General features: G+C 69.0%; 42 protein-coding genes. 11 read left to right on the top strand and 31 right to left on the bottom strand.

Going from position 1 to position 41,670, the window contains the following annotated elements; translation table 11 throughout:
• Positions 1-166: 166 nt before the first annotated feature.
• From FRW57_RS00805 to FRW57_RS00820, 4 genes are all read left to right on the top strand, one after another.
• A complete protein-coding gene (locus tag FRW57_RS00805) occupies positions 167-433 on the top strand; it encodes a hypothetical protein (protein ID WP_152185023.1) in 267 nt (88 codons plus the stop codon).
• Between the two features lie 154 nt (positions 434-587).
• Positions 588-1,490 (top strand): DMT family transporter, encoded by a 903-nt coding sequence (locus FRW57_RS00810; RefSeq protein ID WP_162529209.1) that lies wholly within the window; start codon positions 588-590, stop codon positions 1,488-1,490.
• A gap of 168 nt (positions 1,491-1,658) precedes the next feature.
• Entirely contained in the window at positions 1,659-2,333 is a 675-nt protein-coding gene (locus tag FRW57_RS00815; protein WP_152185025.1) for a tetratricopeptide repeat protein, read from the top strand.
• Positions 2,334-2,713: 380 nt separating this feature from the next.
• On the top strand, positions 2,714-3,466 hold the full coding sequence (locus FRW57_RS00820; protein ID WP_137120481.1) for a ZIP family metal transporter: 753 nt from the start codon (positions 2,714-2,716) through the stop codon (positions 3,464-3,466).
• A gap of 103 nt (positions 3,467-3,569) precedes the next feature.
• Here FRW57_RS00820 and FRW57_RS00825 read toward each other — a convergent pair whose 3' ends face one another.
• The 5 genes from FRW57_RS00825 to FRW57_RS00845 all read right to left on the bottom strand — a co-directional run bounded on the left by FRW57_RS00825 (position 3,570) and on the right by FRW57_RS00845 (position 6,839).
• On the bottom strand, positions 3,570-4,643 hold the full coding sequence (locus tag FRW57_RS00825) for a YihY/virulence factor BrkB family protein (RefSeq protein WP_203230162.1): 1,074 nt from the start codon (positions 4,641-4,643) through the stop codon (positions 3,570-3,572).
• Positions 4,640-5,038: a DUF3618 domain-containing protein gene (locus tag FRW57_RS00830; RefSeq protein WP_202911412.1), complete on the bottom strand. Its 399-nt coding sequence runs from the start codon at positions 5,036-5,038 to the stop codon at positions 4,640-4,642. Before FRW57_RS00830 ends, FRW57_RS00825 begins: the two co-directional genes overlap by 4 nt.
• The gene (locus FRW57_RS00835; RefSeq protein ID WP_238999231.1) at positions 5,035-5,490 is read right to left on the bottom strand and encodes a phage holin family protein; all 456 of its coding nucleotides are present in this window, start codon (positions 5,488-5,490) and stop codon (positions 5,035-5,037) included. Before FRW57_RS00835 ends, FRW57_RS00830 begins: the two co-directional genes overlap by 4 nt.
• The gene (locus FRW57_RS00840; RefSeq protein ID WP_137120480.1) at positions 5,487-5,786 is read right to left on the bottom strand and encodes a YtxH domain-containing protein; all 300 of its coding nucleotides are present in this window, start codon (positions 5,784-5,786) and stop codon (positions 5,487-5,489) included. Before FRW57_RS00840 ends, FRW57_RS00835 begins: the two co-directional genes overlap by 4 nt.
• A gap of 216 nt (positions 5,787-6,002) precedes the next feature.
• Entirely contained in the window at positions 6,003-6,839 is an 837-nt protein-coding gene (locus FRW57_RS00845) for a DUF2382 domain-containing protein (protein ID WP_137120479.1), read from the bottom strand.
• 135 nt (positions 6,840-6,974) lie between these two features.
• Between FRW57_RS00845 and FRW57_RS00850 the strand changes: the two genes are divergently transcribed.
• Positions 6,975-7,742, top strand: a complete 768-nt coding sequence (locus tag FRW57_RS00850; protein WP_137120478.1) for a TetR/AcrR family transcriptional regulator C-terminal domain-containing protein — start codon at positions 6,975-6,977, stop codon at positions 7,740-7,742.
• A gap of 60 nt (positions 7,743-7,802) precedes the next feature.
• Here FRW57_RS00850 and FRW57_RS00855 read toward each other — a convergent pair whose 3' ends face one another.
• The 4 genes from FRW57_RS00855 to FRW57_RS00870 all read right to left on the bottom strand — a co-directional run bounded on the left by FRW57_RS00855 (position 7,803) and on the right by FRW57_RS00870 (position 11,797).
• The gene (locus FRW57_RS00855) at positions 7,803-8,765 is read right to left on the bottom strand and encodes a carbohydrate kinase family protein (protein ID WP_137120477.1); all 963 of its coding nucleotides are present in this window, start codon (positions 8,763-8,765) and stop codon (positions 7,803-7,805) included.
• A complete protein-coding gene (locus FRW57_RS00860) occupies positions 8,762-9,622 on the bottom strand; it encodes a carbohydrate ABC transporter permease (protein WP_238384536.1) in 861 nt (286 codons plus the stop codon). Before FRW57_RS00860 ends, FRW57_RS00855 begins: the two co-directional genes overlap by 4 nt.
• A gap of 91 nt (positions 9,623-9,713) precedes the next feature.
• Positions 9,714-10,646 carry a carbohydrate ABC transporter permease gene (locus FRW57_RS00865; protein ID WP_238999232.1) on the bottom strand — a complete coding sequence of 311 codons (933 nt, stop codon included), beginning with the start codon at positions 10,644-10,646 and terminating at the stop codon, positions 9,714-9,716.
• A 2-nt stretch (positions 10,647-10,648) separates the two neighbouring features.
• Positions 10,649-11,797, bottom strand: a complete 1,149-nt coding sequence (locus FRW57_RS00870; protein WP_238999239.1) for an extracellular solute-binding protein — start codon at positions 11,795-11,797, stop codon at positions 10,649-10,651.
• A 267-nt stretch (positions 11,798-12,064) separates the two neighbouring features.
• Here FRW57_RS00870 and FRW57_RS00875 point away from each other — a divergent pair, with 267 nt between their 5' ends.
• Together FRW57_RS00875 and FRW57_RS00880 are read left to right on the top strand one after the other, a co-directional pair.
• Complete coding sequence (locus tag FRW57_RS00875; RefSeq protein ID WP_162529210.1) at positions 12,065-13,213, top strand: ROK family transcriptional regulator; 1,149 nt, start codon at positions 12,065-12,067, stop codon at positions 13,211-13,213.
• The gene (locus tag FRW57_RS00880; RefSeq protein WP_137120473.1) at positions 13,210-14,001 is read left to right on the top strand and encodes a 6-phosphogluconolactonase; all 792 of its coding nucleotides are present in this window, start codon (positions 13,210-13,212) and stop codon (positions 13,999-14,001) included. The genes FRW57_RS00875 and FRW57_RS00880 overlap by 4 nt, the downstream gene beginning before the upstream one ends.
• A gap of 84 nt (positions 14,002-14,085) precedes the next feature.
• Here the strand turns inward: FRW57_RS00880 and FRW57_RS00885 are convergent, their stop codons facing one another.
• The 7 genes from FRW57_RS00885 to FRW57_RS00915 form a co-directional block, all read right to left on the bottom strand.
• The gene (locus FRW57_RS00885) at positions 14,086-14,646 is read right to left on the bottom strand and encodes a dienelactone hydrolase family protein (protein WP_202911411.1); all 561 of its coding nucleotides are present in this window, start codon (positions 14,644-14,646) and stop codon (positions 14,086-14,088) included.
• A 425-nt stretch (positions 14,647-15,071) separates the two neighbouring features.
• On the bottom strand, positions 15,072-16,163 hold the full coding sequence (locus FRW57_RS00890) for an AbrB family transcriptional regulator (RefSeq protein ID WP_202911410.1): 1,092 nt from the start codon (positions 16,161-16,163) through the stop codon (positions 15,072-15,074).
• A 32-nt stretch (positions 16,164-16,195) separates the two neighbouring features.
• On the bottom strand, positions 16,196-18,337 hold the full coding sequence (locus tag FRW57_RS00895; RefSeq protein WP_137120471.1) for a tripartite tricarboxylate transporter permease: 2,142 nt from the start codon (positions 18,335-18,337) through the stop codon (positions 16,196-16,198).
• Positions 18,338-18,364: 27 nt separating this feature from the next.
• Positions 18,365-19,471 (bottom strand): type 2 periplasmic-binding domain-containing protein, encoded by a 1,107-nt coding sequence (locus FRW57_RS00900; RefSeq protein ID WP_137120470.1) that lies wholly within the window; start codon positions 19,469-19,471, stop codon positions 18,365-18,367.
• Entirely contained in the window at positions 19,468-20,685 is a 1,218-nt protein-coding gene (locus tag FRW57_RS00905) for a 2-methylaconitate cis-trans isomerase PrpF family protein (RefSeq protein WP_152185028.1), read from the bottom strand. Before FRW57_RS00905 ends, FRW57_RS00900 begins: the two co-directional genes overlap by 4 nt.
• Before the next feature lie 105 nt (positions 20,686-20,790).
• A complete protein-coding gene (locus FRW57_RS00910) occupies positions 20,791-21,762 on the bottom strand; it encodes a LysR family transcriptional regulator (protein ID WP_238999234.1) in 972 nt (323 codons plus the stop codon).
• Positions 21,763-22,467, bottom strand: a complete 705-nt coding sequence (locus tag FRW57_RS00915) for a GntR family transcriptional regulator (RefSeq protein ID WP_152185029.1) — start codon at positions 22,465-22,467, stop codon at positions 21,763-21,765.
• 152 nt (positions 22,468-22,619) lie between these two features.
• On the opposite strand from FRW57_RS00915, the gene FRW57_RS00920 reads away from it, so the two are divergent.
• Together FRW57_RS00920 and tcuA are read left to right on the top strand one after the other, a co-directional pair.
• On the top strand, positions 22,620-23,741 hold the full coding sequence (locus FRW57_RS00920; protein ID WP_203230163.1) for an isocitrate/isopropylmalate dehydrogenase family protein: 1,122 nt from the start codon (positions 22,620-22,622) through the stop codon (positions 23,739-23,741).
• Positions 23,738-25,192 (top strand): FAD-dependent tricarballylate dehydrogenase TcuA, encoded by a 1,455-nt coding sequence (gene tcuA / locus FRW57_RS00925; RefSeq protein WP_152185030.1) that lies wholly within the window; start codon positions 23,738-23,740, stop codon positions 25,190-25,192. Before FRW57_RS00920 ends, tcuA begins: the two co-directional genes overlap by 4 nt.
• 39 nt (positions 25,193-25,231) lie before the next feature.
• Here the strand turns inward: tcuA and FRW57_RS00930 are convergent, their stop codons facing one another.
• The 13 genes from FRW57_RS00930 to FRW57_RS00990 form a co-directional block, all read right to left on the bottom strand.
• A complete protein-coding gene (locus FRW57_RS00930) occupies positions 25,232-25,486 on the bottom strand; it encodes a DUF3303 domain-containing protein (protein WP_137120465.1) in 255 nt (84 codons plus the stop codon).
• Between the two features lie 84 nt (positions 25,487-25,570).
• Positions 25,571-26,833 carry an SAM-dependent methyltransferase gene (locus tag FRW57_RS00935; protein ID WP_152185031.1) on the bottom strand — a complete coding sequence of 421 codons (1,263 nt, stop codon included), beginning with the start codon at positions 26,831-26,833 and terminating at the stop codon, positions 25,571-25,573.
• Between the two features lie 2 nt (positions 26,834-26,835).
• Positions 26,836-27,648, bottom strand: coding sequence for a DUF1365 domain-containing protein (locus tag FRW57_RS00940; protein WP_238999235.1), 813 nt, complete (start codon positions 27,646-27,648; stop codon positions 26,836-26,838).
• Positions 27,645-28,949, bottom strand: a complete 1,305-nt coding sequence (locus FRW57_RS00945; protein WP_152185032.1) for an NAD(P)/FAD-dependent oxidoreductase — start codon at positions 28,947-28,949, stop codon at positions 27,645-27,647. Before FRW57_RS00945 ends, FRW57_RS00940 begins: the two co-directional genes overlap by 4 nt.
• A 428-nt stretch (positions 28,950-29,377) precedes the next feature.
• Complete coding sequence (locus tag FRW57_RS00950) at positions 29,378-30,106, bottom strand: GAF and ANTAR domain-containing protein (protein WP_203230164.1); 729 nt, start codon at positions 30,104-30,106, stop codon at positions 29,378-29,380.
• Positions 30,107-30,198: 92 nt separating this feature from the next.
• Entirely contained in the window at positions 30,199-31,548 is a 1,350-nt protein-coding gene (locus FRW57_RS00955) for a TIGR01777 family oxidoreductase (protein WP_137120461.1), read from the bottom strand.
• Positions 31,545-32,072 carry a TspO/MBR family protein gene (locus tag FRW57_RS00960; RefSeq protein WP_137120460.1) on the bottom strand — a complete coding sequence of 176 codons (528 nt, stop codon included), beginning with the start codon at positions 32,070-32,072 and terminating at the stop codon, positions 31,545-31,547. Before FRW57_RS00960 ends, FRW57_RS00955 begins: the two co-directional genes overlap by 4 nt.
• Entirely contained in the window at positions 32,069-33,325 is a 1,257-nt protein-coding gene (locus FRW57_RS00965; protein ID WP_137120459.1) for an NAD(P)/FAD-dependent oxidoreductase, read from the bottom strand. The genes FRW57_RS00960 and FRW57_RS00965 overlap by 4 nt, the downstream gene beginning before the upstream one ends.
• Before the next feature lie 9 nt (positions 33,326-33,334).
• Positions 33,335-34,333, bottom strand: coding sequence for an SDR family NAD(P)-dependent oxidoreductase (locus tag FRW57_RS00970; RefSeq protein ID WP_152185034.1), 999 nt, complete (start codon positions 34,331-34,333; stop codon positions 33,335-33,337).
• Complete coding sequence (locus tag FRW57_RS00975; RefSeq protein WP_238999237.1) at positions 34,330-34,794, bottom strand: SRPBCC family protein; 465 nt, start codon at positions 34,792-34,794, stop codon at positions 34,330-34,332. Before FRW57_RS00975 ends, FRW57_RS00970 begins: the two co-directional genes overlap by 4 nt.
• A 2-nt stretch (positions 34,795-34,796) precedes the next feature.
• Positions 34,797-36,893, bottom strand: coding sequence for an MMPL family transporter (locus FRW57_RS00980; protein ID WP_152185035.1), 2,097 nt, complete (start codon positions 36,891-36,893; stop codon positions 34,797-34,799).
• Between the two features lie 120 nt (positions 36,894-37,013).
• On the bottom strand, positions 37,014-38,396 hold the full coding sequence (locus FRW57_RS00985; protein WP_137120456.1) for a cryptochrome/photolyase family protein: 1,383 nt from the start codon (positions 38,394-38,396) through the stop codon (positions 37,014-37,016).
• 67 nt (positions 38,397-38,463) lie between these two features.
• Positions 38,464-38,703, bottom strand: coding sequence for a hypothetical protein (locus FRW57_RS00990; protein WP_137120455.1), 240 nt, complete (start codon positions 38,701-38,703; stop codon positions 38,464-38,466).
• Between the two features lie 99 nt (positions 38,704-38,802).
• Between FRW57_RS00990 and FRW57_RS23900 the strand changes: the two genes are divergently transcribed.
• The gene (locus FRW57_RS23900; RefSeq protein ID WP_202911407.1) at positions 38,803-39,912 is read left to right on the top strand and encodes a DUF1990 family protein; all 1,110 of its coding nucleotides are present in this window, start codon (positions 38,803-38,805) and stop codon (positions 39,910-39,912) included.
• A gap of 65 nt (positions 39,913-39,977) precedes the next feature.
• Here FRW57_RS23900 and FRW57_RS01005 read toward each other — a convergent pair whose 3' ends face one another.
• Together FRW57_RS01005 and FRW57_RS01010 are read right to left on the bottom strand one after the other, a co-directional pair.
• Positions 39,978-40,706, bottom strand: a complete 729-nt coding sequence (locus FRW57_RS01005) for a DUF1990 family protein (RefSeq protein WP_202911406.1) — start codon at positions 40,704-40,706, stop codon at positions 39,978-39,980.
• A gap of 97 nt (positions 40,707-40,803) precedes the next feature.
• A complete protein-coding gene (locus tag FRW57_RS01010; protein ID WP_152185036.1) occupies positions 40,804-41,310 on the bottom strand; it encodes a hypothetical protein in 507 nt (168 codons plus the stop codon).
• Positions 41,311-41,494: 184 nt separating this feature from the next.
• Between FRW57_RS01010 and FRW57_RS22875 the strand changes: the two genes are divergently transcribed.
• Positions 41,495-41,632, top strand: coding sequence for a hypothetical protein (locus FRW57_RS22875; RefSeq protein WP_162529211.1), 138 nt, complete (start codon positions 41,495-41,497; stop codon positions 41,630-41,632).
• Positions 41,633-41,670 lie beyond the last annotated feature (38 nt).

Below are 41,670 nucleotides of genomic sequence, written 5' to 3' on the forward strand. Positions count from 1 at the left end.
CCGCCGCAGGCCGGCGGTCTGCCCGCCGCCGTCGCCCGCCGCGGGCCGGGGAACACAAGGAAGCGGTGAGCAGCGCCCGTGGGGATCAACCAGCGCCCGCGGGAAGCCACCTGGGCAGGCGTGGCACCGCGCCGAGCGGGATGACTGCTGGCATGATCTTCAGGTTGTGTCTGCCCTTGACCACCGATCCGCGAAGGACCACCTCCAGCCGCACCGGGAGGTGGCTATCGGCCTGCTGGCCTCGGGTGCCCTCGCGGTCGCGGTCGGCGACGAACTGGTCGGCCGCGTCCTTCGCCGCAGGCTCACACCTGAGCAGTACGGGTTCGAAGCGGTCCGACCCGGCGGGCGGGTGCTCGCGCGCACCTTCACCTCACCGCGGGAGGCTGCCCTGGCCCTGCTCAGCCAGGCGCGCCGCGAAAGCACCCAAGACTGAGGGTGAGGGCCCCCGGGCCCGGCCCGCTGACGGCACCCCATCTGATGGTGAACCGCCGGGGTGGGCGGCAACTCTTTCACGCCTGCCGCTTACGCTGGCCGCGTGCGCGGCGCCCAAGCGTTGACGGCGCCCAAGCGTTGACACCGTGAGGGTATTGAGCCGGTTGCTGCCCGCAGAGCCGTCGGCGAAGGCGGCCCTTGTGGCACTGACGGTTCTCAATCTGGTGTGGGGCGGTTCGTTGCCGGCCACCAAGGTGGCGCTGGCGAGCTTTTCCCCACTGGTCTTGACGGCGCTGCGGCTGGTGGTGGCAGCGCTGCTGTTCGGGTGGCTGGTCGGGATCGGCCCGATCATCCGACTGGGCTGGAAACAGGGCGCCGTCGCCACCGGGCTGGGCGTCATCGGCTACACCGGGACTCAGGCATTGCAGGCCATCGGAACGGCCGGAACCGACGCCGCCAGCGCCACGGTGCTGATGGTGACGGCGCCGCTGTGGATCGCGATCCTCGCGGCCGTGGTCCTGCAAGAGAAGGTGACCCTCGCCAGCGCGGCGGGACTGGTCCTCGCCCTGGCCGGCGTGGTCCTGGTGAGCGGGCTGGCAGAGGACTGGCCCCCGAACGGGAGCGCTTTGAGCGGGCTGATCGTCTTGGCCGCCGGTGCGGCGCTGGCGCTCTACACGGTGCTCGGCAAGGCCGCATTGCGACGTGTCGAACCGCTGGTGTTCATCGAGACCGGATGCATCGGCGGTGCCATCACCTCCCTTCCCCTGGGCATGTGGCAGGCGAGCACCCAGCCGCAGGCTCCCACCCTGGCCGGCTGGCTGATGCTGGCCTACCTCGCGCTGGTGGTGACCTTCGCCGGCTTCATCGTGTGGTTCTGGGGCGTGCGCGCGGTACCCGCCGGGCAGGCCGGGGCGTTGATGTTCCTCCAGCCCGTCTCCGGCCTGACCCTATCGGCGGCGATCCTGGGCGACCACCTATCATCCACCTTCCTGACCGGCGCCGCCCTGGTACTGATCGGCACCTACCTGGCCGCCGCATTCCGCCGGCACGGTTCCTAGCCGTTGCCGAACTCAGCAGACTCTGTGCCGCACAACGAACCTCTGCTGGCGACGGGGGTCAGGTTCTGCGTGGGGATCGGCGATGGTCCGCAGAGGTCTGTCATGTGGGACGCCCGTGGTGGAGCCCGGGCCGTGAGGGGTCTGGGCTCGACGCTTACCCTGAACCGCATGCGTGCGCCGCTGACCGAAGAGCTCCTGGACGAGAAGGCCGCGCGGGCGGCCGGTGCCGGTGGGCACCGCGACCTTGCCCGGCAGATGCTGGCCTGGGCCGATCACCCGCACGAGCGCGACGAGGTGCCGGTCGCCGACCTGCTGGTCGGCGCGGGAGAACAGTTCGCCCTGGCGGAGGAGTACGCCAGCGCCCTGGAGGCCTATCTGCGCGCAGCTGAGCGGCCGGAGGTCACCAGCCCGGACGCGCGTGGCTTCGTGGTGCAGGCGCTGCTGGATCTGGGCCGCACCAGCGAGGCCGAGCAGGCCGCTGAGGAGTTGCGGCGGAGCCGGCCGAACACAGCGGCGACCTACCACCTGGTCGGTGAGGCGTGGGAGGCCGCCGGGAGGCTGGAGGAGGCCAACCGCTGGCTCACCCGTGGGGCGCTGCTCGCCGAGCGGCAGGACGCCCAGATGGACTGGGCCATGCTGCTGATCGGACGGTTGCGGGTACGACGCGCGCTGGGCTTCCCGCCCGATGACTACGACGAGGCGGCCCTGCAGATCGTGCTCGAGAGCCGCGCCGAGCTGGCCACCGACGCCGAAGACCCCGTTGAGGAGGGGGCCGTCGGTTCCCTGCCCACACGCGCGGTGTTGAGCAGAGAAGGTGCAAACACCGTCCTCGACCTGTTTTGACCGCGTTCGCGGCCGGCCGCACAGACGCGGCGCTCCGCTGGCGATGCAGGGCAGCGTTTGCCACCAAGTTCGTAGGCGTCGAGGCTCAGGCCGACGTGGGCGTACGCCCCTTGTCCCGGTAGCATCCGAGCGTGCTCGTTGCCGATCTGCGCCACTATCTCGGCCTGCCTGAGACGGCGCCGGGGCCGGCCCATCGTCTCGGCGAGCAGCTGACCTGCGTGGTTAGGGCGGCCACCGCGGCGCCGGCTGGCGCGCCGTGGACGACCGCGTTGCGGTGTCGGCGGCGACACCTGGGCCTCTCAAGATGCGGACGGTCCCCGCGTGCTCCAAGATCGACACCAGTGCCGCAGTGAGGTCGAGGGTGAGGAGGGGTCGGAACGATGTGGTGGGCGCTTTTGTGGGGTGGTGTTGCGGGCGGCGCCGTGCTCTTGGGTGCGCTTGCTGGTGTCTACCTCAAGGCGTCGCCACGATTGATCGGCGTGATCATGGCGTTCGGCGCCGGGGTCCTCATCAGCGCCTTGGCCTTCTCGCTTACCCGAGAGGCGTTCGACAAGGGCGGCGTGGCCGCCGTGACGGTGGGCATGGCTCTTGGAGCTCTGGCCTTTTTTGGCGGCGATTGGATCCTGGACCACCACGGTGGCAAAGACCGCAAGAGGTCGCGCGGCCAGAAGGGGTCTGACGGCCACCAAGCCACAAATGGCGGTGGTGGAGGAATGGCACTCGCGCTGGGAGCCCTGCTGGACGGCATACCGGAGTCCGCGGCGATCGGCATCACCCTGCTCGGTGGAGGGTCGGTCGGAGTCCCCATGGTGGTAGCGGTGTTCTTGTCCAACGTGCCGGAGGGGTGGTCGTCCTCGGCTGGGATGCGGAAGAACGGCAAGTCGACTCGCTACATTCTGAGCTTGTGGTCGGCGGTAACGGCCGCTTCTGCGATCTCCTCACTCTTGGGCTACGTCGTGCTCGGGCTGGCCCCGGACGTCGTGGTCGGCGGCGTTCAGGCCTTCGCAGCCGGCGCGATCATCACGATGCTGGCAGACACGATGATGCCGGAGGCCTTCGAGCGGGGCGGCCCGATGACCGGGCTGGTGACCGCCCTGGGGTTCACGCTCTCCTTCCTGCTCAGCCAGTACTGAGCAGGAAACCGCACAGCCCGATATCGCGGCGGGCAAAGCGGCGCGACGTCTTGGTCTAGATCTGGGCCGGCTTGTTGCTGTGTTCCCGATGAGCGTCGACGACCTAGTCCTCGTGCTCGTGGCTCTGGCCCTGGCTTTGTCGCAGCCGTCTGCCTCGTGCGATGTCTTGGTCCTGTTTGGCTTGGGCCTTCTCGATGTTGCGGGTGTCGCGTGGCGGCAGCTGGAGGGTCTGCTCGGCGGCCATTCCGGCTTGCAGCTGCCGGCCGCGTTCGAGTTCGGCGTCGAGCTCGGCACCAAACAGCAACGCGAGGTTGGTGATCCACAACCAGAGCAGGAAGACGATCACCCCGGCGAGCGAGCCGTAGGTCTTGTTGTAGCTGGAGAAGTTGGCGATGTAGAAGCCGAAGGCCGCCGAGGCCAGCACCCAGGTGAGGATCGCGACCAGTGCGCCGACGCTGATCCACTTGAACTTCGGCTGCTTCACGTTGGGGGTGGCGTAGTAAAGCAGCGCCACGATCAGCACCACGACGGCCAGCATCACCGGCCACTTGGCGATGTTCCACACCAGGACAGCGGTCGCGCCGAGCCCGACGGCGTCCCCGACCGCCTTGGCCGCCGGCCCGCTGATCACCAGACCGACCAGCACCAGTGCTGCCAGGACCACCGTGATCAGGGTGACCAGCAGCATCACCGGCCGAAGTTTCCAGATCGGGCGGCCCTCGTCGATCTGGTAGACCCGGTTCATCGCCCGGCCGAAGGAGCCGACGTACCCCGACGCCGACCACAAGGCAGTCGCCAGCCCGACGACCAGGGCGATGCCGGCACCGGGGGTGTTGCTCAGCTGGGTGATGGTCTGCTCGAGGGTCGGAGACGAGACCCCCACAGTGTTGAGGATGCCGAGGAGGGTTTTGACCGTCTTCGGCCCTTGACCGACCAGGCCGACCAGGGACAGCACGGCAATCAGTGCGGGGAACAGGGCCAGCACCGCGTAGTAGGTCAACGCCGCTGCCAGATCGGTGCACTGGTCTCTGGAGAACTCCCGCAGGGTCCGTCGCAGGACGTACCCCCAGGAGGGCTTGGTCAGGTCCCCCGGCGAATCGGGCTTCGTGCCGGGGGAATCGGCCTGGGTGGAGTCACCTGTTCTCGCGCCGTCGGTGCGCCCGGACGGCGAGCTCACCGGCGCCGGACCCGGTCGAGCACCGGCGTCGTGCTTCGACGCCTTCTCCACCCCGCCACGAGCACGCTCACCAGCACGGCTGCCACCCCCGCTGCGGCGGCGATGACGACTGGCGTGGGTTCGCCGTGCTCGTCGGTGGTGGAGCGTCGAGCCGACTGCGTCAACTGGAACACGCGTGCCCGTCCCGTGTGGAGGGTGCCGATCGCCTGGTTCTGGACGTCGGTGATCTTGCTCTTGGCCCGGGACCTGACGTCAAGCTTGCTGGTGAGCGCCTCGACGGTCTCACCGAGCTGCTCGCGGGTCTGCTCGATGTTCGCCTGGATCTGCTCGAGATCCGCCGCCTCGCTGCCGTCGATCGGCGCCGCGTCGGTCTGTGGCTGCTGGGGTGTGGTCACGACGTTCCTGCTTCCTTGACGGTCTCCACGTCATGTTTGATGCTGTCGATGGTCTTCTCCGGGACCGCTGGGGTGGCCAGACTGGTCTGCTTCTTCCCGACCAGCGCGACGATCCCGGCGATGGCGAACAGCACCACGGTGACGATCAGCGCGGACAACCACGCAGGCAGCAACAGGGCCAGCGCCAGGATCGCGGTGGTGATCAGAGCCCCGAACCCGAACAGGGCCAAGATGCCGGCCCCGCCGAAGAGCCCGGCGCCGACTCCCGCGTGCTTGGCCTTGGCCGCCATCTCCGCCTTCGCGAGTTGCAGCTCGTCACGAATCAACCGGCTGGACTGCTGGGTCAGCCGGGCGACCAGCTCACCGGTGGAGGCTTCTCCGCTCGAAGCGTCGGTAGCCAGGTCCCGGGCCGGGCGATCCACCGGGGTGGCGCCGGACGGGTCCGCCCTCACAGGCCGCCGCCTGCCGTGGAGGGTGCCGGGGGCGCGCCGGTCGCCGTGGAGTCGTCCTCGTGGTCCCGGTTGACCTGGTTGCCTGCCCTCCGTGCCGCGTCCGCGACCTTCTCCTGGACCTGGGGCGCCTTCTGCTTGACCAGCTCCTGCGCCTGGGCCGCCTTTTCCTGGACCTTCGGGTCGTGCCACAGGCGCTTGGCCTCGGTCTTGATCTGTTCGTACCGTGCTCGGCCGTCTCGGGCCCCGAGCACGTAGCCGGCGCCCAGTCCCACGACCAACGCTGCCTTACCCAACATGTCGAACTCCGTTCCTTGTGGAATGCATGGGAAACAGTGGCTTTTCTTGACCCCGTAGCGGTGCCCGGATCGCCGCGAGGCCGAGCCCATGCCAGACTCCCCCGACGGGCCGGGCTGTTCAGACCGGGATCAGGCCACGGCCACCGAACGCAGACGTGCGTTCGGTGGCCATGGTCCAGCTGCGGCCGCTTACAGGCCGAGCTTGTCGCCCAGGACCTACTCGCGGCCACGGTCGACCGAGGCGTCCCGTCCGCGGTCTTCGTCCGCCTCGATCTGCTCCTTGCGGACCTGCTCGCTCACCTGCTCCTGGTCGGTCACGGTCTCGGTGTCAAGCCGGACCCGCTCGACCGGCACGGTCTCCTTGCGGGTCACCGGGCGCTCCTCGTGCAGGGTCACCTCGTGCTCCTCCTCGGTGATCTCGCCTCCACTCATCGCCTCGTCCCGGTTCGCGTCGGTGATCGGCTCGCGCTCGATACGCACCTCCTCGTGGCTGACCGGCACCGTCTGAGTGACGTTCTCGGTGACCACGAACTTGCGCAACCGCGCTCGGCCGCTCTCACGGCTCTCGGTACCCACCTCCAGCCGCTCCTCCGAACGAGTCATCGCCTCGTCGGTGTTGGGCCCAGAGGCGTCGCTCCCGGGACCACCGCGCTCGGCGTCGACGGCGTTCTCAGTCCGTCCGGATGCCGCCCGGCCGGTGCCCGACTCGGTCTGGCGTCCTCCTGCGGCCGCGGCCGCGGTTCCATAGTCCCGGCCGTAGTAGCGGTACAGCTCCCGCTCCTGCTCAGGGTCCAGATGCTCATCGGCATCCACCCGAGGAGCGTCCTTCACCTTGTCCTTGTCGAACGGGACCGAGACCGCGCCACCGTCGAAGGAGGCCTCGGACAGCGGCACGAAGGACTCGCCGGTGCCGAACATCCCGGTCTTGACGGTCACCCACTCCGGCTGCCCCGACTCGTCGTCGAGGTAGACCTGCCCGACCGAGCCCACCTTCTTCCCGCTGCCGTCCACCACGTCCAGACCCTGAAATCTGCTCGAGCTGCTCAGTTCCAATCACGACCGTCTCCTCCATCTCGTGCGCTGATGCCAGACCGTTCCTGTGGCACTTACGCCGTAAGGGTTACACCGTAAGTCACATGCGTCAAGAGACGTTCCCTAGCATGGAGACAGCCGACGAAGGAGGAACCCATGCCCACCGAGCGGGACGACGCGGTGGATGTCGCCAGGCCGGTCGCCGACGCCGACGCCACTGTCGTCGACGGTCGCCAGCCCCCTTCCGCACGGGTACCGCTGGACCGCAACCGCATCGTGGACGCCGCCGTCGGCTACATCGACGAGTTCGGCCTGCCCGGCCTCTCGATGCGCCGGCTCGGAGGCGTCCTCGGTGTCGAGGCCATGTCGCTCTACCGATACGTGTCAGGTCGTGAAGCACTCCTGGACGCGGTGGTCGACTCCATCATGGACCAGATGCACCGCGACGAAGACGTCCTCGCCCGCCCGCAGGACGGCTGGCAGGACTATCTGCAACGGCTCGCGCACGGGGTGCGTCGGGTGGCCCTCGCCCACCCCAAAGCCTTTCCGCTCGTGGCCTCCCGCCCACCGGAGGCACCGTGGCTACGTCCCCCCCTGCGCAGCTTGGCATGGGTCGAGGCGTTCCTGGACGGTTTGCGCAGCGAGGGCTTCAACGACACGGCCACCGTGTCCGCCTACCGCGCATTCACCAGCTTCCTGCTCGGCCACCTACTGCTGGAGGTCACCGCCCACGGCGGAGACGTCGGACCCCTCGACGTCCTCGAAGACAGCCAGAACAGCCAGGACCTGGGCAAGACCCTGACGCCCTACCCCGTCGTATCCCGACTCGGCAAGGCATTGGCAGAGGACCACTCCGCAGTGGAATTCGAGGAGTCACTCGAAGACCTGTTGAACCGAATCGCGCTGATGCGAGCCGAATCCTGACCCGTACTTCCCTCGCAGGCGGGGCCCTGCGCCAGGCTTCGGGGACGCTGGCTCCGGACGCTACGTGGCTCGGATCGGTGTGCCTCGGCCGCGAGCTGGTTCGACGCCGAACTCCGGAAGCGGATCCCAGCGCTCGGCGCTGCTCCTGGCGACCACGGTGCTGGCCACCTGCACTCCCAGGCGTAGCGCTTCGTCGATCGACAGGCCGTGCCGCAGGCCGTAGATCATGCCGGCGTTGAGGGCATCACCTGCCCCCGTGGTGTCTGCCAACGGGACCTCGGGCGCCGGGGCGTGGGTGACGTGCCCGTCGCCCCCGACCCAGAATGCGCCATGCTCGCCGGCTTTGATGACCACGCCGTGGCGTGTCAGCGCCGCGAGCACGGTGCCGGCCTCTACCGGGTCCGACTTGCCGGTGAGGGCTTCGGCTTCTTCGATGTTCGGCACGAACACGTCTGCCTGCGGCAGAAGCGCGAGGATCTCGTCCCTACCCGCACCGGCCCAGGACTCGAGATCCCAGCCACAGTCCAGCCAGGTCCGCACCCCGGCAGCGACGGCCCGGGACAGCAAACGGCGAGTGGGTTCTCCACGCAGTTGTGGGGTGCAGAAATAGCCGCAAGACAGGAGATCTCCGACGCCGGTGAGCGACCGCGGTAGGTGGTCCGGCTCGAAGCGAGCCAAGGCACCCAGGTCGGTCAGGAACGCTCGGGGCCGTTCCGGGCCCTCGATCGCCACCGACACGCCGGTGCGGCAGTCGGGGATCGAGATCAAGCCATCCGCCGGCAGGTGGTGTTGCTGGCACTCGTCCCGCACCAGTTGGCCCAACGAGTCGTCACCGATGGTGGAGAGCAGGTCGGGAGCCGTGTCGCCGAGCGCACAGAGGATGAAGGCCGTGTTCAGCACGGGGCCCGCTGCTCGGACGGTGATCTCCTCGACGTGGGTGTCGGTGCTGGGTGGTGGCAGCTCGGTGACCCCATTGACCAGGACGTCCGCGTTGGCGTTCCCCACGATGAGGACCCGACTCATCCCTTCACCGCGCCTGCGGCCAGGCCTGCGGCAATGTGCCGCTGGAAGATCAGGGCGACGATCACCGGCGGCAAGGCCGCCAGCAGTCCTCCGGCGGAAACCAGCCCGAAATCTGTTGAGAACTTGCCGCTGAACTCCGCGACGGCGACCGGGATCGTCTTGGACGACGAGGACGAGGTGAAGATCAGGGCGTAGAGGAATTCGTCCCAGCACAGCAGGCTGGCGAAGAGCACCGCGGAAAAGATCCCGGGCCGGCACAACGGCAACAGGACCTGCACCAGGATCCGCAGCCGGCCAGCGCCGTCCACGGTGGCCGCCTCGTCCAGCTCCCTGGGCAGCGTGTCGAAGAACCCGGTCAGCGTCCAGAGCACAAACGGGGTGATGAAACTCGAGTAGACCAGGATCAGTCCGATCTTGGAGTCCAGCAGACCGAACTGGACGAGGATGAGGTAGAGCGGGATGACGATGGCGATCGGCGGCATCATGTAGGTGCTGAGGAAGCCGAGCAGGACCATTCGGTGGCCGCGGAAGCGAAGGCGCGACAGGGCGTAACCTCCGAGGACGGCGACCGTAAGCGACAGCGCCACGGTGCCGAGGGCGACGATCGTCGAGTTGATCATGGCTTGCCGGAAGCCCCCCGCGGGCGTCGCCGCACCGCCGGTGGCGATGGCGGACCAGCGCGAGAGGTCCAGCGTCTTGGGCCACCACCGCAACGGTCGATCCAGCAGGGCACCGGCCGGGGTGATCGACGCGATGGCCAGCCAGGCGAACGGAGCCAAGAACACGATCACGACGAGCAACGCGAGCAGGTGCTGCCACCATGGTGCGTGTGCATCTCGCCGGTGACGACGAGTCACCGGCCGACGGCCCGTTTCCCGGCGACTGGCGGGTTGGCGGGTCGCGTTTCCACCAGCCTCTCGCTGGCTCGCCGAGTGTTCGAGACTCATGTCAGCGGTCCTCCGGTCCTGAGCTGGAGGTGAGCAGGCGGATGTAGATCATTGCCAGGACGAGCACCACCAGCACGATGAGCAGTGCGACGGCAGAGCCGTAGCCGAAGCTCTGGTTCGAGAAGGCGGTGATGTAGGCGTAGAGGGCAACGGTCTGGGTGCCGTCGGCCGGTCCGCCCCGGGTCATGACGAAGACGATGTCGAACACCTTGAACGCTTCGATCGTGCGCAGTACGAGCACCACCGCGATGACCGGACGCAACAACGGCAAGGTGATGGCGAAGAAGCGGCGGATCGTGCCGGCGCCGTCCACCTCCGCCGCCTCGATCAGGTCGCGGGGGATCACGGTGAGGCCGGCCAGAACGAAGAACGCCGCGATTGAGGTGTTCTTCCACACGTCGGCGATGATGATCATGTGAAGGGCCGAGAGCGGGGTTCCCAACCAGGAACGGTAGCCGTCGATCAGCCCAACCTGGGTCAGCAAGGCGTTCACGGGGCCGTAGTCGGCATTGAGCATGTACCGCCACATGGCGGCGTTGACCACCGTTGGCAGGGCCCATGGGAGCAGGACCGCTGCTCGCAAAAGCCAACGGAACCTCAGACGCTGGGCCATCAGGACACCGAGCGCAATCCCGAACGTCAGCTCCGCAGCCGTCGAGACGAGGGTGAAGTAGAGGGTGCGACCGGCGGCCGAGATCAGGGCAGGGTCGGTGAGCGCGGTGGAGAAGTTGCGTAGTCCGACGGATTCGGTGGGCACGGTGGGCAGCGGGGAGATGACCCGGTGGAAGGACAACCACCCGGTGCGGATGATCGGCCAGGCCACCAAGCCGAACACGACCAGCCCCGCGGGCGCGAGGAAGAGCAGGGCCGCTCGGCCGTTCCTGCGCCGATGACGCCGACCCGGCGGCGTCGTCGACACCGCCGACGAGCCCACGGTCACTGCTTGAGGATCTGCTCGACGTCTCCGGCGGCAGTGGTCATCGCCTGCTTGGGGTCGACCTCGCCGAGCAGCGCCTTCTGGACGGCTACCTGCAGTTTCTGGGAGATCGCGTTGTAGTTCACCACTTGGGGCCGGTTGACCATGTTCGCCAGCTGCTCCTTGGCCACGGGCACGACTTCGGGCGCGCTCTTGATGACCGACGGGGAGTCGTAGGACGCCTTCCAGATCGGCAGCGAGTCCGAGACATACTTTTCCTGGATCTTTTGGCTCGAGACGAACTTGGCGAAGGCCCACGCGGCATCAGGGTTCTTCGTCGTCGCGGTGATCGACAAGGCGGACGACCCGTTCACGCTCATCCGGCCAGCACCCCCGTTCGGAACCTCGGTGATCACGACGTCGCCTGCGACCTTGGACTGCTTCGGGTCGTTCGCGGCGGCGAACATGTACGTCCAGTTCAGTCCCATGGCAGCGTCGCCGGCACTGACCACCTTGACGACGTCATCCTCGAGTGACTGCGTCGAAGATGGATTGGTCAGGCCATCGACCAACGTCCTACGCATGAACTCCAGCGCCTGCACCGCACCTCCCGAAGTGAAGGCCGGCTGGCCGGAATCGTCGAAGAGCTTGCCCCCGAAGGAGGCGGTCAGCGCGGCCCAGTCGCAGATGACCGCTTCGGCCTGGGACCAGGACCACATCAGTGGGTACTTGACGATGCCCTTGCTCTTCAAGGTCTTGGCGGCGGCGGCCACACCGTCCCACGTCGTGACTGAACTCGGCTCGATACCTGCTTTGGACAGCATCGCCTTGTTGAAGTAGAAGTACTTGGTGTCCAGCAGCCACGGGATGCCATAGAACTTCTTCTGATAGACGGCGGAGTTGAGCGCGCCGGGGAGAATGTCGGTCGACCAGTTGGCCGGGATCCGATCGGAAATGTCGGCAATGAGGCCCTTGCTCGCGAGCTCGGCGGGCCAGATGACGTCGATGAATACCAGGTCGTAGGTGCCCGCAGCTGCCGCCGCCACGATCTTGTCGTGGAGCGCTTCGTAAGCGACGAACTCCATATTGACCGTCACGCCCGGGTTGGCCTTCTTGAACGCCGCAGCCATCTGACGGATGTGCTGCTCGGAGTAACCCGCCTGCTTCATGAACAAGCCGTTGATCGTGCCCTGGAGTTGACCGGGGGTTGAGCCTCCTCCGCTGGACGAAGGCGCTTCGGAGCCACTGCTGCACGCCGCCAGTGCTCCGACGGCCCCCAGCCCGGCCACCCCCGCGAGAAAGGTCCTGCGAGGCAGCTGTGATGTCGAGGTGGACACAGCGGGACTCCTTTTATTCGGTTACCTTACTAACGTATTATCAGCATCCTCGGTGCAACGCCGGGTGTCAACCATTCTCACAAGGAGCGGCGTATGGCGATGGGCCCACGCGACGTGGCTGTCCTCGCAGAGCTGCGCCTACGAGACGCGACTCGTCCAGAGCTTGCTGCCGCCACGGGCTTCAGCAAGCCCACGATCTCGGAGGCGATCGTCTCGTTGGAAGCCGCTGGCCTGGTGGTGAATCGCGGCCGAACCGCTGGGGCGGTTGGGCGAAACCCGCGTGTCTACGCCATCAACGCCCGGGCGTCCTTGGTCGCCGGGGTGGACATCGGCGGCACGAACACGCGAGTCGCGGTTGCCGACTTGCACGGCCAGATCCTGGCTGAGCGCCACGAGCGCACCACCGGGAGCCGCGTCCAGCAACAGGTCCGACGACTCATCAGACAGGTTCACAAGGAGGCGACCGCGGTGCTTGGCGGCGACGGCTGCGCACTTGCGTCCATCGTTGTCAGCACGCCCGGCGTGATCGACCGAGGATCCACCCAGGCGCGTTTTGCCTACAACGTCAGAACGGACGGGATCATTGATCTGACAGCGTTGCGTGACCGACTCGATCCGCCGCTCCGGGTGGAAAACAATGTCAATCTTGCCGCCGTGGGTGAGGCGAGGGCAGGTGTTGCCGAAGGAGTCGGCACTTTCGTGCACCTGGCCATAGGTGCCGGAATCGGACTTGGGATCATGCACGGAGGTCGCCTGCTGCGGGGCGCTCACGGTGCCGCCGGCGAGATCGCCTACCTTCCCCTCGGCCGGCGCCCGCTCGCCAAGGAACACCGCGCGAGCGGCAATTTCGAGGCTGAGACCGCAGCGGCCGGCCTACTGGATCGCGCCCAGTCTGCCCGATGGGATGCAGACCCACCGCAAGACGTGGCAGAGCTGTTCCACCGGGCCGAGCAAGGTGACAGAGCCGCACGCCGGCTCGTAGCCGATGAGGGCCGTCGAATCGGCTTGGCCGTGGTGGCCGTCTGCAGCGTGGTCGATCCCGAGCTGGTCGTCCTCGGCGGAGGTATCGGACGTAACCAGTTGTTGCTCGAATCGGTGTCACAGACGTGCGCCGAACTACTCCCCGCGCCCTCGCCGGTGGTGACGAGTACTCTCGCGGATCGCGGGTCCCTGATCGGGGCCGTCCTGTCCGCGGTCGACGACGCGTGGAGCCTCCTGCAGTCGAATCCGAAAGAGGCCTCGTCATGACCGAGTCGACCGTCTTCGACACCCCCGCACAACTCGGTGAGACGTTGGCGATCGAGATCGCCAACGGCATCACCGCAGCAATGGCAGAACGCCGACCGTACGTGTTGGGCTGCCCAGGTGGCCGCTCGCCGCGCCCGGTGTACGCGGCGCTGGCCACACAGGTCCGGTTGCGCAAGCTCGACCTGAGCCGGGTGGTCGTTGCCATGATGGACGAGTACGTCGAGAGCGTGAACGGTCGATACCGCAACGTCGACCCAGCCGCCTCCTACAGCTGCGCGGGCTTTGCCGCCCGCGAGATCGCCGGGCCACTTGCTCGGGCGGCGGGGCCGGGACGGGGCCCGTCCGCGGTGTGGGTGCCCGACGCCGCCGATCCTGACGCCCATGAACAGCGGCTGCACGAGAGCGGCATCGACCTCTTCATCCTCGCGAGCGGCGCCTCCGACGGCCATGTCGCGTTCAACCCGCCGGGCACGCATCTCGCGGCAACGTCACGAGTGGTCGAGTTGCCCGAGACCACTCGCCGCGACAACGTTGCCACATTCCCCCAGTTCGGCCGTGTCGAGAACGTCCCGCACTTTGGAGTAACGGTGGGCCCGGCCACCATCGTCGCCAACTCTGCGCGCGCGGTGATGGTCGTGCACGGAATTGACAAGAGGGTGACCGCTGCACGGCTGCTCAACTCGACAACCTACGACGAGAGCTGGCCCGCCACAGTCCTGCACGCCTGTCACCACCCCTCCCTCTACCTGGACACGACGGCCACGCGTCCAGGTGCCGGGCCCGAATGATGGCGCCCGGGGGTAAGGGAAGTGTGGACGACGGAGGATGGAGTGGGGTTGAGGGGAGCAGCCAGCGTCGCGTCACCCTGGTTGTTACCGTGAGCCCGGCCCGCCCAGCTGGCGGGTGAAGAACCGGGTGTCGATCCGCTCCGTCGGCACGTGGAAGTGTGATCCCGGGAAGGCGTGCAACGTCTTGTCTTCCGAGGCGAAGGTATCGAACAGCGCCAAACCAGAATCGCGATCGATCTCATGGTCATTCCACGGCAGCAGGAACTCGATCGGGATCGTCACTCTTCGTGCGGCCTCCAGGATGGCGTCGTACACGAACACGCCGCCGAAGATCGCCGCTCGGATGCGCGGTTCGGCCGCTGCGAGTGGAATCCCGATGGCGCTTGCCGTCGTCATGCCGGAGTATCCGATCGGCGCACCGGCGCCGATCCCGGGGAGCTCTTGCAGGGCGTCTATCGTCAACTGCCACTCAGGCACCGCGCGCTCTGCCAGGGAACCGTTGAACGGGGCAATGATGGGAGCGAGGGGCTCGTCCTCGTCTCGGGCGCGGAGCATCGCGTCGACCCACTGCTGATCCCGACGTGAGCGGCGGCGTTCGCCGTGACCGGGCGCGTCGATGGCCACGACGTGGAATCCGTCGCGCACGACCGCCTCCCGGGCGCGTGACGCCAAGCCCGGCGATCGCTTGTGGAGGCCACCACCGTGGCCCATGAGCAGGAGGGGAGCGCCAGCGGGGACGGACACCGGGGACCACAGCACGCCGGGAATGTCTCCGATGGTGAAACTGCGGTCGACGACGTCGTCCGACGACGTCTCCGCGAGGAATTTCAGCTGCATGGTGGTGCCTTTCGAGAGTGCGTGTGCGGCACTCCCGGCGACAGCTACCGCTGTCGCGCAGTCGTGAACGAGAGGGGGAGCACCCATGGGGTTGCGTTGTTCACGGCGCCCACCTCCCTCGATTTGGTCACGACTCGGAGGACATTACCCGGCATCCCGCGACCGTCACAAGCCACTTTTCACTCCGCCCCTCGTGGCTGCTCCTGCCTTGGTCGGCCACCTGCCCGGAGACTTCAACCCTCCCTCTTGCCCTGACCCTCCCGCGACAGGAGTTGCGCAAGGACCGGAGCGGCCAGGAGCATGACCAGCACACGAGTCACCTGCGTCGCCAGGATCAACGCGAGGTTGGATCCAGAGGACACAGCAGTGGCGAGCACCGCGTACAAGCCCCCCGGGGTCGTCGCGAGGTAGGCGTCCAGTGGCGCCATGTCCGTGGTGGCGGTGAGCACCCAGCCGAGCCCCGCACACGTAAGCACCACAGCAAGGATCAAACCCACTGCGGTCGGCAGCAAGGACGCGATGCTGCGTAGGCTCGATCTGGTGAAACCCAAGCCGACCTGGAGTCCAATCAGCAGATAGGCGAGCTGCTGAAGCGGCTCCGCCACCGTCGGGTCGGGCAGGAAGCCGCTGCCGGCCACCACCGTGGCGACCAACAGTGGCCCCAGGAGCGGGCCAGCCGGTATGTGCAGGAGGCGCGCCAGGGGAAGCCCCACAGCGAGTGCGAGAACGACGAGAACGAGACCCACCCAGATCGGACTGTGCGCCTGGACAGGTGGCCTCGGGTGGCCAGCCGACGATCCGTCCAACACAGCCGCGGCCACAGGCATCGCGAGGAGCACGAGAAGGACGCGTAGGTACTGCACTACGGCTACGACACGGTCGTCGGCGCCCAGCGACCGAGCGATGCCGCTGATCCCGGAAGCGCCGCCGGCCACCAGCGCAAACGCACCCGTGACCCGGCTGACCTCTCCTCGCTGGGCCATCAACCGTCCTGCGAGCACGCTGATCAGCAGCGTGGAGAGAGTGACCAACAGGATCGGCAACCGGGCATTCCAGGCGTTCTGCAGCGTCGCCGGTGTGACCAGGCTTCCGATCGTCGCGCCGATCAGCGCCTGCCCGGCGAGGAAGGTCCGACGCGGTGGCTTCGGCGGCCGACGGAGGCTGAGCGCACAGCACATTCCGCCGAGCAGCGCGCCGAACAACGTGGCAGAGGGAAGCCCGAGCAACCGCAGAAGCAAGATCGCGGCCGTGGCGCTCCCGACGACCAGCAACCACACCCGGCCCGCACGCAGTTGTGCGGGCCAGGTGGTTGGGTCAATCGCCACGGCGGACGACCATACGCGATCTCGGCGTTCCCCTATCCATACAGGACAGGTAATGCAGGCAACAGGATGCCGCCGGGGAGGTCGATGTTGCCGTAGAGGTAGGCCACAGCGAGGACAGCGACGGCCACCATGGTGTAGGCCACGGTCCGCAGTGGGCTCAGGCGGGAGACGCGAATCAGGAACAGCGGCACGTAGATCAGCGTGGCGACGGAGAATCCAAGGAGGAAGACGAGGACCACGAAGAGCAACAGCCAGCCGAAGGCCAGCCCGGTCTGCGCCACCCGCAGATTCCACGAAAGGACCCGGCGGTCGCCCTTGACGACGGCTCGCCCTTCGCGCGCGACGAACAGACCGGTCAGGGCGATTCCGAGCACAGTCACAAAGACCGGCATGAGTCGCGCCCGCGACGCATAGCCTTGAGCCAGAACGAAGGCTACGACGAACGTGCCCAGCACCAGCACCCCGAAGACCAGCGGCCATCTCGATCCCGCGAGTCCGCCTTCCTCGGCGTCATCAGGAAGTTCCGCGTCCCCGGAACCCCCTCCGGTCGGTGTGGCATGCCACCCCGCACCAACCCCGCCACCCACATCGCCCGTCGCTCGCTGCGAGCTGCCACCGGAAGCCCCCACCAGAACGTGCTGAGGCGACTCCTGCACCTGCTCGCGCTCGTCGGTGACCGACGATCCGGCGTCGTCAACCGACCGGCGCCTCCGCATCGCGTTGAAGAGCTTAAGGGCCAGCGGTGCCAGCAGGATCAGGGCCATCACGATGACGAACGGCCGGTGGATCCACTCACCCGTGGTGTAGAGGCTGTCGGTAAGGAAGTAATAGCGCTCCATGGGCACGCTGAGGATGAAACCGATGAGCAACGGCGCCCGGGGGAAGTCGGCTTCCTTCATCACGTAGCCCATGACACCCAGGACGAGCATGGCGACGATCGCGCCGAACTGGCCGGACTCGGCATACGCCGCGACCAGCATGATGAGCAGCAGTCCGGGGGCAAGGTACTGGAAGGGCACGAAGCTCAGTCTCGCCAAGGGCTTGGCGAGGAAGAAGCAGACCACGGAACCGACCACGCTGGCGATCGCGAATGACCACACCACGGTGTACATCACGTCGAGGTGGTTGGTGAGCATCTGCGGCCCCGGCTGAATGCCGTAGGCCAGCAGCGCACCCAGCAACAGGGCCGCCGGTGCACCGCCCGGGATGCCGAACAACAGCGTAGGGATGAGGTCACCCGCTTCCACCGAGTTGGCGGCGCTCTCTGCGGCCACCAGGCCCTTGGGGCTGCCCTTCCCGAACGCCTTGCGGTCCTTGCCCTTCGCTGTCGCGGCGGCCTGGCCGTAGGCCATGTAGGTACCCGCAGTGGCACCCAGGCCGGGCAGCACGCCGGCCCACATGCCCACGAGTACACCGCGCAGCATCATCTTCCACTCGCGCAGCGCCTCGCGGGCGCCCTGCAGCCACCCACCGCCGATGTCGATCTTCTCCGCGATCGCCGTCTTGCGAGCCACCATGTGCGCGATCTCAGCGAGGCCGAACAGGCCGAGTGCGAGTGGAATGAGGCCCACTCCGTCGAGCAGCGAGTCCGCTCCGAAGGAGAACCGGTAGACCGCAGCGGCCGGTGCGGCCCCGATCATGCCGATCAACAGACCCAGGCCGGCCGAGACCAGGCCCTTGAGCATGTTGCCCTTGGACAGCAACGCGGCGAGGCTGATGCCGAGGATCGTGAGCATGAACAGCTCGGGAGACCCGAAGGCCAGCACCAGGGGCTCCGCGATCGGGATCGAGAAGGTCAGGCCCACCGCGCCGAGGGCTCCACCGATCATCGACGCCACGAAGCACAGGGACAAGGCCCGCGCCGCTTGGCCGCGCCTGGCCATCGCGTTGCCGTCCGGCATGATCACCGCCGCTGACGCGGAACCGGGCACCCGCAGCAGGATCGCCGTGATGACGTCCGAGTGGTGCACCACAGCCACCGCGCCGATCAGGATCGGCAGGGACTGGCTCGGATCCAGGGTGATGACGAAGGGCAGGAGGATCCCGACGGCAGCGGTGCCTCCCAGTCCCGGCAGCACGCCCATCGCCAACCCGGCGGCGACCCCGATCGCGAGCATCATCAAGGTGGCAGGGTTCGCAAATCCCGCAAGCGCGTTCAGCGCAGCATCCAGCATGGTGGAGTCCTCCGGTCGGTCCTGGTCCTACTGGACGGACGTGTGGTATTCGTTCTTGAGCATGTCGAAGACGTACTTCTTGACCGAGTCCGGCACGGTCAAAGCCTTCTTGAGCGCCTTGCTCACCTCGGGGCCTGAGTGCAGCGGGTAGTCGCCGAGCGAGTCCTTGCGCTGCTGCTCGAACTTCTTGTCGTCCTTCAGGGTCGGCACGGCGCCGATCACGGCCTGCCGCACTCCTTCCGGGGTCTCCGGGGTGGCCCACACGCTCTTCTCGAAGGAGAAGCCTGCAGCGAGGAACGCGACATACGCATCGTGGGCGGCACCGGACGGCTTCTTCCCATAAAGCATCTGGTAGACCTCAGGCACCGTCGGGAGGTCCTTGAAGTTCGGGTCCCGCACGACGTTGCCGTTGTCGTCGAGGACGCCGAAGGACATCAGCGGCACGGCCTGACCCTTGTCCACCATCGGCTTCACCTGCGTGAGGTAGGCGGACGTGGTCTGGTAGTCGATGTTGGTCTCGCCCCGCTGCATGGCCAGACGGGCCGGTCCCCGGCCCTCGAACCCGAACGTGACCTTGGGGTGGAGCTTCAGCAGGTTGAAGGCCAGCAGGGTGCTGAGGTCGAGACCGGTCGCGCTGATCCCACCGTAGGACAACGGCTTCGGCGGACTCTTCAGGTCCTGGACGGAGTTGATGCCGGAGTCCTTCGAGGCGTAGATGACCCCGCCGGTCCCGGCCACGATGAGCGGCTTCAGAGTGTTGAAGTCGTACTTGACCTGGGGGATGTCCAGCAGCCATTGGTAGGTCGTGGTGGCCGAGGCCACGAGGAACTGCGAGCCGTCATTGGGGTTCTGCTTGACGAACTGGTTCGTCCCCGTGATGCTCTCGCCGCCCTCGCGGTTGACCACCTGGATGGAGGGGCTGCCGTCGAGAGCCTTGCCGAGCGGCGGCGCGAGGACCCTGGCAAAGGTGTCGGTGCCGCCGCCGGCGGCGAACGGGACGATGAGCTGCACGCTGCCCGGCACCTCACCCACAGCATCGCTCCTCGTGCCCTTGCACGCGGTCAGCGTCAGGGATCCGGCCACGGCCAGGCCGATGGCGACGGGAAGGGCCTTGCGCCGTCCAATGATCATCATGGGTATACCTCCGTGGGGTTGACTAAGTGGTCCGGGGCCTCGCCCGACTGGTGGCTGGCGTTCTGATCTGCTGTCGTGAGGTAGGCGTCGGGCACGATGACATGTCCGTCCATCAGCCGGCGTGCGGTCCTGAAGGCCGAGACCGATGGAACCCGCCACGTGTCGCCGTCGGGATGTACCTCCGCGGCGAGCGGCAACACGCCGGACGGGTGCCCGATGTGGACCGTTTCCCCCTCTTGGCGCGCGACCTCGTGCGGGATGGTGCCACGGATCATGGTGGCGACGGCCGTGCAGATACCACCGGTGACCGCGTAGCTGCGGTGCAGCCGACCCATCGACATCATCGACGCACGCAGCGTCGTCTCACCGGCGCTCTGCTTCGTGCCGTCGGTCCGCTGGTAGTCCCTCGGCGTCCCCACGAAAGTCAGCTTGGGCACCGACGGGCTGGTCGCGGTCGAGGTCGCGGCATCGGGGCTGATGCCGGCCAGGACCGCCGCGTGCGAGCGCACCGCCTCGATCCGGCGCAGCAGTTCCGGGTCGCCATCGATCTGGTCGGGCGACTCGAGGCCTGTGAGGCCAAGGTCCTCCCAGCGCACGAACGCCAGTGGGTTCGCTGCGTCGACCAGACTGACCTCCAGGGTCCCCACGCCCGGCACGTCGAGCTTGTCCGTGGTGTTGCCAGTCGGCAGGAGCTTGCCCGTGACCGCACCGCTCGGATCCTCGTAGTCCAGCCGCAGCGCCGAGCCGCCCCGCGGCACTCCCGGCACGAAGAAGTCGCCGGTGGGGTCGAAGCGCCCGCCCTTGGTCGGCACGTGGGCGACGATCACCTTGTCGGTGTTGACGTTGAGGAAGCGCACCAGCGTGACCGGGTCGGTCGCCTCAACGAGGCCCTCGTCCACAGCGAACGGTCCCACCGCCGCTGAGATGTTCCCGCAATTGCCCCGCCGGTCGATGAGCTCCTGATCGATCGAGACCTGGCCGAAGTGGTAGAGCACGTCCACGCCACGGTCCCTCCCGTCCGAGATCACGGCCACCTTGCTGGTGCTCGAGGTGGCGCCACCGATCCCGTCGACCTGGCGCCGGTCGGGGTCCGGACTGCCGTACGCGGCGAGGATGAACTGGTCCCTGAGCGTCGGCTCCTCGGGGAGGTCCCTCCGGTGGAAGAACAGGGCACGACTGGTGCCACCTCGCATCAGCACTGCGGGGATTCGCAAGACACACCTCTTTGCATGCAACTTGGACTCGGAATGCACGCCACCTTCATGCACTCTGACGCATGAAGTCAATCGCTACTTCTTTCAGGGGGTGTTTACGTGTGCTTAACTCGGAGGCGTCGCGGAGCCCCCATCGCGCGCCGCGCGGGCCGAGCCCAGGTCGGCAGCCGCCTCCGCCCCGACATCCCGGAGCACCTGCGCCATGGCCCGTTCGGCGGGTGTCGGTGAACGCCCCTTCAGGGCGGCGAGCAGGATGCGCCGCCGAGGTGCCTCGTCGCCGAGGGACAGCACGGTGACGTCGTCGCGCAGGTTGGCCAACGCGAGTCGTGGAGCGAGCGCGACACCGAGGCCCACGGCGACCATCGCCTGCGCCTCCTGGTAGTCATTGGCCTCGAACGCCACCGTCGGTTCGAAGCCCGCCCGGAGGGCCGTCCACGACAGCACCTCGGCCACCGGGTGCGCGCCGCCTCGGGTGACCCAGCTCTCATGGGCGAGTTCCGCCATACGGACTTCGCCGCGCCCAGCGAGGTGGTGCGTCGCGGATACGACCACCTCCGTCGGGTCCTGCAACAGCTCGATGAGCTCGAGCTCGGGAACCTCGATGCGCGACCAGGGGTAGTCCCACAGCAGGGTCATCTCGACCCGGCGCCGCTCGAGATGCTCCATGAGCTGTTCCAGCCGGGCGCTGACCACCTTCAGGTCCACACCGGGATGTTCCTGGTGGAACCGGTTGACAGCGACCGGCAGCAGCGACGCGGCGACCGTGGGAAAGGTCCCGAGTCGCAACGATCCGGCGCGCAGGCCGGCGATGTCGTCCAGTTCGCTCTGCAACGCCGCCAGCTGGTTGTCGATCGAGGCGAGGTGCCGCACGATGGCGCGTCCCGCGTCGGTCAACCGCACACCGCGGGTATGCCGTTCGAGCACCGGCTGGCCCACCTCGGCCTCGAGGCGGCGCACCTGTTGGGAGATCGCGGAGGGGGTGTACTGCAGGTCGGCGGCGGCGCCGGTCATCGACCCCCGGCGCGCGATCGCGCCGAGGACTCGGAGCCGGTTGACGTCCAGGCCCACGGAGTCCACTCAGCCTCCGAGGAGGACAGCGATCCTGATCTCGCGGGCGCGGCGCATGTGGGCTCGGGCCAGCCGCTCGGCCGTCTCGGCGTCGCTCGCCTCAATCGCAACCACCATCTGCTCGTGCTCGGCGATGACTTCGTCGATCCGCCCGGGGTGGGCCAGCGTGGTCTTCGGCAGCCGGCGCACGGCGTGCTCGACCTGCCCGAGGAACCGGTCGAGGTAGGTGTTGCCGGCCCCCTCGCGCAGGGCGCGGTGCCAGTCGCGGTTGATCTTGGACAGCCGGGCCTGGTCACCCGCGTCGGCGGCCGCCTGCATCTGCTTGCCGATCGCGCGCAGCTGACCGATGACCTCCTGGTTGGGCCGGCTCGCGGCAAGCCGGGCGGTGAGGCCCTCGAGGTTTTCCCGGACCACGTAGAGGGCGAGGATGTCCTCCAGCGAAAGGGGCGCGACCACGGTGCCGTGGTTGGCCGTCTTGACCGCCAGCCCCTCGTCAGCGAGGCGGCGCAGAGCCTCGCGCACCGGGGTGCGGGACACCTTGAACGCGGCGGCCAGCTCGTCCTCGCGCAGCCAGGCGCTGGGCTGCATGACGCCGTCGAGGATCGCCTCGCGCAACGCGTCGGTGATGCTCTCGGTCGTGCGACCGCGCAGCACTCCCCCGGGCAGGTACTTCTGCAGCTGCCGGTAGGACGGGTTCTCCGAGGCGTCGGTCACCCCAGCACCGTAGCCGCTCTTGGCAACTGCTCACACTGCGGGTACAGTCCGTCGTACACTTTGCATGCAAACTGGATACACCATGCGGTCCAAGTCCCGCTTGGGACGAGGGAGGTAGGCCGCGTCCACGACCAACGTCGCAGGAGGACTTCGTGACCGCGAACCGCTCGACCGGCAAGGGCCGGACCACCGCGGCTCCCGTGCTGCGGCTGGCCGTGATCCGCGGGGACGGCATCGGCCCGGAGCTGGTCGACAGTGCCCTTCGGGTGCTGTCGGCCGCGACCGCCCGCACGGGTGACGACCTGGCCGTGACCGAAGAGCCCGGGGGTGCCGAGGTCTACCGCGCCACCGGCGCTGCTCTAGACCCGGGCACTCTCGAGCGGCTGCGCACCGACTACGACGCCATTCTCAAGGGACCCGTCGGCCTGCCCGAGGTCCGCAAACCGGACGGCACGGAGGCGGGTCTGCTCGGCGGAATCCTGCGCACCGGCCTCGACACCTACGCCAACGTGCGGCCCATCCGCCTGCTGCCGGGCGTGCAAGCCCCTGTCCGGCGCGCGCCAGGCGAGATCGACTACGTCATCGTCCGGGAGAACACCGAAGGCCTCTACCTGTCCCGCGGGCTGGGCGTGGTGACACCGAGTGCGGTGGCGGACCAGCTCATGGTGACCCGCGAAGGATGCACCCGGGTCGCCCGGTTCGCCTTCGAGCTCGCCCGATCCCGCCGGGGCGCTCCGGTCGATGGGGTTCGGCGGGTCACCTGCGTGGACAAGAGCAACGTGCTGCGCAGCTACGCGTTCTTCCGGAAGATCTTCGACGAAGTCGGCGAGGCCTACCCCGACATCGAGCGTGACTACCGCTACGCCGACGCGGCCGGGCACGACCTGGTCGCCCACCCGGAGCTCTTCGATGTGGTGCTGACCGAGAACTTCCTGGGCGACCTGCTCAGCGACGTCGGTGCCGCCACCGTCGGGGGGCTGGGCATGTGCCCGTCCGGCAACATCGGTGACGACGCGTCCTACTTCGAACCGATCCACGGCTCTGCCCCGACCATTGCCGGGCAGGACCGCGCCAACCCCGTCTCGCAGATCCTGTCGGCCGCGATGATGCTGCGCCACTGCGCCCGGCACAACGCCGCCCGGCTCATCGAGGACGCCCTGACCGCAGTGCTCGAGTCCGGTGACGTCCGGGTGCGGGCCGACGGCTCGCCGCAGGCTGGGACCAGCCACTTCACCGAAGCCCTGATCACACACCTACCGAAGGAAGAACCATGATCGATGTCATCGTCGTCGGCAGTGGCAACGCCGGCTTCGCCGCCGCCCACGCCGCCGCGACCCGCGGTCGGCAGGTCGTCCTGCTGGAGAAGGCTGACCAGGCCAATGCGTTCGGCAACAGCTACTACACCGCCGGCGCCACACGGATCGCGCACCAAGGGCTGCCGGAACTGCTCGACGTCGTCGACCCGGACGACCGGCACGCGGTCACCGAGGTGCCGGCCTACTCGCCCGAGGAGTATGCCGCGGACCTCGCCAAGGTGACCGAGGGACGCAACGACCCAGCGCTGACCGAGGTGCTGGTGCACGAGTCCGGTCCGACGCTGCGCTGGCTGCACTCGCTCGGCCTGCGCTTCCGGCTCATGTACGAGCGGCAGTCCTACCGGAGGGCGGACGGCAGCTACCTGTTCTGGGGCGGCCTGCACGTCGGCAACACCGGAGGAGGCGAGGGTCTGATGGCCGACCACTTCCGCGTCGCCCAGCAGCTCGGGGTCGACGTCCGCTTCTCCACCCCGGTCACGGAGCTTCTGGTCGAGGACGGCACCGTCGCGGGCGTCGTCGTGGATCACGGGACGGATCGCCAGGAACTCCGGGCGGAGTCGGTCATCCTCGCCGCGGGCGGTTTCGAAGCCAACCCGGAAGCGCGCGCCGAGCACCTCGGCGCCGACTGGGCTCACGCCAAGGTCCGGGGCACGCCCCACAACACCGGAGACCTCATCGCGGCCGCACTCGCGATCGGCGCCCAGCGCGGCGGCGACTGGTCGAGCTGCCACAGCGTGCAGTGGGATGCGTTCACGCCACAGAACGAGAGCAACCGAGAGTTGACGAATCGGCTGACCAGGCAGAGCTATCCGATCGGCATCATCGTCAACCGAGACGGCCGGCGGTTCGTCGACGAGGGCGCCGACTTCCGCAACTACACCTACGCGAAGTACGGCCGCGACGTGCTTGCCCAGCCCGGTGCCGTCGCCCACCAGATCTTCGACGCCAAGCTGCGTCCGATGTTGCGGGCCGAGGAATACGAGATGCCCGGGGTTTCCGTCGTCGAGGCGGACTCCGTGGCCGAGCTGGCACGGGCCGCGGGGATCGACCCGGACGGGCTGGAACACACCATCACGGAATTCAACGCCGCGATCGACGACGACAAGCCGTTCGACCCCAACGTCAAGGACGGTCGCCGGTCCGACGTCGTGCCGCCCAAGAGCAACTGGGCGGCCATGATCGAAACACCGCCGTTCTATGCCTACGGCGTGACGTGTGGGATCACCTTCACCTTCGGCGGCGTGAAGACCGACACGCGCGGCCGGGTGCTCGGCAAGGACGGCGATCCCATTCCCGGTCTGTTCGCGGCAGGCGAGATGCTCGGCGGTCTGTTCAGTGGCAACTATCCGGGAGGCTCGGGCCTCGCGGCAGGCGCGGTATTCGGACGCCGGGCTGGCGCTTTGGCCTGATTTCCTCTGAAGTCCTGAAGCGGAGCCCGGTCGGCGACGTCAGGGTTTGGGGACCGGGACCTCGCTCACGGGCGTGATGGTGCTCGTGCAGATCCGGAACCCGGGCCAGAGGAACTGCTGGAGGGCGGAGACATCGTCGGCCTCGACGACGAAGAAGAGCGTGTGCTGGGCGTTGGCGCCGTAGCGACCGATCAGCCTGACACCGTCGACGGTCGCGTCGTAGAGCGAGTTGGAACCACCCTCGTCCCTGGGACAGTGCTCCGCGCTGTGCACCTGCGTGATGTGGAAAAGCATCGGGTCTCCTCGTGAGGCTACGGGCCCCGCTCCTCATCGTGGCCCTCGTGGCCTCGCTTGTCAGCCAGTCGGCGATATTGTGTCTCAGGCCCACGACGGTCTTCGGGCCAGTTGCAGTTGGCTGACGCCGAGGTAGTCGCTGCGGAATCCCGCCTCGCAGTAGGCCAGGTAGAACTCCCACATCCGACGGAACGTCTCGTCGAAACCCTGCCCTCGCACCTGTGGCCACTGCTGCCGGAACTGCTCGCGCCACAGGGCCAGCGTCCGCGCGTAGTGCGGCCCAAGCTCTCGGCGGCCCTCGACCCGCAGCGTGGTGTGCGACCGCAGGGTCTGCTCGATCGCCGGCAGGGACGGGATCAGTCCACCGGGGAAGATGTACTTCTGGATCCATCCGTAGCTGTGCCGGGTCGCGAGCAGACGGTCGTGGGCCATCGTGATGGTCTGGATGCTGGCCGTCCCGCCGGGAGCGAGCAGCCGATCCACAGCGGACAGATAGGTGGCCCAGTAGGCCTCCCCCACTGCCTCGATCATCTCGATGCTGACGATGGCGTCGTAGCTCCCGTGGACCTCGCGGTAGTCCGTCAGCGCGATGTCGACGCGGTCGGCGACCCCCGCCGCCCGGGCCCGCTCCAGCGCGAGATCGCGTTGCTCCGCCGACAAGGTGATCGACGTGACGTTGGCGCCGCGCTTCGCGGCGCGAACCGCCAGCGATCCCCAGCCGGTGCCGATCTCCAGCAGCCGGGTGCCCGGGCCCACGCGCGACAGGTCGAGCATGGCGTCGAGCTTGAGCAGCTGCGCCCGCTCGAGCAGAGCACGATCGTCGGCCTCCCCCAGGTGTGCATCGTTGTCGAACAACGCGCAGGAGTAGGTCATCGTGGGGTCGAGGAACGCGGCGAACAGCTCGTTGCTCAGGTCGTAGTGGGCAGCGATGTTGCTGCGCGAACCCGAAAGGGTGTTGTCCTGGTCCTGCGGCAGGCGCCGGTCCACCAGCGCCCGCAACCGTTGCAGCGGAGGCGCAACCAGGCTCGTGAGCCTGGCCGCGAACGGCGTCAGCAGGTTTGCCAGGTCGGTGCCCTCACCCGCCTTCCAGTCGCCGGCCATGTAGGACTCGCCGAACCCGATCTTGGTGTCACGTCCCAGCCGGGCGAAGAAGGCGCCCGGCCGCACCAGCTCGAGCACCGGCGCGCCCGGGGAGTCGTCGCCACGACTGCTCCCATCGGGGTAGTCGACGCGGACCGGGACCATCCGGATCGCGCGCTCGAAGACGAGTCGGGCAACGGTCGCGCTCACCGGAGCCGAAGGCGTCGTGAAGACGCTGGGTGACGTCGTAACGGTCGATGCCGTCATGGTCATACCCCTTCCTGGGGGTGCTGTGGGGGTCGAGGCTGGATGGGGAGACGGCGCAGCCAGAGCCGTATGCCGTGGATCCGGATGAGTGCCGAAACACGTTGCGGCATCAACGGATACCGCAAGGCGTAACGGACCAGGGCGGGGCCGCTGGCGGCCTCGGGCCGACCTGCGAACGCTGCGCTGAAGACGTTTGCTCCGTCTCGGTGCAGCGCCACCGAGACCGCCACCCGGTCGTGGCTCAATGTGAACCGAAGCCGATAGGAACCGGTGACGTCGAAGAACGGGGAGACGTAGAAGGCCTTGTCGGTGGTGGCACGCCCGTCACGGTCGGGGCGCAACAGGTAGGCGTGGCGCTCCCCATAGGTGTTGTGCACCTCCGCCACGACGCAGGCCAGGTCGCCCTCGCCGGTGAAGCACCAGTGGACCGTCAACGGGTCGAAGACGTGTCCCAGCACCCGCGCATTGGCGAGCATCAGGATGCGGCTTCCCGCGCCGAGGTCGACTCCCTCGACGGCGAGGAATCGTTCCACCTTGGCCTTGATCGTCAGCGTGTCGTCGCCGTCGTGCGCGCCGAAGTGGTCGTCGTGGTCGAACCGCGCGAGCGCTCGCAGGTACCAGGGTTGCCGTGGCACGTCGTCCAGGTCGACGAGCCACTGGTAGACGCGGCTGCGGAAGGAGTAGCGGACCGCTCCGAACCGGTGGTGGGTCAACCGGCCACCGACCAGGGCAGGCAGGTCCGGCAAGGCCGTCAGGCCCGGGACGCTCGCGGAGTCGGCGGTCGAGGGCCCTTGCGCAGCCTCCGGCCCGCTCACCAGTCCACCCCGAAGTGCCGGGCGGCCGCGACACCGGAGCGGCAACCGTCCTCGTGGAAGCCCCAGCCGTGGTAGGCGCCCGCGTAGGCCGTGCGCTCGGTCGCCAGCTCGGGCAGCCGGGCCTGGGCGCGAAGTGACTCGGGGGTGTAGATCGGGTGCTCGTAGGTCATCTGCGCGAGCACCAACTCCGATGCGACCCGACCCGGGTCGTTCAGGGTGACCAGGTACTGGTCCGCTGCCTCCAGCCCCTGCAGCCGGTTCATCCAGTACGACACGACGGGGGGTTCGTCCGGCGTGGTGCAGCCGCTCATCCGGTAGTTCCAGGAGGCCCGGGCACGGGGTGACCGCGGCAACACCGAGGCGTCGGTGTGCAGGACGGTCTCGTTGCGGGAGTAGGCGAACTGCTTCAGCGTGGTGACCTCCGCGTCGCTCGGGTCGGTCAACAGCGCCAGCGCCTGGTCCGCATGGGCCGCGAGGACGACGCGGTCGACCCGGGTGACCCGGCCGGTGACGTCCCGCAGGTCGACCCCGTCGGCGTGGCGGGTGACGTCGGTCACCGCGTGTGCCCGGCGCACGTCGACGAGGCGGTCGGCCAGCCGCTCGACGTACACGTTCGACCCGCCGACGACGGTGTACCACTGGGGAGAGCCGGTCACCGCCAGCATCCCGTGGTGGTCCAGGAACTCGAAGAGGTAGCGCGCGGGATAGACCAGCGAGATCTCCCGGCCCGACGACCACACGCAGGAGACCAGCGGCACCGCGTAGTGCGCGATGAAATGGTCGGTGAACCCCTCGGCCGCCAACCACTCGCCATACGTGCCCAGGTCGTCGCCGCTGCTGCGCAGGAAGGTCGCTGCACGACGGTGGAACCGGCGCACCTGCGCCAACAGGCGCAGGAACCGCGGGTCCAGGACGCGTCCCGGTTGGGCGAGGATCCCGCCGGCGCCGCGGCCACCGGCATACTCCAGCTCGCACCCGTCGCAGCGGATGCTCATGCTCATCTCGGTCGGTCGCACCTGCACGTCGAGCTCCGCGAAGAGCTTGCGCAGCCACGGGTAGGTGACGTCGTTGTGCACGATGAAGCCACTGTCAACCGCGTGCTCGGCGCCGCGCGCGTCACGCACTTCGTGGGTGTGCGCGTGTCCACCCAGACGAGGCTCGGCCTCGAACAGCACCACCTCATACCGCCGGGACAGCAGGTGGGCCGCGGTCAGCCCGGAGACGCCCGCTCCCACCACGGCGACCGAACCGCGAGATCCGCCCTCGGCTCGCGCCTGCGATGGGTGCGCACGTGTACTCATGATCTCTCCTCAGGGCGGGTCGCCGAGGGCCCGTGCCGGACCCGGCCGGATGCGACCGCAAGCCAAGGTTAGGGACACTGTTGAAGGTATGTCAAATGTATGTATAATATCTGTATAGCGCCTTCATGAGTTCTTCGGACCGGGAGCGGCCTGCGGATTGGGGCGCGGAGCAGCCGCGTCGGGCTCTCCAGCCACACCCCGCGCGAGTGGGAGAGCGCGGGGGTGAGCGCGTGGGAGAGCAGGTATGGCGTGCTGGACCCGACGCGGTCAGCCGGCGGTACCGGCTCTACTCACCCGGCGACGAGGCGCGCATCGAGCGGATGAAGGGGCTCATGGCCGAGGGCCTCGCGCCGCCCAGGCGGCCGAGGCACTGGCCGGTCGCAGCACGTCGGCCCTGGCCGGTGCGGGCGCGGTCCGTGCCTGCGAGGTCAGCCGGGCAGCTGGTCGTGGTGGCCGGAGAGGACCTTCTCGGCGACCTCGGCCAGCTTGAGGTTCAAATCCATCGAGGTCCGCCGCAGGATCTCGAAGGCAGCGGCGTCGTCAATCCGATGGTGGGCCATGAGCAGCCCGATCGCCTTGCCGATCTCCCGGTTGGACTCCAGGCCCTGGCGCAGCTCCTGCGCCTCTTGCCCCTGCTCGGCCGCATTCAGCGCCACCGAGCAGAAGGCGGCCAGCACGGAACCCTGGTGGACGGCAGCGTCGGTGAACCCTCCCGCACGGTCGGTGAAGAGGTTCAGTGCACCCAGCTTGCGGCCACCGGGCACGGCGATCTGGAACCCCAGCATGCCCCGCACCGGAGTGGTCGCCAGCACTCGGGCACGCAACGTCGGCCAGGGCACATCCGGGTCGGTCAGGTCGGGGGCCAATCGTGGCTTGTCGTCCACCAGCGCATCCACGCAAGGACCGGCGTGGACTTCCTGTTCGAGCTGCTCCACCATCCGCGCGACCGAGTCCGTGGCCGCGGGGCTGGCCAGCTCTCCTTCGGGCGAGCGGGTCATGACACTGGCGTGGTCACAGCCGGGGACCAGCACCACGGCCGCTGCACAGATCGCCTGATGGGCGTGGTCGAACTCCGGCCCGTGGTAGAGCATCTGCCCCAGAGCGATGAACACCTCGCCGGGGTCGGCCGTACCATCGGAACCTGCCGTTTGTGGCACGTCATTCTCCATCGCCTGTCGAGTCTTCCATGTGTACCCGATCCGTGACCACAGTCTGGACCTTCTGGTCGCCGTGATCCGGAACGGCCCGGCTAGAGGCGCGTCTCCTTGCCCAGCACGTGTCTCAGGGCGGGCTCGAGCTGCGGGTGCCGGAAGACGTGCGCGGACTGCTGCAGGCGGGCCGGGACCACCCGCTGGCTGGCGAGCGCGAGCTCGTCGGCGCCCTCTGACCCCAACAGCAATTGTGGCCCCAGTCGAGGGATGGGCAGCAGGGTTGGCCGACGCAGGACGTTGCCCAGCACCTGTGTGTACTCCCGCCCCTGGACCGGCACCGGAGCGACGGCATTGACCGGCCCGGACAGGTCGTCGTCGAGTACCGCCCGCAGGTAGATGTCGGCGAGGTCGTCGATGCCGATCCACGACATCCATTGGTCACCCGAGCCGAGCCGCCCACCCAGGCCCGCCAGGAAGAGTGGTCGCAGCAGCTGCAGCGTGCCGCCCGCGGGTGACTGCACGATGCCGGTGCGCACCTGCACCGTGCGTATGCCGGCCGAGGCCGCAGGCGCGCCCGCTGCCTCCCATTCCTGCACCACGTCGGAGAGGAAGTCCGAGCCCGGCGCCGCGTCCTCCGCGAGGGTGAGGTCGCCGCGGTCGGCGCCGTAGTAGCCGACCGCGGACGCCGAGACGAAGACGCGCGGACCGTCCTGGGCGCGAGCTGCCAGCTCGGCCAGCGCCCGGGTCGGACCGACCCTGGTGTCGCGCACCTTCGCCTTGTGGGCGTCGGTGAAGCGACCGGCGATCGGAGCACCGGCCAGATGGACCACGGCGTCGACACCGCGGAGCAGGTCGGCGTCGGGGGCCTTCGGGTTCCACTGCCGTTCCAGGAGACCGCTCGCGGTGTGACGCACCAGCCGCACCACCCGGTGACCGGACGTGCCGAGCAACGCGCACACCGCGGTGCCCACCAGCCCGCTGGCCCCGGTCACCGCGACGGTCAGGCCATCCGCTCGCCAGGCTCTGGCCCGTGCGAGGGCAGCCAGATCGGTCGCGAGCTGCCGGTGCCGGTAGACGAACATGGATCGCAGGGCCGCCGCCGGGACGGACGTGCTGACCCGGTCGGTGAGGCGGGTGCGGTCGTCGGACACCGGCCTGAACAGGTGCGTGTGCCTCCACGACAGGACCGAGCCCAGCGGGGCGCCGGTCAGTTGGTCGACGAACTGGCGCGGCGGGTCATAGCCGCCGGGCTGGTGGGAAGCCACCCAGCGCAACCCGCCCGGAAGGCGTAGCACAGCGGTCCCGTCGCGCACCGAGGCCGCCTCCGCGAGCACGCGGACCGGCTGCCACGGCGGGGTGAGCCGGTGGATGGCACCGGGTCGCTCGTGCCAGGCGAAGACGTCCTCGACCGAGGCGGAGACCTCGCTGCTGTGCTCGAAGTCGGTCACGGTGACTCCCGTCGTCGCGGTTGCTTCGTCGTCGTGGGCCGCCGCCCCGGAAGACCCGGGTTGCGGCGCACGATCTCGAGGTTCAGGGCAGTCGCGAGGGCGACCCAGCCGGCATACGGGAGCAGCAGCAGTGCTGCCGGCCGGTCGATCCGGCGGGTGCGTCGAATCAGGTCGAGCGTGGAGACCTCGAGCAGCGCCGTGTCGACGAGGGCGGCGCCAGGACGGCGAGCAGTGAAGAACAACCAGCTCCAGCCGGTGTTGAGCGCGAGGTTGACCGCCCAGCACCGGCTCAACCGTTGCCGATCCGGCCCGGCCGACCCAGACAGTGCCCGGTCGGCGGAGACGGCACCGAGCGTGTAGAGGGCCGTCCACGCGGGCCCGAAGACCCAGCCAGGAGGCTGCCACGGTGGTTTGTCGAGCTCGCGGTACCACCGGGTGCGCACCCGAGTGCCGAGCGCCCCGACCACGGCCGCTGTCAGCGCTCCACCCGCGGTCACCAGGTGAATTCGTCGATCGTCTCTCATCGGGTCGGGTCCTCCTCGCGGCCGGCAGGTGCCTCGTCCAGGTCGGCGAGGATCACCTCTGCCGTCCGCCGGCCGGAGACCAGGGCGCCCTGGATCGAGCTGGTGTCGCGGTGGTCACCGCAGACGTAGCAGCCGGCCCATCGGATCGTGCGCCGGAAGGGGTGTGGGGCCGGCATGGCGGGCAGGGCCCGCGGCAGGTCGTAGGTGGCCAGGTGTTCCCACGCGGAGGTGCTGGTGCCGTAGAGCTGCGCGAGCCGCCGTCGCACGTCGGGCTCCTGCGGCCTCTCCCCCGGCCCGTGCACCCACGAGCTGGCCACGAGGGCACGGTCATCGGGCGAGTACGACGGCGCCGCGCAGGTGATCACCACGGTGTTGTCGACCGGTGACCGGTCGGGGTCGACCACCAGCGTGGGCGTGGCCAAGGGCGGTTCAGGGGCGGCGTGGTACCAGGTCGTCACGCCCTTCCAGGACAGATCCCGCAGACCCGGCAGCAGCCCGGAGGCGGTGCTCCCGTCGGTGGCCACCACGACGGCCCGCGCGGTCAGGTGCTCGTCCTCGGTCTCCACCTGCGTACCCGTCACACGACGCGCACGGCTCTCCAACGTCACCTCCAGGCCCTCAGCCAGTTGCTCTGGGAGCCGCTGCATCCCGCCTGCGGGCACCGCGGACCACCCCCTCACGAAGGTCCGCAGCATGAGGTCGGTGAACCTGCTGGACGTCGACATCTCGCGCTCCAGCAGCAGCCCCGCGAAGAAGGGGGCAAGCACTCGCTCGACAACCTCGTCGGACAGACCCCACCGATGCCATCGGGATCGCGTGGCCCGGTCGGTGCGTCCCCTGAGCCACGTGGCCGGTGCATAGCCGCAGCTGATGGCGTAGGCCGCGAGCGGCAGCAGGTCGCGCAGTCCCCCGATCGGAGCGCGCCGCGCCTCCAGGACCGCCGCGGGACGGTGGCGCGGGTCGTCCAGCCGCCAGAGCCTGCCGTCCAGCTGCACCAGTGCTGCCCGCTCGAAGCGACAGGGTTGGAGGGCGGGGACGTCGATCTGGCGCGGCAGTTCGGGGTATGCCGTGCTGAAAACCTGGAAGCCGCGGTCCAGCTGGAAGCCGTCGAGGCGGTCGGTGCGCACCCTGCCACCGACCGCGTCGGAGGCCTCGAGCAACCGGACGCGCAGACCGCGCCGGGTCAGGGTCCGGCTGCAGCTCAGCCCGGCCAGGCCCGCCCCCACCACCACCACGTCGACCTGCTCAGCCATCTGCGCCACCTACTCCGTCGTGCCCGGTGCGAGACCGGCCGACAGGGCGCACCAGGTCCACATGGACTCACGGGCCGCGGGGGTCTCGCGGGTCCACGGCACCAGGTGCTCGGGCCGGGGCCGTCGATCGTGCCACAGCCGGCCGGTCGGCGGCGCCGGATCGGTGGCGGCCAACCACACCGTGGTGTCCGCGCCGTCGGCGGCGTCACGCAGGATCGGCGCGGTGACGCGCTGGAAACCGGGGAGCGAGGACACGACGCCTGGGGTGTCCGCCCAGCCGGGATGCATGCCGCACACCGTGATCCGGTCGGACGCCCATCGCTCGGCGAGGATCGGCAACAAGGACGCCTGCACCCGTTTGGATCGGGCATAGGCAGTGGCTCCGCGGTATGCACCGCCCAGGTACTCCGGGTCGTCCACCGGCAGGCGCTGGGCGTACATGCCGCCAGAGGTCACGAAGACCACCCGACCGCCGGCTGCCGCGGCCAGCGCCGGCCGCAGCGACTCGGTCATCAGCAGCGGACCCAGCACATGGATGGCGAGTGACAGCTCGTGGCCCTGCGCCGACACGGTGCGCCGGGCCGGCATCACACCCGCGTTGTGCACCAGGACGTCGAGCCGGCCCACCTCACGCGCGAACTCGCCCACGAACCGCCGCACGTCCGAAAGGTCGGAGACGTCGCACCGCCACAGCCGCAGCTCGGCGTCGGGAAACCGGTGGCGCAGCTCGTCGCGCACTCCGGCGCCCTTGTCGGCGTTGCGGACCACGAGGTGGACGACCGCGCCGAGAGCCGCCAGGTCGGCACAGGTCTGGCGACCCAGGCCTGACGTGGCGCCCGTGACGGCCACGTGTCTGCCGGCCAGGGCACCCGGTGCCGGGTCGGCGGGCCAGCCCGCCAGTCGCCGCCGGGCTGCGATGCCCAGGCGGGAGTATCCGCCCACCAGGCTCCGGTCCAGGAGGGTGTCGGCCAGTCGGGCCCAGGCCGGGGCCCGCCCCCCGGCCGTCACAGGGCCTCCAGGGCAGTCCGCAGGCCGGCTTCGGCCTCGTTGCCGAGTCGGGTGAACGCTGGCCGCAGCAACCACGCGACATACTTCAGCCCGCCCGAGAAGGCGAAGTGCGCGTCATACGTGACGCTCGTGCCCGACCCGACCGCTGTGAACGTCATGGTGTCCCGCGCGGACATGGTCTTGGTCTGTGCCTCGGCTGTGAACCGGCTCCCCGGAACCACCTCCGTCACGGTGTAGGCCAGGGGTATCCGGCGGCCGGCGAAGACGGAGACCACCGCGTAGGTCGTTCCGATACCGCCATCACCGCTGCTGCGCACCGCCTCCTGGGTGCCCGGATCCCACTGCGAGACGTGGCTGAAGTCGGCGAGGTAGGCAAACACCCGCTCGAGGGGCCGGTCCACCACGACGGTGCGACACACCTGCATCACGCCACCACCTTCGTCGAGCCCCCACTGCACCACACTCAATCCTCCCTCGCGAGCCGACTCGGCAACCAGACCCGCGGCCCGAGGTCATGCACCAGAGCCGGGACCAGGAGGGAACGGACCACCACGGTGTCCAGCAGCACGCCGAAGGCGACGATGAAGGCGATCTGCGCGAGGAACAGCAGCGGGATGACCGACAGCGCGGCGAAGGTCGCGGCAAGCACGACCCCGGCCGACGTGATCACCCCGCCGGTGACCGCCAACCCGCGCAGGACCCCCTCACGGGTGCCGTGGCGGGCGCTCTCCTCCCGCACCCGGGACATCAGGAAGATGTTGTAGTCCACCCCGAGCGCCACGAGAAAGACGAAACCGAACAGCGGCACCGAGGGATCGGCCCCGGCAAACCCGAGCAGATGGTTGAAGATCAGCGCGGACACCCCGAGGGTGGCGGCAAAACTGAGCACCACCGTGGCCAGCAGCAGCAGGGGTGCCAGCAGCGCCCGCAACAACAGTGTCAGCAGCGCGAAGATGACCACGAGCACGATCGGGATGATCAGCGTGCGGTCGCGCTCGGCGGTGCTGCGCGTGTCCAGGGTCGTCGCGGTGCTTCCCCCGACCTTGGCTTCGGGGACCGCGTCATGGACGGCGCCGCGCAGCGACCGCACCGTCTCGATCGCGCGCTCGCTGTCCGGCGGCGACGTGAGCGTGGCCTGCACCTGGGCGAGGCCGCCCACGGTGGCCGGCTTCTGGCCGGGCTGCACCGGGCCGCCTTGTGGCCCGACGGGACTCACCTGGCTGACGCCGGTCACCTGCTCGGCGGCGGCAACCATCGCCGTGACGCGGTCGGCGGGGCCGATGATGACTGCTGGGCTGCCGGTGCCTCCGGGGAAGTGCCGGGCTGCGACCTGCTGCCCGGTCACCGACGGGACCGGGTTCAGGAAGAGCGAGTCCTGCGACGTGCCTCCGGCCTGGAGTGTCGGGGCGAACGCCGCCAGCACCACCAGGGCCGCGCCGGTGCCCAGCCACAGCGCGCGCGGGCGCCGACCGACGAACCGGGCCACCGCTCCCCAGATCCCCGAGCGCTCGGGGTGCGGCGAGCCGAAGCGGGGTGCCCTGGGCCAGAAGGCGGCCCGGCCGAGGAGCACCAGCACGGCAGGGAGGAAGGTCAGCGCCGACAGAAGCGCCCCGAGGATTCCCAGTGCGCCCACCGGGCCGAGGCTGCTGGTCGAGTTCAGGTCGGACAGCAGCAGGCACAGCAGCCCGGCCATGACGGTCAGCCCGGAGGCCAGCACCGGCGGCATCGACTGCCGCCAGGCCACCGCCATCGCCGCGAACCGCGACTCGTGCTCACGCAGCTCCTCGCGATACCTGGAGGTGAGCAGCAGGGCATAGTCGGTGGCGGCCCCCACGACCAGGATGAAGAGGATGCCCTGGCTCTGGCCGTTGAGGGTCAGCACGCCGTGGTCGGCCAGCAGATAGACGAGACCGCTGGCCACCGCGAGCGCGAACAGCGCGCTGATCAGCACCGCGAACGGCAGGACGGGGCTGCGGTAGACCAGGACCAGGATGACCAGCACCACCAGCACGGCGACCAGCAGCAGGATCCCGTCGATTCCCGCGAAGGCGGCACTGAGGTCTGCGGTGAACCCGGCAGGACCCGTGACGTAGCCGCGCGCACCCCCGGGCAGGCCCGCGCTCACCCGGGCGCGGAGCCGATCGACCACACCGGCCACGTCGGAGCCCGCGTCGACCGGCACGATGAGCTCGACCGCCTGGCCGTCCCGGGACGGGATCGGGCCAGCCACCTGCCCGACCACTCCGTCGAAGTCGGCGAAGGCCTTGGCGTCGGCACGGGCCCGGTCGGTGACCGCCGCGTCCAGCCCGGACCGGTCGGCATACAGCACCACGGCCGGCACGGTCTGCTGGTCGGTGAACTGCTTCTGCAACCGCGCGACCTGGGTGGCTTCGGCGCTGGCCGGCAGGAAGGCCGCGGCGTCGTTGGTCTGGACGGTGCTCAGTTTGCCGGCCAGCGGACCGGTCACCCCGCCGACCGCCAGCCAGACGAGCACCAGAAGGACGGGTGCGGCCCACCGCCACCCGCTCGCCCGTCGGCCGTTGCTTCTTGAACTACGCATGATTAGACAGTCTAGGGATTATCTAAAGATTGTCTAGCCCTTGCTCGATTGATTAACTCCACGGGTCAACCGACTCGACGCGGACCCTAGCGAGGCCTCCCGGGGGCGTCGGTCGGAAGGTCACGCCCCGACGCCCTGATATCGCCGCAGCGCCTCCCGGCGCTCCTCGGCGTGGTCGACCAGGCGCCTCGGGTAGTCGTGTGCGTAGCCGTCCGGCGCCCTCCAGGGACGATGGACCGCCGAGCCAGCCAGGTGGCGCAGTTCGGGCACCCAACGGCGCACGTAGTCGCCGTCGGGATCGAAGCGCTCGCCCTGGGCCGTCGGGTTGAAGACCCGGAAGTAGGGTGCGGCATCCGTGCCTGTCCCGGCCACCCACTGCCACCCGTGGTTGTTGGACGCCAGGTCACCATCGATGAGGTGCTGCAGGAAGTGGCGGGCTCCCACCGGCCACCACACGTGCAGATCCTTGGTCAGGAAGCTCGCGGTCACCATGCGGAGCCGATTGTGCATCCAACCCGTCTCGAGCAGCTGGCGCATGCCGGCATCGACCAGCGGGTAGCCCGTGCGTCCCGCCTGCCAGGCGTGGATCGCGTCCCGCGGCTCGTCATAGCGCAGCCCGGAGAGTGACTCGCGCAGATCCGTCCAGGCCGAGCTGGGGTGGTGCCACAGCACGTCCGCGTAGAACTCGCGCCACGCGAGCTCGGTGACGAATCGCTCAGCGTTGCCACCGTGCTGTGCCAGACGTGGTGCAAGGTCCGCCAGGAGAGTGCGCGGGTGGACGACACCCAGCTTGAGATAGGGCGACAGTCGCGACGTCCCCTCCCGGTCCGGTCGGTCCCGGTCGACGTCGTATGCCGCAAGGCCAGTCGCGAGGAACCGTTGCCACGTCTCCCGCGCGCCAGCCTCCCCCGGCACCGGGAGGCCGGCCGACTCGCTGCCGTTCGCCGCCTGATCCACCATGCGGACAGCCTCGAGGTCGTCGTCCACCTCGAGCCAGCGCGGAGTCGTCACGCGCTGCTCCGGGCGGGGCCAACCGTGCTCGCGCCAGGCCCGCGCGAAGGGAGTGAATACGCGATAGGGCTCGCCGTCGCCCTTGCGCACGCTGCCCGGGCCCACGGCATACGGCGTCCCTGTGGGCACCAGCTCCACGCCTCGTTCCGCCAAGGTTGTCGCCACCTGCCGGTCGCGCCGCCGACCGTAGGGAGTGGTCTCGCGCGAGATGTGGACCGAGCGGGCGCCGACGGCCGCCGCGAGCTTCGGGATGACCCTCCGGGGATCGCCGACGCGCAGGACCAGCCGCCCGTCGTAGGCCTCGTCCGTGGCCTTCAGTGTGGCCGCGAGCCAGGCTCGCCGGGGGCCGCCCGCCGACCGCCACAGGCGAGGATCGACGACGAAGACGGGCACCACTCCCGCTGGCCCGGCCGCCCGGTGCGCGGCAGTGAGCGACGGCAGGTCCTGTCGCCGCAGGTCCCTCCGCAGCCACAGGATGCTGGCGTCTACCATCAGGCCACGCCACCGTGGAACGTCCCTGGGCGGGACCGAACTGGACGCATCGGGGTCCGTGCTCCGCTCAGTGGCGGCGGAGGCGGGGGTGGCGATGCTCCCAGCGCTGCAACGTGTCGCCGATGAGCCACAACGTGGGTGGCCACAGGCCCACGAACAGCGCCCGGCGCTCGGCGTTTCCGCGCTCTTCCTGGTCGACGGTCTTGGCGCGGATCCACAGACCGATACACAGTCCAACCGCTCCCAGCGACGCGACGTGCAGATGTGTGCTCCGCGCACCCAGCGTGTGCAATGTCTTGTCCACCATCAGGTCTCCCGTGTCAGTGTGGCCCCGTGGGGTAATGGGCCATCACGTTAACCCCCACGACGGGACCCCGCCTTCCGGACCGGTCAAAGGAGGCTTCCGATGCTGACCATGCTCACCCGTTGGATGCTCGGGACCGGTTTGGTCTCCTGGCGATACCTGTGGATGACCACCCCGCTGCACCGGTCCCAGAGCATGGCGGCCGGCGACGAGGATCTGCCACCGGTCCTGCCACGCGGTCTGCTCGACGAGGCCAACCAACTGGCGGGTCACGGCGTCGGTCCCCTCTTCCACCGCACCTTCACCATCCACATCGCCGAACCTCGGTGCACCGCCGAGGAATTGATGGCCGAGATCGTCGACGACTTCGCCCGATTCGTCCCACGGGAGGTCGTGGGGGTCGCCAAGGACGACGCGGATGCCTTGAGCGTCGGCACCGAGATGGTGGTGCAGATGCCCGGTCCCTGGGACGGGCCGGTCCGCGTCGTCGAGGTGACCCCTCGGGTGCTGCGGCTGGCCACCCTCCGAGGCCACCTCGAGGCGGGTCAGGTGCGTTTCAGCGTCGAGCCGGACGGCCCGGACCTCCTCTTCCAGGTCGAGACCTGGGCCCGCAGCGCCAGCTCGCTGGTGCGGCTGCTCTACAGCCACCTGAGACTGGCCAAGGAGATCCAGCTGAACATGTGGGTCCGCTTCTGCCTCGCAGCGGCCAAGGCGGCACACGGCCACCCTCGAGACGGCGTGCACGTGCGCACGCGGGAAGTGCCCGAGGAACTCCTGCCCACCGAGCCGATGCCCGATGCGGGCACCCGGCTGACGAACCGTGTCCCCGGCCCGGTCAACATCCTGCCGTTCCGGTTCGCCCCGTCCTATCGGCACGCTGCGGCGTTGTTCGGAATCACCCCGAGCACCTCTGCCGTGACCGTCACGCCACACGAGCTCATCGTGCACTTCGGCCCGTGGCGGCTCCGCACGGCCCGCTCGAACATCGAGGGCGCGCAACGCTCCGGCGGATTCTCCTGGCCGCGGACCGCGGGGCCCGCCCACCTGTCGCTGGCGGATCGCGGCATCACGTTCGCGACCAATGCCGACGACGCGGTTTGCGTGACCTTCCGTGAGCCGGTGCCGGGCCTCGAACCGACCGGTCGGCTGCGCCACCCGGGCATGACGGTGACCGTGGCCGACCCCGACCTGTTGCTCTCACTGCTGGCCTGACACTGGCTTGACCGACCTCCCCGGCTGTGATCCGTGCCCGCGCGGCCGGGCTGCGCGCCGACCCCTCAGCCCGGGTGCTTGCTGTGCAGCGCGAAGCGGTCTCGGGTCCGGGGGGCGGCATCCGAAGGCGCATGCACCAGCCCGTCGACGACCACCGGCCTCGGGAAGCGATGCCCATCCTCCAGCGAGGCGCTGACGATGCGCTGCATGCGTTGGCCGCAGCGGCGATAGAACCGCACCTGGGTCCTCCGCCCGAACAGGCTCCAGCCCAGTCGCAGCAAGGGCCCCAGGGTCGGCGCGGGCTCGGAGACCCCGCGCGTCACGAACTCCACGTGGCCACTGTCCACATGTTTCACGACCTCGTAGCTCATGCGGCCCCGCTCCACGTGGCCCTCCAGCGTGTCGTAGGACCAACCCCACACGCGGGTTCCGTCGTCGCGGAGCTCATCGATAACGTGGGTCACCCGCACCCCCATGGAGAAGTGCAGGCCGTAGAAGCGCGCCTCCAGCAGCATGTCGCGGCCGATCAGGGGGCTGGCCGCGGCATACGCACCCCTGATGATGGAGGGCTCCGGGGCCTCGTAGATGTCAATCAGCCGACGGGCCAGCTCCCAGGCACCACCCGGCTGCGGGTCGCCGGGCAACTCGTCGGGCAGGCGGCTGCGGTGCAGGTCGTGGTGCCAACCGGGCTGCGCCAGCTCCTCGTCCCGGAAGTTGGGTTCACGAGTCCGCAGGTCTTCCAGCGCCCCTCGGTGGTCCACCCGACCAAACCAGTTCCGATAGCCCACCTTCACCTCCGGAACTCTACGGCGCCGACCAGGACCCAGCGAGTCGAGGGCCCACACCGCTGACGTCGAGCCCGGCCGGTGAGCCGGTGTGTGCTGAGCGGAGTCAGACGTCGAGAGGGCCGCGGCGTCTGGCTGAGCGGTAGGCCGGCTCCCGCAGCCGTTCCACCCAGGAATATTGCTCCGTGCCCGGCAACTGGTGCCGGATGGGATCGTGACGGTCGTGCTCGTGGTCGGTGACCTCGGCGCCCAACTGCATGGTGCCCAACGGCATCCACCGGCCCGTCCCGAAGGCGCACGAGACCGACATGGTCAAGGGGGGCGTGAGGTGGTCCCCGGTAGACGGTGTGAGCGGCGCCAGGCGCAGCAGGAGCGGACCGGCCGGGGTGCGCACGGGCAGGAGGGTCGTGAGCGGGCCGACAGCCGACGACGGACGCAACCGGAGCACGAAGCGGCCGAGCGCGTTCTCACCGGTCGAGGCAAACAGCAGGTCGGCCCAACCGCGATCCTGGCCCGTGTCACCGTCATCGCGTTCTTCGTCGGACAACGGGATGCGTACCGCCATGCCGTAGATGTCCGGGAGTCCGGGTGGAAGGCCCATGGCGCGTGACATGCGCACCAGGACTCTGACCGGTCCGGTCTCGTCCAGCCACGGCACTCCCGTGTCGGCGCCAACACGCTGGAGTATCGCTTCGTAGGTCCGGCCCTGGGGGTGCAGAGGCCGCCCGCGTCGCAGCGAAGCGGCTGCTCCGAAGATCAGCGCAAGGCAGCGGCCGGCCGCCGCCGACGCAACGGCCGTGGCGTCTGTCGACCTCGTCATCATGATCCTTCCCTTGCCGTGGCTCTACTACCCGCAGTCACCGGTTCCACGCTGTCACCCGACCGACGACCCGGCGTCGGCGTCGGCGTCGGGCAACGCTCAGCGCCGCGTCTGACCCCCGCCGGCCCGGCCCCGCCTACGCCGCGCCCGGCT

Source organism: Segeticoccus rhizosphaerae, from assembly GCF_009192725.1.
Lineage (GTDB): Bacteria > Actinomycetota > Actinomycetes > Actinomycetales > Dermatophilaceae > Segeticoccus > Segeticoccus rhizosphaerae.

What these genes read in the sequence shown, in the direction of transcription:
- FRW57_RS00875 (WP_162529210.1), top strand. Translation starts at nt 12,065, where the DNA reads ATGGGCCCACGCGACGTGGCTGTCCTCGCAGAGCTGCGCCTACGAGAC.
- FRW57_RS00820 (WP_137120481.1), top strand. Translation starts at nt 2,714, where the DNA reads ATGTGGTGGGCGCTTTTGTGGGGTGGTGTTGCGGGCGGCGCCGTGCTC.
- FRW57_RS00945 (WP_152185032.1), bottom strand. Translation starts at nt 28,949, where the DNA reads ATGAGTACACGTGCGCACCCATCGCAGGCGCGAGCCGAGGGCGGATCT.
- FRW57_RS00895 (WP_137120471.1), bottom strand. Translation starts at nt 18,337, where the DNA reads ATGCTGGATGCTGCGCTGAACGCGCTTGCGGGATTTGCGAACCCTGCC.
- FRW57_RS00900 (WP_137120470.1), bottom strand. Translation starts at nt 19,471, where the DNA reads ATGATGATCATTGGACGGCGCAAGGCCCTTCCCGTCGCCATCGGCCTG.
- FRW57_RS00985 (WP_137120456.1), bottom strand. Translation starts at nt 38,396, where the DNA reads ATGGTAGACGCCAGCATCCTGTGGCTGCGGAGGGACCTGCGGCGACAG.
- FRW57_RS00870 (WP_238999239.1), bottom strand. Translation starts at nt 11,797, where the DNA reads ATGAAGCAGGCGGGTTACTCCGAGCAGCACATCCGTCAGATGGCTGCG.
- FRW57_RS00960 (WP_137120460.1), bottom strand. Translation starts at nt 32,072, where the DNA reads ATGAGAGACGATCGACGAATTCACCTGGTGACCGCGGGTGGAGCGCTG.
- FRW57_RS00840 (WP_137120480.1), bottom strand. Translation starts at nt 5,786, where the DNA reads ATGTTGGGTAAGGCAGCGTTGGTCGTGGGACTGGGCGCCGGCTACGTG.
- FRW57_RS00930 (WP_137120465.1), bottom strand. Translation starts at nt 25,486, where the DNA reads ATGCTTTTCCACATCACGCAGGTGCACAGCGCGGAGCACTGTCCCAGG.
- FRW57_RS00850 (WP_137120478.1), top strand. Translation starts at nt 6,975, where the DNA reads ATGCCCACCGAGCGGGACGACGCGGTGGATGTCGCCAGGCCGGTCGCC.
- FRW57_RS00965 (WP_137120459.1), bottom strand. Translation starts at nt 33,325, where the DNA reads ATGGCTGAGCAGGTCGACGTGGTGGTGGTGGGGGCGGGCCTGGCCGGG.
- FRW57_RS00935 (WP_152185031.1), bottom strand. Translation starts at nt 26,833, where the DNA reads ATGACGGCATCGACCGTTACGACGTCACCCAGCGTCTTCACGACGCCT.
- FRW57_RS00990 (WP_137120455.1), bottom strand. Translation starts at nt 38,703, where the DNA reads ATGGTGGACAAGACATTGCACACGCTGGGTGCGCGGAGCACACATCTG.
- FRW57_RS00980 (WP_152185035.1), bottom strand. Translation starts at nt 36,893, where the DNA reads ATGCGTAGTTCAAGAAGCAACGGCCGACGGGCGAGCGGGTGGCGGTGG.
- FRW57_RS23900 (WP_202911407.1), top strand. Translation starts at nt 38,803, where the DNA reads ATGCTGACCATGCTCACCCGTTGGATGCTCGGGACCGGTTTGGTCTCC.
- FRW57_RS01010 (WP_152185036.1), bottom strand. Translation starts at nt 41,310, where the DNA reads ATGTCACGCGCCATGGGCCTTCCACCCGGACTCCCGGACATCTACGGC.
- FRW57_RS00855 (WP_137120477.1), bottom strand. Translation starts at nt 8,765, where the DNA reads ATGAGTCGGGTCCTCATCGTGGGGAACGCCAACGCGGACGTCCTGGTC.
- tcuA (WP_152185030.1), top strand. Translation starts at nt 23,738, where the DNA reads ATGATCGATGTCATCGTCGTCGGCAGTGGCAACGCCGGCTTCGCCGCC.
- FRW57_RS00815 (WP_152185025.1), top strand. Translation starts at nt 1,659, where the DNA reads ATGCGTGCGCCGCTGACCGAAGAGCTCCTGGACGAGAAGGCCGCGCGG.
- FRW57_RS00880 (WP_137120473.1), top strand. Translation starts at nt 13,210, where the DNA reads ATGACCGAGTCGACCGTCTTCGACACCCCCGCACAACTCGGTGAGACG.